Origin of the sequence: Paenibacillus sp., assembly GCF_035645195.1 — a bacterium.
Lineage (GTDB): Bacteria > Bacillota > Bacilli > Paenibacillales > YIM-B00363 > Paenibacillus_AE.
This window is the reverse complement of record NZ_DASQNA010000042.1, coordinates 1-57,671: the sequence shown is the minus strand read 5'-3', so window position 1 is coordinate 57,671 and position 57,671 is coordinate 1. Positions and strand designations below refer to the sequence as shown.

The 57,671-nt window shown below is 51.5% G+C and carries 35 protein-coding genes and 1 pseudogene (1 of these 36 running past the window's edge); 33 read left to right on the top strand and 3 right to left on the bottom strand.

Annotated elements, in window-relative coordinates; all coding sequences use genetic code 11:
- Positions 1-357: the 3' end of a tyrosine-type recombinase/integrase gene (locus VE009_RS24255; RefSeq protein ID WP_325012228.1), read on the top strand. The gene continues 582 nt to the left of window position 1, outside the view; 357 of the gene's 939 nt are visible here — the last part of the coding sequence; its start codon lies off the left edge, out of view; the stop codon is at positions 355-357.
- 250 nt (positions 358-607) lie between these two features.
- Here VE009_RS24255 and dat read toward each other — a convergent pair whose 3' ends face one another.
- Positions 608-1,441 carry a D-amino-acid transaminase gene (dat, locus tag VE009_RS24250; RefSeq protein WP_325012226.1) on the bottom strand — a complete coding sequence of 278 codons (834 nt, stop codon included), beginning with the start codon at positions 1,439-1,441 and terminating at the stop codon, positions 608-610.
- A 443-nt stretch (positions 1,442-1,884) separates the two neighbouring features.
- Between dat and VE009_RS24245 the strand changes: the two genes are divergently transcribed.
- Positions 1,885-4,500: an adenosylcobalamin-dependent ribonucleoside-diphosphate reductase gene (locus tag VE009_RS24245; protein ID WP_325012224.1), complete on the top strand. Its 2,616-nt coding sequence runs from the start codon at positions 1,885-1,887 to the stop codon at positions 4,498-4,500.
- Positions 4,501-4,632: 132 nt separating this feature from the next.
- On the opposite strand, the gene VE009_RS24240 is transcribed toward VE009_RS24245, so the two are convergent.
- Entirely contained in the window at positions 4,633-5,988 is a 1,356-nt protein-coding gene (locus tag VE009_RS24240; protein ID WP_325012223.1) for a glycoside hydrolase family 28 protein, read from the bottom strand.
- A 211-nt stretch (positions 5,989-6,199) separates the two neighbouring features.
- On the opposite strand from VE009_RS24240, the gene VE009_RS24235 reads away from it, so the two are divergent.
- The 29 genes from VE009_RS24235 to VE009_RS24095 all read left to right on the top strand — a co-directional run bounded on the left by VE009_RS24235 (position 6,200) and on the right by VE009_RS24095 (position 53,803).
- On the top strand, positions 6,200-8,533 hold the full coding sequence (locus VE009_RS24235; RefSeq protein WP_325012221.1) for a helix-turn-helix domain-containing protein: 2,334 nt from the start codon (positions 6,200-6,202) through the stop codon (positions 8,531-8,533).
- A 234-nt stretch (positions 8,534-8,767) separates the two neighbouring features.
- Positions 8,768-9,658: an ABC transporter permease gene (locus tag VE009_RS24230; RefSeq protein ID WP_325012331.1), complete on the top strand. Its 891-nt coding sequence runs from the start codon at positions 8,768-8,770 to the stop codon at positions 9,656-9,658.
- Positions 9,659-9,676: 18 nt separating this feature from the next.
- On the top strand, positions 9,677-10,564 hold the full coding sequence (locus tag VE009_RS24225) for a carbohydrate ABC transporter permease (RefSeq protein ID WP_325012219.1): 888 nt from the start codon (positions 9,677-9,679) through the stop codon (positions 10,562-10,564).
- 205 nt (positions 10,565-10,769) lie between these two features.
- Positions 10,770-12,209, top strand: a complete 1,440-nt coding sequence (locus tag VE009_RS24220; protein ID WP_325012328.1) for an extracellular solute-binding protein — start codon at positions 10,770-10,772, stop codon at positions 12,207-12,209.
- A gap of 80 nt (positions 12,210-12,289) precedes the next feature.
- Positions 12,290-15,691, top strand: a complete 3,402-nt coding sequence (locus VE009_RS24215) for a hypothetical protein (protein ID WP_325012217.1) — start codon at positions 12,290-12,292, stop codon at positions 15,689-15,691.
- A gap of 133 nt (positions 15,692-15,824) precedes the next feature.
- Entirely contained in the window at positions 15,825-16,982 is a 1,158-nt protein-coding gene (locus VE009_RS24210) for a glycoside hydrolase family 88 protein (protein WP_325012215.1), read from the top strand.
- Positions 16,983-17,141: 159 nt separating this feature from the next.
- A complete protein-coding gene (locus tag VE009_RS24205; RefSeq protein WP_325012212.1) occupies positions 17,142-18,917 on the top strand; it encodes a sensor histidine kinase in 1,776 nt (591 codons plus the stop codon).
- The gene (locus tag VE009_RS24200; protein WP_325012210.1) at positions 18,907-20,472 is read left to right on the top strand and encodes a response regulator; all 1,566 of its coding nucleotides are present in this window, start codon (positions 18,907-18,909) and stop codon (positions 20,470-20,472) included. The genes VE009_RS24205 and VE009_RS24200 overlap by 11 nt, the downstream gene beginning before the upstream one ends.
- Positions 20,473-20,649: 177 nt before the next feature.
- Positions 20,650-21,987, top strand: coding sequence for an ABC transporter substrate-binding protein (locus tag VE009_RS24195; protein ID WP_325012208.1), 1,338 nt, complete (start codon positions 20,650-20,652; stop codon positions 21,985-21,987).
- Positions 21,988-22,064: 77 nt separating this feature from the next.
- Entirely contained in the window at positions 22,065-22,967 is a 903-nt protein-coding gene (locus tag VE009_RS24190) for a sugar ABC transporter permease (protein ID WP_325012206.1), read from the top strand.
- On the top strand, positions 22,967-23,791 hold the full coding sequence (locus VE009_RS24185; RefSeq protein ID WP_325012204.1) for a carbohydrate ABC transporter permease: 825 nt from the start codon (positions 22,967-22,969) through the stop codon (positions 23,789-23,791). The genes VE009_RS24190 and VE009_RS24185 overlap by 1 nt, the downstream gene beginning before the upstream one ends.
- Before the next feature lie 342 nt (positions 23,792-24,133).
- Positions 24,134-28,219, top strand: a complete 4,086-nt coding sequence (locus VE009_RS24180) for an OmpL47-type beta-barrel domain-containing protein (protein WP_325012202.1) — start codon at positions 24,134-24,136, stop codon at positions 28,217-28,219.
- Between the two features lie 257 nt (positions 28,220-28,476).
- A complete protein-coding gene (locus VE009_RS24175) occupies positions 28,477-29,445 on the top strand; it encodes an ABC transporter permease (RefSeq protein ID WP_414694930.1) in 969 nt (322 codons plus the stop codon).
- A 16-nt stretch (positions 29,446-29,461) separates the two neighbouring features.
- The gene (locus VE009_RS24170) at positions 29,462-30,346 is read left to right on the top strand and encodes a carbohydrate ABC transporter permease (RefSeq protein ID WP_325012200.1); all 885 of its coding nucleotides are present in this window, start codon (positions 29,462-29,464) and stop codon (positions 30,344-30,346) included.
- 22 nt (positions 30,347-30,368) lie between these two features.
- A complete protein-coding gene (locus tag VE009_RS24165; protein WP_325012198.1) occupies positions 30,369-31,640 on the top strand; it encodes a glycoside hydrolase family 1 protein in 1,272 nt (423 codons plus the stop codon).
- 184 nt (positions 31,641-31,824) lie between these two features.
- Positions 31,825-33,576, top strand: a complete 1,752-nt coding sequence (locus VE009_RS24160) for a sensor histidine kinase (protein WP_325012196.1) — start codon at positions 31,825-31,827, stop codon at positions 33,574-33,576.
- Positions 33,573-35,195 (top strand): response regulator, encoded by a 1,623-nt coding sequence (locus VE009_RS24155; protein ID WP_325012194.1) that lies wholly within the window; start codon positions 33,573-33,575, stop codon positions 35,193-35,195. Before VE009_RS24160 ends, VE009_RS24155 begins: the two co-directional genes overlap by 4 nt.
- A 193-nt stretch (positions 35,196-35,388) precedes the next feature.
- Entirely contained in the window at positions 35,389-36,936 is a 1,548-nt protein-coding gene (locus tag VE009_RS24150; protein ID WP_325012193.1) for a carboxylesterase/lipase family protein, read from the top strand.
- A 184-nt stretch (positions 36,937-37,120) separates the two neighbouring features.
- The gene (locus VE009_RS24145) at positions 37,121-38,674 is read left to right on the top strand and encodes an ABC transporter substrate-binding protein (protein WP_325012191.1); all 1,554 of its coding nucleotides are present in this window, start codon (positions 37,121-37,123) and stop codon (positions 38,672-38,674) included.
- Between the two features lie 73 nt (positions 38,675-38,747).
- Positions 38,748-39,980, top strand: coding sequence for a glycoside hydrolase family 88 protein (locus VE009_RS24140; protein ID WP_325012189.1), 1,233 nt, complete (start codon positions 38,748-38,750; stop codon positions 39,978-39,980).
- A 27-nt stretch (positions 39,981-40,007) separates the two neighbouring features.
- Entirely contained in the window at positions 40,008-42,299 is a 2,292-nt protein-coding gene (locus VE009_RS24135; protein ID WP_325012187.1) for a polysaccharide lyase 8 family protein, read from the top strand.
- Between the two features lie 13 nt (positions 42,300-42,312).
- Positions 42,313-43,182, top strand: coding sequence for a sugar phosphate isomerase/epimerase (locus VE009_RS24130; RefSeq protein ID WP_325012184.1), 870 nt, complete (start codon positions 42,313-42,315; stop codon positions 43,180-43,182).
- Between the two features lie 171 nt (positions 43,183-43,353).
- The gene (gene uidA, locus VE009_RS24125) at positions 43,354-45,156 is read left to right on the top strand and encodes a beta-glucuronidase (protein WP_325012324.1); all 1,803 of its coding nucleotides are present in this window, start codon (positions 43,354-43,356) and stop codon (positions 45,154-45,156) included.
- Positions 45,157-45,201: 45 nt separating this feature from the next.
- Complete coding sequence (locus tag VE009_RS24120; RefSeq protein WP_325012182.1) at positions 45,202-47,625, top strand: glycoside hydrolase family 2 TIM barrel-domain containing protein; 2,424 nt, start codon at positions 45,202-45,204, stop codon at positions 47,623-47,625.
- Between the two features lie 27 nt (positions 47,626-47,652).
- Complete coding sequence (locus VE009_RS24115; protein ID WP_325012180.1) at positions 47,653-49,191, top strand: family 43 glycosylhydrolase; 1,539 nt, start codon at positions 47,653-47,655, stop codon at positions 49,189-49,191.
- Between the two features lie 11 nt (positions 49,192-49,202).
- A complete protein-coding gene (locus tag VE009_RS24110) occupies positions 49,203-50,159 on the top strand; it encodes an alpha/beta hydrolase (protein WP_325012178.1) in 957 nt (318 codons plus the stop codon).
- A gap of 53 nt (positions 50,160-50,212) precedes the next feature.
- Positions 50,213-50,959 carry an SDR family oxidoreductase gene (locus VE009_RS24105; protein WP_325012323.1) on the top strand — a complete coding sequence of 249 codons (747 nt, stop codon included), beginning with the start codon at positions 50,213-50,215 and terminating at the stop codon, positions 50,957-50,959.
- A gap of 173 nt (positions 50,960-51,132) precedes the next feature.
- Positions 51,133-52,221 (top strand): hypothetical protein, encoded by a 1,089-nt coding sequence (locus VE009_RS24100; protein ID WP_325012176.1) that lies wholly within the window; start codon positions 51,133-51,135, stop codon positions 52,219-52,221.
- 37 nt (positions 52,222-52,258) lie between these two features.
- Positions 52,259-53,803 (top strand): alpha-N-arabinofuranosidase, encoded by a 1,545-nt coding sequence (locus VE009_RS24095; RefSeq protein WP_325012174.1) that lies wholly within the window; start codon positions 52,259-52,261, stop codon positions 53,801-53,803.
- A 176-nt stretch (positions 53,804-53,979) separates the two neighbouring features.
- On the opposite strand, the gene VE009_RS24090 is transcribed toward VE009_RS24095, so the two are convergent.
- Positions 53,980-55,509, bottom strand: a complete 1,530-nt coding sequence (locus VE009_RS24090) for a sialate O-acetylesterase (RefSeq protein ID WP_325012172.1) — start codon at positions 55,507-55,509, stop codon at positions 53,980-53,982.
- Positions 55,510-55,915: 406 nt separating this feature from the next.
- On the opposite strand from VE009_RS24090, the gene VE009_RS24085 reads away from it, so the two are divergent.
- Together VE009_RS24085 and VE009_RS24080 are read left to right on the top strand one after the other, a co-directional pair.
- Positions 55,916-57,244: a hypothetical protein gene (locus VE009_RS24085; RefSeq protein WP_325012170.1), complete on the top strand. Its 1,329-nt coding sequence runs from the start codon at positions 55,916-55,918 to the stop codon at positions 57,242-57,244.
- A gap of 11 nt (positions 57,245-57,255) precedes the next feature.
- Positions 57,256-57,501 (top strand): annotated as a pseudogene (locus VE009_RS24080) (SDR family oxidoreductase); the annotation flags it as partial.
- Positions 57,502-57,671 lie beyond the last annotated feature (170 nt).

The window sequence follows — 57,671 nt, the reverse complement described above, 5'->3', positions numbered from 1 at the left end:
AAAATGCGCGAGGTCAAAGTGCCGGAGGCGCTCTGGCAGCAGCTGCGCGCGTATATGGAAGAATACGCCTCGGAGGCGGATGCGCCGCTGTTCCCGCTTACGGAGCGGCAGGTCGAGCGCGTCATCCGGCGGGCGAGGGAAGACGCGCAGCTGGAGAAGCCGGTGACGCCGCACTGGCTGCGGCATACGAGCGCTACGATGGCGCTCTTATACGGGGCTTCGCTTCAGCAGGTGCAGGACAGCTTGGGGCATGTGCAGATCAATACGACGCAGCGGTATTTGCACACGGTCGATTTTATGAAAAAAGCCGCCCCCGACTTCGTCGAGGACGGCCTGCTTGATATTATGCAAGGGTGACTAAAGTCTCGGACGACCCTTTCCAAAATCTCATATTTATGCTAACATCTGACGTATTAGGCGGAAAATGTCGAACAATCCTTATTGTGCGACATCGGAGTGTTATTATACCAGATTTACATGGATTTATCGAAAGATTCTTCATATAATTAAGTAAACTGCTCCCGGGGCCGGGAGCGGTTTTTTTGCGAGCGCTTCACCAAAATAGAAAGACTGCTCTCCATGGCGGGGAGCAGTCTTCCTATCGGCGTCAAATGAGCCGCACGAACGCCTCCTGCAGGCGGCGGGTGATCGGGCCGGGCTTGCCGTCGCCGATCGGGGCGCCGTCTACGCGGACGACCGGCATCACCTCGACCGTCGTGCCGAGCAGGAACGCTTCGTCGGCTTCCCGCAGCTCCTCGAGCGTGAACGGCCGCTCCGCGACGGAGAGGTCGAGCTCCGCGGCCAGCCGCAGAGCGACGGCGCGCGTAATGCCGTGCAAGATGAGGTTATTCGCCGGATGCGTCCGGATGACGCCGTCCTTCACGATCGCGATATTGGAGGCGCTGGCTTCCGTCACGACGCCGTCGCGGTGCAGCACCGCCTCCGCCGCGCCGGCTTCCGTCGCCGCCTGCTTCGCGAGCACGTTCGGCAGCAGGTTGAGGCTCTTGATATCGCAGCGGAGCCAGCGGATATCCGGCTGCGTCACGACGCTCACGCCGGATTCGAGCATTGCGGCCGGCCGCGCGAGCGGCTTCGTGAACGCCGTCAGCACCGGCTTCGCATCGGCCGGGAACGGATGCGCCCGCGGCGCCGTCCCCCGCGTCACTTGCAAATAGACGATGCCATCGACGAGACCGTCGGCCCCCACGAGCTCGCGAACGCCCCGGTCGAGCGCTTCCGCCGAGTACGGCAGCTCGATGCGGATTTCGCGGGCGCTGCGCACGAATCGTTCCCAATGCGCCTCCGCTTCGAACACCTTGCCGTCGTATACGCGGAACACCTCGTAGATGCCGTCGCCGAACGTATACCCACGGTCCTCGATATCCGCGGCCGCTTCGCCGCGCGGCAGCAGCCGCTCGCCGTTCCATACATATGTACCCATCGCTTCGATCTCCTTCGTTCCATTGTTCCTTGCTTCGCATGGTGCGACTTCCTCTAGAGTATTACTTTGGCGCGAAATCGGCAATTCCTTTCAGAAAAACAAGAATGTATGTTCCCATAACGTTTGTGGTATGTTACAATGAACGAACCGAAGCGCAAGGTAGTAAGCAAACATCGAACGATGTCGAATCTAGCGGCATTTTGGAAGGGCGATGAAAGCGATTGTAGTAAGGGATTTGAAGCGATTTTTAAAATTCCTGCCGAATTTAAAAAAAATATTTCTAGAACTACAACATCTAGTGACGTATAATGGACTCCGGACACAATATATAGTAATGTAGCTACATAGCAGATTTTAACTTCATGTGTTGTCTTCCCGCGGTCTTGTCGAAGACTGGCGGTTACTTTATATTGTGTGTTTATTCTTGATGGGAGGGTGTCCCTTTGAAAACGAAGCAGAAGACGAAATTGGAAGGCCTGAGCGAGAAAATCTTTTTGGACCGATATGCCCGGAAGGATGCCGATTACAACAACACGAAAGTCGGCGATATCGTTCTTGCCTTGACGAAGGACGATCCGAAGTTCCCGGCGAAAGAAGTCGGCGAAGTCATCGCGCGCGAAGGGAACAAGGTTACCGTCAAGACGCGTTCCGGCAACACGGTCGAGACGACCGTCGAGAAAATCACCCTCACGCTCGAGAAAACGCCGGAAGAAATGTGGGATCGCCTCGCTGCGGCGATGGCGTCGGTGGAAGCGCCGGAGAAGCAGAAAGAATGGACGGAAAAATTCAGATACATTTTGGATGACTGGAAATTGGTGCCGGGCGGACGGATCGCCGCGGGCGCAGGCGCCAGCGACGAGCTGACGCTGTTCAACTGCTACGTCATCCCGTCGCCGCACGACAGCCGCGGCGGCATCATGGAGACGCTCAGCGAAATGACGGAGATCATGTCCCGCGGCGGCGGCGTCGGCATCAACCTGTCCTCGCTCCGCCCGCGCCGTTCGATCGTCGCCGGCGTGAACGGCTCCTCCAGCGGCGCCGTTTCGTGGGGCGGTCTGTTCAGCTATACGACGGGCCTCATCGAGCAAGGCGGTTCGCGCCGCGGCGCGCTCATGCTCATGATCAACGATTGGCACCCGGACGTGCTCGACTTCATTACGGTCAAGCAAACGATGGGGCAAGTGACGAACGCCAACCTGTCCGTCTGCGTCAGCAACGGGTTTATGAAAGCCGTCAAAGAGGACCTCGACTGGGAGCTCGTCTTCCCGGACACGACGGATCCGGACTACGACGCGCTGTGGGACGGCAACCTGGACAAGTGGAAGGAAGCCGGCAAGCCGGTGAAGCATTACCGCACGGTGAAGGCGCGCGACATTTGGCACACGATCATCGAATCCGCTTGGAAATCGGCGGAGCCGGGCGTCGTGTTCATGGAATACTACAACCAGATGTCCAACTCGTGGTACTTCAACCCGATCATTTGCACGAACCCGTGCGGCGAGCAAGGCCTCCCGGCATGGGGCGTCTGCAACCTGTCCGCGGTCAACTTGTCGAAGTTCTACGACGAAGCGAAGCATGACGTCGATTGGGAAGATCTCGCGAAGACGGTCCGCTATTCGGTGCGCTTCCTCGACAACGTCATCGACAAGACGCCGTACCACTTCGAAGAGAACCGGAAGAACCAGCAGGGCGAGCGCCGCGTCGGCCTCGGCACGATGGGTCTCGCGGAGCTCATGATCAAGCTTGAAATTCGCTACGGCAGCCCGGAATCGCTCGTCTTCCTCGACAAGCTGTACGGCTTCATGGCGAAAGAAGCATATATCGCATCTGCCGAAATCGCGGGCGAGAAGGGCTCCTTCGAGCATTTCGTCTACGAGAAGTTCATGCAGAGCGGCTTCATGAAGAACATGGTTTCCGTATATCCGGAAGTGGGCGCGGCGATCAAGAAGCACGGCATGCGCAACGTTACGGTCATCACTCAGGCGCCTACGGGCAGCACGGGCACGATGGTCGGCACGTCGACGGGCATCGAGCCGTACTTCGCGTTCGAATACTACCGTCAAAGCCGCCTCGGCTTCGACAAGCAGCTCGTGCCGATCGCGCAGGAGTGGCAGGATAAGAACCCGGGCAAGGAGCTTCCGGAATGGTTCGTCACCGCGATGGACTTGTCCGCGAAGGATCACATCCGCGTGCAGGCGGCGATCCAGCGCTGGGTCGACAGTTCCATCTCCAAGACGGCGAACTGCCCGGCGGATTTCACCGTCGAAGAGACGAAAGAGCTGTACGAGCTCGCGTTCGACCTCGGCTGCAAAGGCGTAACGATCTACCGCGACGGCAGCCGCGACGTCCAAGTCCTCAGCACGAAGAAGGACGAAGAGAAGAAGGAAGAAGCGGCGGCTCCAGCAGCGGAAGCTCCGGCTGCCGAAGCTCAGGCGATCGAAGCGATCGCGTCCTCGCTGCCGGTCAAGGCGACGCCGGAGCAGCAGCAGGTGTTCGACAAGCAATATCACCGCCGTCCTCAAGTGCTTCGGGGCGCGACGTATAAATTCAATACGCCGTTCGGCATCGCGTACATCACGATCAACGACGCGAACGGCACGCCGAGCGAAGTGTTCCTGAACGTGGGCAAGGCCGGCTCCGACGTATTCGCCATGTCCGAAGCGCTCGGCCGCGTCATCTCCTTGTTCCTCCGTTACGGGGATCACGGCAGCAAGACGGAGCTCTTGATCAAGCACCTCAAGGGCATCGGCGGCTCCGGCGCTGTCGGCTTCGGCCCGAACCGCGTCGAGTCGATCGCCGACGCCGTCGCGAAGGCGCTCGAGCTCCACAAGGAGCACTCGGACGCCAGCGCCGTCTACGAGCCGGCAACGCATCTCGTCACCGCGACGCAGGAGCTCGAAGACGCGCCAGCACCGACGCCGGCACCGGCCGCGCCGGTCGTGAAGAAGCTGGACATCGCATCCTCCACCGACCTGTGCCCGGGCTGCGGCTCCGCCTCGCTCATCAACAGCGAAGGCTGCAAGACGTGCACCAACTGCGGCTACAGCAAGTGTAGCTAATACGAAGAGCCAGGGGGCGACCCCTGGCTTTTTTTATTAAAAAGAAAATAGTTATAATCGGGGAAAGTAGGAAAACGAAAGGCATCACCATATAACAAGGGAAGCGAGCTTACTCGCTTCCCTTGTTCTACATTAATACTCCGTGATATCTTCCTTAAACGTTTTACAATTCTCGATAATATAGGATTCTCTCGTGTCTTCCTTCATTGCGTGGAACCTCAGCCCGTCCAGCGTGAGACGCTCGACATTCCTGACGTCCATGAAGGTCGTCCGGCTCCAGGTCGGATAGTAATTCTCGGATACTCTCTCCGGATGATCGTGCCGCAAATCCCACACCTTCGGATATTCCTCGGGGATGTCTTCCTTCTTCACGCCGCCGACAAAGGTATACGTAATATTCCTCAACGTTACATCGCGAATCGGGTAGCTGTCGCAAGCATCGATGCGAATTCCGTTGAAGGAAGGACAACCCATGATATCGTCGGTAAAGCGATAATGAGTATTGTACATCTCCTCGTCATCCGTCGCGATGATGTCCGACAACGTAATGCGCTCCATCGCGCCGATTTCCGGCATTTCCTCAAGACCGATCGAAGAACCGATCACATCCAGACGATTGTTTAAAATCATAAAGATCGGCCGCGTTACGTTTCGCATCACAAGTCCTTGAGCCACGATATCGCTGATTGTGCCGCCCTCGGTGCATTCGATTTTGATCCCTTCGCGCCATACGTTCTCGAACGTGCAGTTGTGGATGGTTACGTTCGAGATATCGCCCACGGATTTTAAACCGATCCGAATGCCTGCGCAAATGGAAGTAAAGTGGCAGTTGCTGATGTGCACATTTTTCATCGGATAGTCTTTGCTGCTGGCCTGTAGACAAAGGTTATCGTCGGTGCCCAAAATTTTGCAATTCGAGATAAAAACGTTCTTACAGCCGTCATAATCCAAACCGTCTCCGTTGTACCTGCGATCGTTTCGGATGTCCAGATCCTCGCACCATATGTTCTCGCTGTCCAAGAAGGCCGTGGTCCAAGCGGTAGAATTATAGAGTCGCAAACCTTTGACGTGGATATTTTTACAGCGCAAGAACCGCATCATCATCGGCCGATAGATGCTTCCTTCGTTCGGAAAGCTCTCGGCGTTGCCGTTAATTTCGCCCTGACCGATGACGCCGACGTTCGTAGCGTCTTCGGCATAAATAAAGCATTTGTCCATGTCTTTCTCATTGATATATCGGTTGTAATGCGTCCCGTCCGGGTAATCGCCGATATCCGGATTCGCCAATAGCGTCGCGGACGGATTCACTTGCAAATAAACGTTCGATTTCAAAAAAATCGTTCCCGATACAAACGTGCCGCCTGCCAGAACGACAAAACCGCCGCCGGCATGAAAGCACTCGTCGATCGCTTGTTGGATGGCCTTCGTGTCGACCGCGACGCCGTCGCCTTTGGCGCCAAAATCCTTGACGTCGAAGATATCCCTCATCCTCAATTCCCCCATGACACGTTCTTCCCCGCACGTCCATTCTATTGCACGGCCCAAGGGTGCGATATGCAGTTTTTTAAGACAAATGTGCAGTGAAATTAAGATGGTGATGTCCGAGTCGACGCAAAGCCGTAAACTTGTGGGAAAATGATGTATGCGCTAACAATGTAGGATTCGCGTTGCGCTCTTGCAAGCAAAGGAGTGGTTGGACATGTGGGAAAAGGTCGGCGGAATGTATCGAAAAAAGCCGGTGATGTTCAAGATGGCATTTTCTTATATCGCATTAGGCTCCTTCCTCATCTCTGCATTTTCTGTCCTATTGGCGGAACGGGTGTCGGACGATTTCGCAAGGGAGATTCGGAAACATTCCGAGGAGACGATCTATCAGTCGTACACGACCGCGGATCTGCTGATGAACAATGCCTTTCAATACTTCTACCAAGTGTTTCACGACGACCCGATCGTGACCGAGGCGTTGTACGGCAGAGAGTTGGATCGAATCGCGATTGGACGGATCCATACGCGACTCAATGAATTGCTGTCATTTAGTCCATTGGTTCATTCCGTGTATGTGTACAATTTTCAAGACGATTTGGTGTTCTCTACGTTATCCACGGCTAGCGAGCTGGATCGATTCTATGATCGAACGATAACGCAGCTGCTTTCTAAGAACGATGAACGCCGGCGCTGGCTGGTGTCGCGAAAAACCGATTTTTCCATATACGGCCAAAGGTACGACAACGATTTGATTACGGTCATCTATTCGGAGAGCACGCCGGATAGTTTTTCGCACGGCGCGCTCGTCCTGAACCTCAATCAAAACGTGCTGCAGCAGCTCGTGAACCGCGGCACGGATAACAAGTGGAGCGCCGCCATGATCGTAGACGGGGACGGGACCGTCATTTCGCATCCCGATCCGGAGCGATTCAATGCGAATATACGGGCCGAACCGTATTTTCAAGAACTGAAGACAAGTTCCGCCAAAACCGGCCATTTTCTTAGTACCGCGGACGGACGTTCCGCGCTTGTGACTTTCGTGAAATCGGATCAGCTCGATTGGAGCTTCGTCGGCGTCACCGATTATCAAGGGGCGCTTGGCCGGGTCGTTTTTTTACGACGTTTCATCTATGCGATCGCGGGCGTATTCGCTTCTCTCGGCGTAATTGCCGCACTGGTGTTTACCCGCCGGTTTTATCGACCGATTCATGAGTTGCTCCATCAGGTGCTTGATCCGCAATCCCCCTCGGAAGGGGTGCGATCGCTGTCCGAATACGACGTAATATCCCGTTCCGTCGACAGCATGAGGAGTCGGATTTCACGCTTACAAACCGATTTACGTCAGCACTTGCCCGAGTCCAAGAAAGCGATGCTGCTAGCGATGTGCCGGGGTGAACGGTGGAACGGGGAGGAAGCGAAGATCGGCAGTCTGCAACTCTCCATATCGGAAGGAGACATTCGGGTAAGCGTCATCCGATTGGACGGTTATTCCCGGTTGCTCGAACGGTTTGGAATGGGGGACGTATCGTTGTTGAAGTTCGCGATCGCCAATATTTCCGAGGAAACGATGAAAGGGAAAGCCGCGGCGGAAATCATTGAGGATGCGGAAGATAGGATTACGGTATTATGGAATGCTTCCGGCGATGTTGAAGCGGAACGGATCATGGAAAAGATTCGTGAGCATATTGAGCAGTATCTAAAGCTATCGGTGACGATCGGCGTCGGCGTGGCCGTGCATTCCTTCGGCGAGGTGCGCTATGCCTGGAATACCGCAGCACAAGCCGCGAATTATCGGCTCGTATTCGGAGGAGGCCAAACGCTCAAGTACGAGGACATTCATGCTGCCGAGTTTCGTACGTACGAATATCCGTTGCAATGCGAACGTTTCATCGTCGATGCGTTAAAGTCCGGTAATATTGGGAAAGTCCGGGAAGCGTTCGAACAATTTACCGACCGCATCCGGTCGTTCCGCTTCGACGAGGTGTTGTTGTGCTTGAACCAACTGATGGTCATCACGATGCGTACCGCGATCGAGATGGTGGACGATCCGCGCGAAGAATGGCTTATGGAGCTGCAGGACGCGCACAACCAGTTGCGGCGGCACGACACGTTGAGCGAAATTACGGAATGGTACATGTCTCTCGCGAGTCGAATCGTAACGATCCGCGACAGGAAGGCGACGTCAAGGCACGAGGAGCAAGTCGACAAGCTGATGGAACTGATCCATACCAACTATCCGGATCCGAACTTATCCGTCGCCTCGTTAGCCGAAGCGGTCGGTTTATCGACGAATTACGCGAGGAAAATATTCAGGGATCGCATGGGACAATCGATATCCCAGTACATCAACGACTATCGGTTCCGCAAAGCGCAGGAGATGTTGATCCATACGGAGCTGCCGGCCAACCGGATCGGGGAATTAGTCGGAATGAACAACGCCAGTTATTTTTATGTTTCGTTTAAACGATTTTCAGGGAAAACGCCCGATCATTACCGAAAGGCGTACCGAATGGACAAAGGGGAAGAAACGCTTGCCGCAGAGCGGTAAGCGTTTTTTAACGTTCTGGGCCTTGGGACTTCTTTAGTTTTCTTATATTCGAAAAATGAAGAAACAAACACATCGTTATTTTTTAAACTTTCGGAGTCATGAGATGACGCTTTATATTAGGGGCCGTGAAGGAGGAGGAGCGCAATGAAGATCAACGCCGCTAACGGAACAAAGTGGAACGCCGGACCCGCCGCCATCCGTAAGGAGGGCGCCCTTCGGTCGTTCGCGAAAGAGATGGCCCGGAACAAATTTTTGTATCTGCTCGCGATTCCCGGCATCGTTTTCATTTTCGTATTCGAGTATTTGCCGCTGTTCGGACTGGTGATCGCGTTTCAAGATTTTCAGGCGATCAAAGGAATTGCGGGCAGCGAGTTCGTAGGGTTTAAAAATTTTCAATTTTTCTTCCAATCCAACGATTGGTTGAAGGTAACGTTTAATACCGTTTATTTAAATTTGCTCTTCCTTGCGTTCGGGACGATCATGGCGGTCGCGATCGCCGTCATGCTTTCGGAGATCGGGAGCAAATGGTTCAAGAAAACGGCGCAGTCGGTAGTCATCTTGCCGCATTTTATCTCTTGGACCGTCGTGTCCATGTTTACGATGACGCTGTTCGCAAGCGACGGACTCGTGAACCGTTGGTTCGCTTCCATCGGCATGGAGTCGATTGCTTTCTACAGTTCCCCTGCAATTTGGCCGTTGCTGCTCGTGCTTCTCAGTCTTTGGCATGGGGCCGGTTTTTCGTCGATCGTATATTTGGCTGCGATTGCCGGCATCAACCCGGATATTTATGAATCCGCTTCGATCGACGGGGCGAGTCGATGGCAAAAAATTTGGTACATTACATTGCCTTTGCTGAAAACGACGGTGATTTTGCTTATTTTACTGCAGCTAGGCAACATCTTTTACGGAAATTTCGGGATGATCTACGCGATCGTCGGATCGAATCCGCTCTTGTACCCGACGACGGACGTCATCGACACGTTCGTGTACCGGGCATTGATGCAGCTAGGCGACATGGGCATGGCTTCTGCCGTAGGGTTTTATCAATCGTTCGTCGGATTCGCGTTGGTTGTTACCGCAAACTACATCACCAAGAAAATCAATGCTGATTCGGCGATTTACTAACGAAAGGAGGCGGAACAGTTGTCGAAACGCAGCTACAGCTTAGGTGACCGGATGATGCTCGGCGCTTTTTATTTCGTACTGGCGCTGTTTGCAGTATATTGTCTCGTTCCGTTCATGACCGTCGTCTCCGGATCGATCACGAGCGAGCAAACGTTGGTGAAGTACGGCTACTCGATCTTTCCGCGGGATCTATCATTCGACGCGTATAAGCTGCTATTGGGGACGGACGTCGTATTCAACGCATACGGCGTAACGATTTTCGTGACGTGCGTCGGCACGGTGCTCAGCATGATTATGACAAGCGCACTCGCGTACGCCATCTCGGTCAAATCGGTGAAATACCGGAACCACATCGCGTTTTACGTCTTCTTCGCCATGCTGTTTAAGGGCGGGCTGGTTCCAACGTATATTTTGATTTCCAAGTATTTGCATCTCAAGGATACGATCTGGGTACTCATCATCCCGGCGCTGATCAACCCGTGGAACATGTTCTTGTTGCGAAATTTTTTTAACACGATCGACGAAGCGCTGGCGGAATCGGCGAAAATCGACGGAGCGAACGACATTTATATTTTGTTCCGCATTATTTTGCCGGTGTCGCTTCCCGCGATTGCGACGATTAGTTTGTTTTACGCGCTCGCTTATTGGAACGAATGGTTCCGCGCGATGCTGTTTATCGGCGACGAACGGCTTCATCCGCTTCAGTACTTAATTATGAAGGTGGTTCGCAACTTGGATTTCGCGACCCAAATCGCGGATCAAGTGACGGTGCCGGGCTACATCGTTCCGTCCAGCACGACGCGGTTAGCGACGGCCGTCGTGACGATCGGGCCGATCGTGTTTCTTTATCCGTTCCTGCAAAAATATTTCGTCAAAGGTTTGATGGTTGGCTCCGTGAAAGGCTGATTCCGGCGACAGCGCCGGTTTAGCGATAAAACAATGATTAGGAGGTTCACGTATGAAGAATGTATTGAAGACGGCCCTCGCTTCTATGTTGGCGGTGTCGCTTGCCGCTTGCAATAGCGCGGGAGCGCCGACGGACTAGACGGCAGTCGAAGGAGATGACGCGCCTGCCGCAACGGGCGCCCCGGAAGAGGTCACCTTGAAGGTGATGTTGTTCGGCGACCGTCCGACGGGGATGGAGGACGTGCTTGCGGAATTCGAGAACCGGACGAAGGAAACTTTGAATACGAAGCTCGATATCGAGTGGTCTCCGATCGCCGATCACAAGGAAAAAGTGAAGCTCAAGATGACGGCAGGCGAAGAAGTCGATCTGGTGTTCGACGCGCCGTGGGCGAACCTTCGTACGTTGGCGCCGCAAGGCGCGTATGTGGAGTTGGACAAATATTTCAATAACGACGAATATCCCGGTTTAAAGAAAGCGTTCTCTCAGGAGATGCTGGACGCGAACCGGATTAACGGCAAGATTTATGCGGTTCCGTTCGCCCAATATTTCGGAGGAGCTGACGGCATCTTTATTCGAAAAGATTTACGAGAGAAGTACGGTCTCCCGGAAATAAAGTCGTACGAAGATCTGGAAGCTTATTTTACTAAGGTTCAAGAGAACGAAGAGAACATGGTTCCGCTTGCTGTCTCGGGACGACGGGGCTTCTACAACATGTTTAAACCTACCTTCGAGAAAGGGACGCCGATCATGACGGTCGGAGCCGGAGGGCATTGGCAGGTCGTTCTCTCGGAAGATTACAAGAAGGTGTTGAACGCGGTCATCTTAGGGGATGCAGACGAACAATTCGCGACATTGCCGGCGCCGTTCAACGATCCGAAGACACTGTATGGGTTTTATGATCAATATGCGGCATGGAACAAGTATCTTGAGCCGGATTCGATCAGCCAGAAGGATCATTTCGGCGTATTCGCCTCCGGGAAGGCGGCGGCGCTCGAAAGCGACAGCGCGCAATTCGGCGCGATTTTGACCAAATTAGAGGCAGGCGTGCCTGGAGCGGAGCTGGAGTTTTTCTCGTATAATCCATGCTTTACGAATTTCGAGCCAGGCTGCATCGGCACGGACTACGTCGCGGCGAATTCCGTTGCGGTCCCGGCGACGTCGAAGCACCCGGATCGCGTGATGAAATTCCTGGATTGGATTTTCCAGTCTCAGGAAAATCATGATTTGTTCGAATTGGGCATCGAAGGGAAGCATTGGGAAGCCATGGAAGATGGATCGTACAAGGCGCTTGGAAATCACACGTTCCCAGGCTATGAATTAACATGGAATCCGAACTACATTCGCTTAAATGCCGATTTGGACGAAACGACGAAGACGTACTACGAGTATCTGGCTAAGGCGGATACGTACTATAAGCGGCCGCTCGCCGGCTTTAAATTCGATACTTCGCCGGTGAAGAGCGAAATCGCCAAGGTTCAGCCGAAATACGACGAGTTTTACCAAATTGCTCAGAACGGCTTGGTTCAAGACGTGTGGACGGAGGCTCGGAAAGCGAATGAAGAGTGGAAAGCGCTCGGGTTGGACGTCATTCGCGCCGAGATTATGAAACAACTGCAGGCGTATATCGATGCCGGCGGCAACTAACGCGGGATGAGGCATTGCGAAAATCAGCAGCATACATGGCTGCTGATTTTTGTTAGCCGCGAAGATCGGGGGAGTGGAACATGCTTACGAGAGTCGATTTACTGCGCGAATGGAATGTAACGGGGCGGTTGCACGAGCATGGTTATGATTTACAGGAATCCGTAGCGATTGAATATCCCGTTAAGCCGGGGGCGGTCGGTTGGTATCCGATCGGCTTCGAGAGGGGCAACGACTCGGCCTTGGATGTCATGGGGTGGTATGGATTAAAATTACGGATTCAAGCGAAGGAGGAAGAAACGAAAATTTCCGTCCGGGCGAAGTTCGCGGATGGAAGAAGCGTCGATGCGAGCGTATATCTTTCCGGCGCAGGAAACCATGAGGTGAGATTGAAGCTTTCGGATTTCAAGATCGAGACGGCAAAGGAAAATATATGGAGATTTCTCGACGGATTCGAGTTGTCCGGTCCCGCAGCGTTGTCTGAAGCGGAACTGCTTCGGGGCGGGAAAATATTCGTCGACACGAACGTACTGGGCAAAGCGGGGGACGCCGACGAAGAAGTAACCTACCAGGTGACAGTGTATAACTGCACCGTCACGAGGCAAGCCGTTTCCGTGAAGCAGATTTTTAAAGGCTGGGAATCGCTGCTCGCGTGCGTAACTCCTGCGGAATTCGTGTTAGAACCGAATGGCAGCCAGGCCGTGGCCGCAACGGTTCGGGTTCATGAAAATATGGTCCCCGGGGGTCACGAGACTACCCGACTGGTTTTTACCCCGAACGGGGACAGCGATCACGAGGTCAACATCGAGTTCAAAACCTTAAGGAAACTGGCGCATCCGTATATTTACCATAACGAGAAGCAATGGGAAGAGACGAAAGCGAAGATCGAGAAATACCCGAAATTCCAAATAGGGTACGAGCGAATCCTTGCGGATGCGGACCGATGGGAAGTAAGTCCTCCCTTAGACGAAAAAGATTATTGTTACGACACGAGCGAAGAGAATTATATTATGTCCGCCGCGTATGCTTATGCGTTGACGAAGGAAAAGAAATACGCGGAGAAAGTAGCGGCCTTCTTCCGATTTTTCACCGATGAGCGTACAGGGTATCCCAGGAAGCTTAAAGGATGCAGCCAAAGCTACGTACAGGAAGGTCACTTCTTTCAACACCTGGCGATTCCGTACGATATTATTCACGACGCGGGCGTCTTGACGCCGGAAGATCATCGATGCATCGAGAAGACGTTTCGGCTTTATATGGATATCTTGGACCACCACATCCGAAGCGGTCACATCTCCAACTGGTTATTGTCGGAGATTACCGGAGCCTTCTACTGCGCTTTGGCGATCGAAGACATCGAAAGGGCGCTGAGATTCGTATTTGGTCCCGGAGGTTCGCTCGAACAGCTTCAATACGGGGTGTTTAACGACGGGTGGTGGTACGAGTGCTCCGTCGGCTACAACACCTGGGTCTCGTCGCAGTTCATTCATACGGCGCATGCTTTGCTTCCCTTCGGCATCAACCTCTTGCACACGCATTTTCCTATCCCTTATAACTCGGAGGTTGCAAGCACTTATAACGGGGAGGCCGCGAACGTGCGGTTCGGCATGGTGAACCAACGATGGGGCGGCAACCGCAAAAACTATGTGTGCATTAAGGATTTATTCGATGCGGTCCTGCCTTTTCTGGACTATAGGGGCGTTCTGTTCGGCATCAGCGATTCGGAGGAGAAGAAGCTGGGGGGCGTACATTTCGGCTCTACCTACGATTTGGCTTATACCTATTACAAAGATCCGGAGTACATTCCCGTCATTCAGCGGATGGACGAGGCGGATCCGATCTTCGGGCACGGCGAACTGCCGGAATATGAATCGCTGTATTCGAATCAAAGCGCCTACGCGGATAACGTAGGGATCGCAATGCTGCGAAGCCAAACCGAAGGCAGGGAGCGGAAGGATCAAATTCAGGCCGTTCTCCGTTACGGCTCGCACGGATATGCGCACGGTCATTTCGACCGTACCAATTTGCTTTCCGTCATGAGATACGGGCGAAGCTTCTATAATCCCGAACACGTATGGTGGGGTTACGACCATTTCATGTATAAGTTTTACGTCCAAAACTCGATGACGAAAAATATGGTTGTCGTGGATGAGAAGATGCAAGTCCCAAGCGACTCAAAGAGATTGTTGTTCTACAGCGGAAAAGCGCTGCAAGCGACGGCGATCGAAACCCGTTCTCCCTGGGCTTATCCGCCATACGGCGGAATGGTGTACGACGAGAACGAAAGTTTGGAAAAGCGATGCGCGATGAACGCGAGTTCTCTGAAGAAGCTTGAGGATGCCCCGAAGCACGGCGACGTGACCGGCTTTACGGAGCCGATCGTCCAGAGAAGAGTGATGGCGATGACAGACGATTATTTGGTGCTGTTCGATGATCTGCGAGGCGAACGGGAACATCAATTCGACAGCTTGTTTCAAATCAAGGGTTTCCAAGGCATTCGGGGGGAAGCGGTGGAATACGTGCGGCACACGGGGCAGTTCACGGAGGATCCCTTGTCCGACGGCCAATTTATTACGGACTGCCATTGGTACCGAGTCTCCGGCACGAGTGTCGCGAGCTTCGTGACGGCGTTCGGCGAAGGCGAAGATTTGCGGGGAACGCGCACGGCTTACAATACGCCAGGGCTGTTGAAGATGGACGTGCACACGGCGTGGCCTCGGGAGAATGTACAAATTGTCGGCAGGGCGGCAGAGGACCACGGATACCGCATCCCCTTAGCCTATCGCGTAGAGGTCGACGGTGAAACGAGAGCCTCCGGCGAATTCGGGGCGTGGCTGCTGAGCCAAGAAAGATGCGATATTGACGTCCGAGGGGCTGGACAGCTTCGTCTCGTGATTAACAATCACCCGATCTACTCGGAACAAAAGGACCCATTGCGAACGAAGCAGGGGCTGTTCTGGGGGGAAGCCTACATCGTTGACGAAGAAGGTACCCGAATCGACCTGAGCCAGCTGCCGCTCCATTACGAGAATGTCGATCTCGGTTATGGGATCGGGAGGGATTACGAAGGCGGCCGCGTCACGATCGTCGGAGAAGAATACCCGAACGCGATCCCGGCAAGTCCCGTTGACCATGACCGCGAAGGCGTCATCAGCCTCAATCTAGAGGGGCTGAATGCCGTACGTTTCGTCGGGGTTATCGGCGCGGATGCGTTCCCGGGCGATGAATCCCAACGACGGACCACGTACGCCGTCAGAACGAAGGGCAGGACTGCCAGATTCATTACGGTGGTTGAACCGTACGAGGCGGAGAGTATGATCGAATCCGTCGTGGCGACGGACGAAAACACCGTGGAAGTCGCATTGAGAGACGGAAGAAAACAAGTGATCAGCGTTCGGAATATGGAACGGGATGATGTCTCCGTCGAGTTGATCGAGCAACGGAACGGGCGTTCCGTTCGGGAAGAGCGGGCATCAGGGAAATGAGGGGAGCCGTTCGAACAGCTTTTTAGCTTAAGAAATCGCCCTTCATTCTAAAAAACGCCTCATACCTCTTTAAATCGGGCTGAACTAAAATGAAAGATACGGTGTAATAGAAAAATCGCGGAGGAATGGAACCATGCAGCTGCAAACAGGCGATCGCGAGTGGGTCGAAGAGGTCATCGGTAAAATAACGGCAAAGATGGATTGGGTCAGCGAAAAATCGAAACATAAAATTCCTTACACGACCGTGAACGGGACGCACGACAATCGCCCGGACAAGGTACCGGAAAGCGATCCGGCCGACGGAATCTGCTGGTGGACGAACGGATTCTGGGGCGGCATGATGTGGTTAATGTATCACGAAACAAAAAACCAAAAGTATAAGGAAATCGCTAATATTTCAGAAGATATGCTCGACGAGTGCTTCCGACTGTTTTACGGACTGCATCACGACGTGGGGTTCATGTGGTTGCCGACGAGCGTCGCGAACTACAGAGTAACGAAGAACCCAGAATCGCGCAAACGGGCGCTGCATGCCGCGAACCTGCTCGCAGGACGATTCAATCTCGCGGGAGGATTCATCCGCGCATGGAACGATCTCGAAGAACTCGACACCCGCGGTTGGGCGATCATCGACTGCATGTTTAACATTCCGTTGCTTTACTGGGCGACGGAAGAGACGGGGGATCCGCGCTATAAACAGATCGCGATGCGCCATGCCGATACGGCGATGACGGCGTTCGTGCGACCAGACGGCTCCGTCAACCATATCGTCGAGTTCGATCCGTTCGAAGGCGGCGTCGTTCGAACGCACGGCGGTCAAGGATATGAAGAAGGTTCTTCCTGGACCCGCGGGCAAGCTTGGGGGCTGTACGGTTTCATGATGAGCTATATCCATACGGCGAAAGAGGAGTATCTGCATACCGCGAAGCGTATCGCGCATTATTTTATCGCGAATATTCCGGAGAACGGCATTATTCCGATCGACTTCCGACAGCCGAAGGAGCCGGCGTACGAGGATTCCACGGCCGCCGCAATCGCGGCCTGCGGACTGATCGAGATCGCGAAGGCGGTAGGTCCTTACGAGAAGGACTTGTACTTGAGGGCAGCCTTGAAGCTGTTGAAGACCTTGGATGCGTTGCGCTGCGACTGGACGACCGAGGCGGATCACATGCTGACGCACGGTTCTGCCGCCTACCACAATCCAGACCGTCATACGTCGATTATCTACGGAGATTATTACTTTATGGAAGCCGTCTTTAAGTTAAAAGGGAACGACCTATACTTATGGTAATCATGTAAGGGCTTCGCCTCTCTTGGGGCGGCGGCCCTTTTTTAACATCTTAAAAAACCATCGGTATCGTCTTAAAAAACTTACGTCCCGCAGACGGCAGTACGCCGGCGAGGAGGACGCGTTCGGTGGTATAATGTCCAAAAGAGTAGGGGGATGTCGATGATTCGCAGGTGGGCGCAAAGCATCTTCGTTAAATTTTCCGCGGCGTTTATTGTGGTCGGCCTGATCCCCTTGATCGCGCTAAGCTTCTTCGCCGTCCATACGTATACGAATTTTGTTGAACGCCACACGATCAACAATACGGAGCAGATGCTGAATTACTTGGGCCTCTCCCTGGACGACACCTTCAAAGCGTATAACGAATTAACGAAACTGATGTATTTCGGGAACAGCGATGGGGAAATCAGCGAGTTGGACAGGATCGTCAAACAGAAGGGGCAGGATTGGGTCGTTCAGCGACAAATGGAGGATTACTTGCAGCGGCTGCTGCTGAGCGATCGATTCATCCGCAACATCTTCTTCGTTCGGGCGAGCGACGGGAAATTGTTTTATCAATCCCGCGGCACGTCGGTCTTGCGAACGACATTGTTGCCGATCAACGAATGGATGAAGCCACTGCGTTCGGAGCCGAAACAGCTGGCGATCATCCCCACGCATCCGCAATCGTATTTCGCGGGGAACAACTTGCCGGTCGTGACGTTAGGACGGAATTTAATCGATACGAGCGGATCGATTCACGACGACGAGATCGCGATATTGGGTACTTTATTTATGGATATCGATATCCGAATGTTCAAAGAGATGACTTCGGAGCTCTCGTTGAACGAAGAGGACAAACTCTATTTCTTGGATCGCGATCGGAATGTGTTTTATACGAATATTGCGGGCTTCCATTATCCCGGGAAAGCCGCTCCTATAACGAATGACGATACGTTAGTTCTTGCGGAGCCGGTCGCTTTCTTCGGCGGTTCGGTTACGCTTGTTCTTTCCGAGAAGGCGCTTTACCGCGAGCTGACGCAAACGCAGTTTACGGTATGGGTCGCCATCGCGCTCTGTTCGTTGGCGCTCATCGCGATGAGCACGTTGTTTTCTAGAAAACTGTCGCGGCCGATTCTCGGCATTATGAAGGAAATGTCGAAGGTGGAGTCGGGCAACTTGCAGACGAAGATTCCCGTAACGAGCAAGGACGAAATCGGGCGTCTAGCGCATGGGTTCAACCGGATGGTCGAACGGTTGTCCTCGTTTATCGAAGTCGCTTACGTCGCGGAACTCAAACGAAAACAAACGGAACTTAATGCGCTGAAAAGTCAAATCCGTCCGCATTATTTATACAACACGCTAGAGGTGATTCGGATGAACGCCGTGGCGAACGACGACGCGGAGGTCGGGGAAATGATCCGATCGCTCTCGAAGCAGCTGCAATATGTGATCGATTACGGGGAAGAGTGGGTCTCACTCGAGCGGGAACTGGGACACCTCGCCGACTACTTTTTTATTATACACGTGCGCTACGAAGGTCGGATCGAGCTCCGGGTTTCGATACAGGAAGGGATCGATATGCAGTGGCCCGTCTTGAAGCTTTCGCTTCAACCGATCGTAGAGAACGCGATCCAACACGGCATCCGTCCGAAGGGGGGCAGGGGCGTGGTGCAAGTATCGGTAGAGACGGCCGAAGACGCGCTATCCGTCACGATTTTCGACGACGGGATCGGCATGGATACGGAAACGATGGGAAGAGTCGTCCGGACGATGAACGACAGGACGTCGAGCGTCAAGAGCGTAGGGATGAGGAATGTTCAGGAACGAATGAAGTCGGTGTGCGGAGAACGTTACGGGATCGAGATCAGCAGTCAGCCGTATGTCGGAACTTCGGTGCGCCTGCTGTTTCCGTTGAAAGGAGGGGGCGACCCTGATTCGAGTCGTATTGGCGGATGACGAACCGATTATCGTCAAAGGGCTGCGGAAGCTGCTGCCATGGGAGGAGCTTGGCGCGGAGCTGGTCGCCGACGCTTATGACGGCTATGAATTAATGAAAGCGATCGAAGAGGCGAAGCCAGACATCGTGATCAGCGATATCAGCATGCCGTTCATGACCGGGATCGACGTGCTGAAACGCGTTAAGAGTAAAGGGCTCTCCACGAAGGTGATCTTCATTAGCGCATTTCAGGAATTCTCGTACGCCAAGGATGCTGTTGCCTACGGCGCTTTGGATTACCTGCTCAAGCCCGTGGACAAACAACAACTGGAGGCGGTCCTCCTGAGAGCGATCGCGGTCATTCGAGAAGAAGAGGAAGACGTGCGGTTAAAGGAAAAATTACAGAACTTGGAGCGAAAGAACGAAGCGGAGCGGTTTCAGGAACTGCTGGAGCGTCTCGTCGAGCAACCGCCTCCGCCCGGGTCGCCGAACGAAGCTCGATTGCGCGAAGCGATCAAGGGGCCGTTGCTTACCGTCGGCGTGTTGGAATTGGATCGGATCGAGGAAGGGCGATGGTCGGAGGGAGAACGGAAGTTAATCGAGTTCGCGATAATGAATATCGTACAGGAAATGACGGTCGATTCCGGACGGGGCTTCGCCGCCTTTAAGGATCAACGCATCGCGCTGTTCGTACAACACGGGGAGTCAGAGGAACCCAAGGCGTTATTCGAGGATATCGTGGACAAGATTCACCGATTTCTGAAATTGGACGTATCGATCGGCATGGGGACGGCGTCGAGCGAGCTCGGTCGCGTGAAGGAATCGTACGACGAAGCGTTGACGGCGTTGCGAATGAAATATTTTCTCGGCTTCCGGCGGGTCTTGTCCAGCGCGGCGGCAAACCAGCTTCCGCAGGAGGGCAGAGAGGTAGAGCGAATGCAGCTGGAAACGATTCGACAGCTGACGGCGGGATCGTGGAGAGAGACCGAAACGGCCTTTCTGCGACTGATACACGCGGTTCGCGATGCGTCCTGCGGGGAGAAGGATCGTGCCGTATCCTCTGTCGTCTCCTTCTTCTTGCTGCTCTATCAGGAGCTGAAGAAGCAGGACCTGACTTGGCCCGAGGAATTCCCGATTTCCGAGCTTGCGTCGTCGTTAGGGTCATACCGAACCTTCGACGAAATGACGGGAGAATCGCTAAGCTTGTTACGGAAGGCGCACGAAACTCTCGAGGCCGGGAGCGAAAACAAGGAGAAGGCGTTAATGCAGCGGGTGAAGCAATATATCGAGGAACATTATGCGGAAGATTTGACGCTGGATACCGTCGCCGGGATCGCGTTCATGAATCCGTATTATTTCAGCAGCTTCTTCAAGAAACACAGCGGCGAAAACTTTAAATCCTACCTGACCGAGGTGCGGATGAATCAAGCCTGCAGGCTGCTAGCGAAGACGGATTTATTGGTTTACGAAATCGCGGAACGCGTCGGCTATCAAAACGCGAGGCATTTCAGCGATATGTTTAAGAAGCGTTACGGCAAGCTGCCGAACGAATACAAGCAATCTTTGAAGGGATAATTGGACCTACGGGCGGGAGCTGCGAGCGCCGCCTTTTCTTTTTGTTCGACACCGTTCGCACAACTTAAAGATCCCGCATACGCGGCTTAAAAAACTTCATTTGAAGCGTTTTCTTGACGTGCTACGCTAAGGACACGAAAGAAACGAAGCATGATTCGACTGGGAGGTCTACCGCTTATGAAAAGAAAAAGTATGTTGAAGGCATTCGCCCTGCCGCTTACGCTCTCGCTATTGCTTACGGCTTGCGGCGGCGGTTCGGCGACGAACGAAAACGCAACGCCGGCGCCGAGCGAAGGCTCCGCGACGGAGACGCAGAAGGAAGTCAGCTTTACGGTCGCATACGCCGCCGGCGATCCCGTAACGCGTCAGGCGCAGCAGAAAGCGATCGAAGCGTTCATGACCGCGAACCCGCACATTAAGGTCGTCGATATCAGCGATACCTCTTCCGCCTCTTATCTGGATTTCTTGAAAACGAAAGACGCCGTCGGCGAATTCCCGGATCTCGTCGAGATGCGCGATACGCAATTTTTCGCGGATGCCGGCAAGCTGGCGGAGCTTCCTGAAGATCTCGTCGGGTTGTTCAATACGGTTCCGGAGATCAACGGCAAGGTTTATAACGCGCCGATCACGATCCAGGCGCCGCAAGGCATTATTTACAGTAAAGCGGCATATGAGAAAGCCGGCATCACGGAAGAGCCTAAGACGTACGGCGAGTTCTTGGAAATTCAAGAAAAGCTGAAAGCGAGCGGTATCGCGCCGATCGTCGTCGGCGGCAAAGACATCTGGCACATGGGCTTTTGGATCAACAAGTTTTTTATGGACGAGATGTTCTTCGACGACCCGAACTGGAACTCGAAACGCAGCAAAGGCGAAGTCAGCTTTACGGACCCGGGTCCGGTCGAAGCGATGACGAAATTTACGGAATTGTTCACGAAAGGGTACGTGGAGCAAGGCTTTATGAGTACGGCGGATAATCAGACGCCATCGATGCTGATCACGGGCAAAGCGGCAAGCTTGTTCTCTGGTCCGTGGATGTTCCCGCTGATCGCCGAAGCGGATCCAACATTCGAATTCGGATTTTACCCGGTACCGGACGAGAACGGACGCGTGGTCGTGAACGGACTTCCGATGCCGACGGGGTGGACCATCTCCGCGAAGGGCGCCGAAGACCCGGATAAAGTCGAAGCCATGAAGACGTTCATCAAGTTTTTCTTCGCGCCGGAGAACTATGCGGAATATCTGAAGGCTGCGAACGCGCTTCCGACGACGAAGGAGCCGGTTACCTACGAAGCAAGCCCGCAAATGACCGAAGTACTCGCATTAATGGCGGACCCGAATACGGGCAAATCGCTCCAAATCAATCAATTCTGGGGCGAAAACCAAATGCCTACGCAATGGCGCAATTGGTTCTACAAGCTCGCCCAAGAATGGCTGCTAAACGGCACTTCTATCGAGGAGAACATGGCGAAAGCGGATGTAGAGTGGGACGTTCAACTTCAAGCGAACCAGCAGTAACATAAACGATCGAGGACGAGGCCTCCGCACGTCGGGGGCTCTCCTTGTCTTAACTTCAATTCCTAGGGAGTGTAGAGATGGAGACGATACAACCGACGAAGAAAAAAAGAGCCTGGTTGTCCTATTCCGTACTGTTCATCTTGCCGTCTTTCCTGCTGTATACCGCATTCGTGATCGCTCCGACGCTTAGCAGCGTTTACTTAAGTTTTACGAACTGGGACGGCATCAGCCCGAATCCTAAGTTTATCGGTTTAGCAAATTTCGTTGAGATGTGGAACAGCGAGCGCGTCCACAATGCGCTGAAGAACACGATCATATTATCCGTAGTTCTCGTCCTTCTGGAGAATATCGTCGCGATCGCGCTAGCGATTCTCGTCGATAAAATTCGTTGGTTCAAAAATTTGTTCCGCAGCATCTTTTATTTCCCGGTATTAATCAGCGGCATCGTTATGGGTTTCGTGTGGACCATCTTGCTCAACTATAATTTTGGCGCCGTAAATCAGCTGCTGGATATGCTCGGGATGCAGGCGCTGAAAGTCGATTGGCTTGGACATCCGGATTATGCCCTCTACGCCATTATCATTTCCACGGTATGGAAATCAGCGGGCTATTACATGATCATATATCTTGCCGGTTTACAAGGCATTCCGCCGGAGCTGTCGGAGGCTGCGGCGATCGATGGGGCCAACAACTGGCAGCAGTTCCGGCATATCACGTTCCCGATGTTGGCCGGTTCCGTGACGGTATGCGTCATGCTCTCCATGATCGCTTCGCTGAAAATATTCGATCAAATCGCGGTCATGACGGACGGCGGTCCGGGCTTCGCGACGGAGACGCTGACGTACATCATCTATAAGGTCGGCTTCGGCGAAATGCGCCAAGGCTTCGGTACGGCGCTCTCGCTGGTTCTGTTCTTCTTGATCTTGCTCATCTCGATCGTTCAGATTAAAGTGCTTCGGAAGCGGGAGGTGCAGTTATAATGCGAACCAATCGGTTGAGCGTCGCGTTGTTCGCGATTTCCCTCGTGTTAGGCGTCGTCTTCTTCTTTCCGATTTACTTTAGCATCATCTCGGCTTTCAAAAGCAACGGCGAGATTTTGCGCAACGCGATCTCCTTCCCATCGACGCTGTATTTGGAAAGCTTCAAATACTTGTGGGCCGAGACCGACTTTCCGAAGGCGATGTTCAACAGCGCGTTCTTAACGTTTTTCGCGATTCTCGGCCAAATTCTGGTCATTCCTATGGCGGCTTACGCGATCGAACGCACGAATAAGAAATGGACGAATCTGACCTACGTCTATTTTCTGCTTGGAATGATGATCCCGTTCCAGTCTTACATGATTCCGTTGTTTCGGGAATTAAAGATGATCGGAGTGTTTGGAAGCTTATGGGGTCCTATCATCGTATACATCTCGGGCTCCGTCGGCTTCGGAACGCTGTTGTACTCAAGTTTCTTGAAAGGCGTTCCGCGTGAAATCGAGGAGGCGGCGGAGATCGACGGCTGCTCGAAGGTCGCGATCTTTTGGCGCATCGTGTTCCCGCTGCTCGGCCCGGTTACGGCTAGTCTCGTGGTACTGAACGGCTTGGGCGTTTGGAACGATTTCCTCATGCCGATGCTGGTGCTGCCGTCCGGTCAGACGAAGACGATGATCGTCGAGTTGTTCTATTACGTCGGCGAATATTCTTCCCGTTGGGATATGGTGTTTGCGGGTACGGTATTCTCGATCGTGCCAGTGTTGATCGTGTTCATCGCGTTGCAGAAGTACTTCGTAAAGGGCATTGCGGCAGGCGCAACGAAAGGGTAGTCGAGGAGGCAAGAGGCGGCGGGCGACGGGATCGTCGCCTGTTTTTTTGTAAATCTAGAGAGGAGAGAGAAATATTGCTGCAACCGAACCTATGGAACGTAAGATTCCCGAACGGGGCTCAATTCTTAAGAATGTGGACTTTTATCTTAAAAAAGAGCATGTGAACGGCGCCCCCGCATCGTTACTATATAGTTTGTTGAGGGGCAGCTGACATAACCGTCGGAAAGGAGATGAGATCGGTTACGTTAAGTTTTGTTAGCGGTTACATCGCGGCGACGAAGTCAGTGCCACGTACGTGGGAATGTACTACAGGATGGTTTCATTTCAGAAAGGAGATCGATCATGGAAAGGCTTCTGAATCAGATCTTATCGTTACTGTTATGTGTACCTATCATTTGTGCGCCGTTTTATACCCTCTTTATAGGAGCAACACCGAATGTTGCGGCTGCGGCCGAGTCCATATCTTTCAGTGCAACGCAAGAGGCGTTCGTGTCTAATTTCGGCACGCAGGGGAACAGCTTAGGGATTCATTTGAACGCGAACAAATTAATTTACGGAAAATTCCGGCATACGTACCTCAAGTTTGATTTATCCGCAATCGATACTCTGCGTTATGATATCGAAGATATGCAAATGATATTGAACTTCAGAAAATCGCATGCGCCGAACGAGTTGGTATTTACGGAAAGCGACCCGACTTTGAGAGACTCTAACGAAGGGTGGACGATCCATAATCTTACCTATAACAACCGCCCGAACGATATCGCCGGATCGCCGGTAGTAACCCACAACGTTACGTCGAGCGGCGAACAAAACCTCTCCATCGATCTGTCTACAATCTTCCGATTCGCGCTGAGTAACGGAAGAACAGAAGTCAGTATCCACCTTACAACAACTCGCGTGAACGAGGATGCGGCAAGTGCCAGCGAAATGTATTCTTCCAGGAATACTTCGGGGCAGCCCGGACCATCCTTGGCGGTCACGCTGGGCGATCCGATTGCAGACGACGGGGTCGACAGAACGGCGCTCGATGCGCTGATTGCCGAGGCGAACCAATTGACGGAATCCAAGTACACAGCGGCTAGCTGGTCGGCGTTTGCGGAAGCTCTGGCACATGCCAAAGAAGTAAGCTGGGGCATGTCGACGCAAGGCGAGGTCGATCAAGCGCTCTTATCGCTGCAAACTGCGATGAATAACCTAGCGGAGGTGGAGCTCCCTTCCAAGATTGGGGGGCCGAATATGGGAAATTACTTTACGAACAGCAAGACCGCGTCCATGATTTTTACAATGAAAAACGGTGACGGCGAATACGTTAAGGTTGACCCCGTCACCGAGAAGCTGTCGCTTACGGCGAACGCCGCAGAGGCTTCCGCGTTCGCGCTGTATGTCCTTGATTACTTCGCCACTGTGGACCATGAGGAGCCGGAGGCGGGTGCGACTAGGACGGCTTACTCCATCAAATCTTTGGACAACAACAAATACTTAACGATCCAAAATTACTTTACCGCCGAAGAGTTCTTGAACAATGAGCATCGTTATTACAACATTCTTAGCGGCGCCCAAAGCGGTACCAGCACCGATAGGACGTTCGAGGTTAAGGCATCCGCAGCGATCCCGAGTTGGAACGAGCGGTTTTATATAGACCGATACGCGGAATCGGGCTATTACCGCATCTGGTCGCATTTGTCCACGATGAGAGACGATCCGGGCTTTGGCAAGTTTAATGTTACAATGACCGAAGACTCCATGCAGAGCACCGGAACGGCAGCCGGGAATACCGAGTATCGTTTTTATTTCGAAGAGGTAACAGGCAGGGATCTGCTTGAGGTAAGCCAAGAAGTGTCAGGAGACGACGTCATTTTATTTTGGCGCCCCGTGAACGGCGATACGAATCCGGCGAATTATAGCATCACAGGGGCGGACTCGGACGTCGTTTATGCCGACGGTTTGATGCGCTCGACGATTTCGGATTTGAGCGTCGGCGTCCACGACTACACCGTGCAATATCGCGGAAGCGGATACCAAACGGCCGCGGACGTGAATGTCCGAATCTTTAACCATCCGGGTATTTTGCATACCGAGGAAGACCTGGAGCGGATGAAGCTTCGCGTTCAAGAAAAGGCTGAGCCATGGTACTCCGACTATCAGAGATTGCTGAACAGCGTCTCCTATGATCTGTCCAGCCCCGATTTCGAGACGACGGTCTTCTCGAATGTCGGACGCGGAGGCGCCCCGTCGGATTCCGGCAACATGGGCCATTTCGAGAAGGGCGGCAACGCCGCGTATTTCAACGCCCTGCTGTGGGTGATCACCGGGGACGACAAATATGCGGAAAAAGCCGTCGATATTCTCGGCAAGTGGGCCAGGACTTTGAAAGTGATCGACGGCAGGGACAGAATTTTAGGCGCCGGCATTAACGCTTACAAATATGCCAACGCGGCGGAAATCATAAGGTATTACGACGGTGGATACGACGGATATAGCGACGCCGACTTCAAGGCGCTGCAGGATATGATGATCAACGTGGTATACCCGGTAATCCAGGACGCGGCCGCTCCGATGCTCGCTAACGGCAACTGGGACGCGGCGGCCCTCGTCAGCATGATGTCGATCGGCGTACTTTGCGACAATACGGAAATTTTCGATCGAGCGATGACCCTGTACCAGGATATTCACGTGAACGGCTCCATCTTCGCTTATGTACATGAATCCGGTCAAAATATGGAAACCGGTCGCGACCAAGCCCATGCTCTGTTGGCGATCGGATATATGGCGGAAATATGCCTGATCGCGTACAAGCAAAACGAGGATTTATACTCCTTGTACGATAACAGGCTGGCGAAAGCCTTCGAATACTCGGCGAAATACAATCTGTATTCGAAGGAGCTGTACGGTGAAGATGTACCTTTCGTTGCGATGCCGAACGTCTTTGGGGATACGAGTCGGGGATACTACGGAGCCGGATTCGACAGAGAGAATAATGGGCTTAACAGAGGCGAACTTCGCCCGGTGTTCGAGCAAGCTCTGGCCCTTTACAACACAGTAGGCGTCGATTTGCCGTGGACGGCCAGGGCGGCGGAGGCCGCGCGCCCGCAGGCGATGGTGCATTTCGACAATCTGAATTTCGGCACCCTGACGCACTACAATGGAGAGCCGCTGAACGCGAGCGGGCCGTATTTTCAGATGCGAACTCGATGGGAGCCCTTATACCAGAGAAACTGGAGTATCGTTGACGGCCAGAGAGTGGCCGAGACACTGAACTCTTACTTTGGTATTAATGAAAACGGCGAACTCGTTACCAGCGTCATGAAGAAGGATGCGCCATTCTATCAGTTGATCGCGAACGACGACAGCACGTACTCGATCCGGTTGGTTACAACAAATACTTATTTATCGGTAAAGGATGATATGGTAGGGAGCTACAATGTTATCAAAGCCGACGCCAAGGAAATTGGCGAAAACGAAAAGTTTATTCTCCGATCCACCGGGGTCGGTCCTTACTTCTTGGCTTCTCCCAAGTACGACAATCGGATCGTATATCAACATGCGTCCGGGACAGGGGAAAGTACCGTTTTAACGCTCCGGCTGGGGACAAAAAAACTGTCGGAAGTGGCGGATATACCGAATGTTACAACGAACGAAAGACTTGTTTTTATGTACAATACTGAGGAAATTGCGTTCATTACCAGCGACGATGCAGCGCCGGAAACGATCGCAACGCCGGAAGGCGAAGCGCAGTCCGGTTGGTACCGTTCGCCTGTCATCATTCATTTTGCCGCTGCCGATGATCTCTCTGGCGTGGCAGCGACCTATTATCGAATCAATGACGAAGACGTTGAAAGCGGATTACAAGCCGTTATCGAAAACGAAGGCGTGCATACGGTAACTTACTGGAGTGTCGATCGCGCAGGTAATGTGGAAGACGTGAAGTCGTTGTCTGTGTCGATTGATTTGACGGCACCAAGTATCGCTTTCGACGTTGTTGACGGTACCGAAATTACAGTGGATCAGACCGTGACGATCGGTTGCGAAGCTACGGACGAACTGTCGGGGATCGCCGCCACCACATGTAATTTGGATCAAGTGCCGGCTTATGAATTGGGACTAGGCGAGCACACGTTCAGCGCTTCCGCTACCGACCACGCCGGTCATGTGACGAACGCCTCGATTACGGCTATTGTCACTGTGAACTACGATAGCCTTGCACGACTGGCCGGAATGTGGTTCGAGGAGAGCGGGCACGGGGACGTCGCTGCATCTTTGATCGAAAAGCTGGATGCTGCTAAGGTTTCCGCTAGCCGGGGGAACTCGAAGGCGAAAGAAGGACAGCTGGGAGCTTTCGTAAACCAAGTGAAAGCGCAGAGCGGAAAAGCGATCACGGTGAAGCAAGCCGATTTACTTATCACTTTCGCCTCTGCATTGATGTAGTCTGTAACTAAAACAGCCAATTCCAAGGACGGGATTGGCTGTTTTTGCTGTTGTTGCAACGATAGGTATACAGAACATAGGAATCCCTTCTATGGAGGAAGTCGTCCGCCATAGGAGGGATTATTCATTGTCGGAAAATTCACAGTCGATATGTCGTAAAACTACTACTCAAAAAGTCGTCTTAGCGGCAGTCAACATCGGTCAATCTTCTTATGATAAGAGTACAAACCAGTCGAAGACGAGGAAGTGATCGTTGTATGAGTAATGTGAACTTGGCGCCCAGTCCATTGACAGCGCCGAAACCAAAAAGAAAGAAGAAGTACGATTATCGGAAGTATTCGCCGCTTCTGATCATGATGATTCCGGGGATATTATACTTTCTCATTAACAACTATTTGCCGATGTTCGGGATTATCATCGCGTTTAAGAATATCAATTTCGCGAAGGGGATTATCGAGAGCCCATGGGTCGGACTTGCCAACTTTGAATACCTATTCAAAACGTCGGATGCCTTCATCATTACTCGAAATACGGTTCTCTACAATTTATTGTTCCTCTTCGTTGGCACAACCTTGGCGTTCACTTGCGCGATTCTGTTGAACGAAATCAAGAATAAGGCGCTTCTCAGAATCTACCAAGCGATTATTTCCATGCCGCATTTAATTTCTTGGGTCATTATCAGTTACTTGGTGTATGCCTTCTTGAGCGTAGAGAACGGATTTCTCAATCGCACCATCTTACCGTTACTCGGCATTGAGGACGGGATCTCGTGGTACACCGAAGCCAAGTATTGGCCGTTCATCTTGCCCTTGGTCGATTTCTGGAAGGGTGTCGGGTACTCCAGTATTGTGTTCTTCGCTGCCCTGCTAGGGATCAACGAGGAGTATTATGAAGCAGCAAGGATCGATGGCGCGAGTCGTTGGAAGCAGATTACCAGAATTACGCTTCCACTCGTGGTGCCCGTCATTATCATCATGACGCTGCTTCAGTTGGGACGGATTTTCTATTCCGACTTCGGATTGTTTTATCAAGTGACGTTGAATTCCGGAGCGCTGTTCAGTACGACGGCCACCATCGATACGTATGTATTCAACGGCTTGACCGGAGGCGGCAATTTGGGCATGTCCGCGGCAGCAGGTCTCTATCAGTCGATTGTCGGCTTTATCTTGGTCATCACAGTGAACAGCCTCGTACGTCGCAAAAATAAAGACAGCGCGCTTTTCTAAAGGAGGGGGAAACATCTTGAGAAACGAAAGTCCGCTCTTGACATGGTTCAGTAATATCTCGTTGTTCATATTTTCGGCATTTTGTCTCATGCCCTTCGTCTTGTTGATCTCTGCATCGTTTACGGATCAAAACTCGATCGTAGCCAACGGGTACTCGTTCATTCCGAAGAATTTTAGTACGGCGGCCTATGAATACTTGTTCCTGCGGGGAGCGGATATTCTTCGGGCTTACGGAGTTACGATCTTCGTCACGGTCTTCGGCACAATAGCCGGTCTCGCCATCACACTATTGATGGCATACCCGTTGGCTAGACAAGAGACGCCGCATCGCAACTTGATCTTGTTCTTTATCTTTTTCGCGATGTTATTCAGCGGCGGCATGATCCCGACGTATCTGATTTATGCGCAGATATTTGAACTGAAGAATACGATCTGGGCCTTGATCATTCCGGGACTCCTAACGAATGGTTACTATATCATGATGATGCGGATCTTCATGCAAGGCTCGATGTCCAAAGAATTAATCGAATCGGCGGGATTGGACGGGGCGAACGAGTACCGGATTCTGTGGAGTATCGTCATCCCGACATCAACGCCGATCTTGGCAGTGATCGGACTTTTCTCCTCCATTATGTACTGGAACGATTGGCAGAACGGGATGATCTATATCACGAATCCGAAGCTATTCAGCGTTCAGAATCTTTTGCAACGTATCATGCAAGATATTTCATTTATCACAGCGAACATGAGCTCCCAGGCTGGCGAGGCGATGCAACAGATGCCTTCCGATACAGCCAAGATGGCGATCGCGGTGATTGGGTCGCTTCCGATCTTGCTCGCGTATCCGTTCTTCCAAAAGTTCTTTATTAAAGGGATTATGTTCGGTGCTGTAAAAGGATAATCACAGGAGGCGGAAGACAACCATGGCATTAAAATTCCCAGAGAGGTTCTTATGGGGGGCCGCAACTGCTGCACATCAAGTGGAAGGAAACAACAGGAACTCAGATTTTTGGATCATGGAACATCTAGAGGGAACTCACTTCAAGGAACCATCGGGCGATGCCGTCGATCATTATCGGTTATATCGCCAAGATCTGGAGCAACTCGCGGCGTTAGGATTGAACTCCTTCCGGTTCTCGATCGAATGGGCGAGAATCGAACCCGAAGAAGGGATGTTTGATGAAGCGGCGATCGAGCATTACCGGGATGTTCTCCGGGTGTGCGCAAGGGAAGGCATCACACCTGTAGTCACCCTGCACCACTTTACCTCTCCGCATTGGCTGATCCGCGAGGGCGGGTGGGAATCTCCCGACACGCCTACGCGGTTCGCCCGATACGTCGAGCATGTGATGCGGGAGTTGGGAGAACACATACCGTATGTGTGCACCCTCAATGAAGCGAACATCTCCATTGGCATCCGGAAAATCATGAAGAAGCATTCAGCCGGCGGAGCGGCGCAGGTCGGCATTAACACGGCTATGATGGCCAGAATGGAACAGTATAATGCGCAGCTCGGTCAAGCTTTCGGCTTGCCTCCGCAGGAGATTCATAGTTTTCTGGCGCCGCGTACGGAGGCTGGATTGAAGCTCGTCTTCGATGCGCACATGGCGGCCAAGGCTGCGATCCGGAACATGAGTCCGCGTACGAAAGTCGGAGTGACCCTATCGCTTTATGATATACAAAGTATTCCGGGTGGAGAGGCGCATGCGGCGGGAGCGCTGCAAGAGGAATTCCTGCAGTTCCTCCCATACCTGAAGGACGATGATTTCTTTGGCCTGCAGAATTATACCCGTGCCGTGTATGGTCCGGATGGCTTGTTGCCCGTCCCCGACGAAGCCGAGAAGACGCAGATGGGAAACGAGTACTATCCCCAAGGCTTGGAAGCGGTTATTCGCAAGGTATCGTCGCACCTGGACCTGCCGATCCTGATCACGGAGAACGGCATTGCCACAGACGACGACGATCGCCGTGTCGCCTTTATCGATCGGGCTTTGCGCGGCGTACATGCATGTGTGGCTGACGGCATCCCAGTTATAGGATATTTACATTGGTCGTTGCTCGATAACTTCGAGTGGCAGCTTGGCTTCTCCAAGCGGTTCGGGCTGATCGGGGTGGATCGCTCGACCCAGCAGCGGAATCCAAAGCCAAGCGCATCCTACCTAGGACATGTGGCGAAATCGAACGAGCTTGTCTGAAACGAACAGCAAGTTCATCTGAGGTGAACACAAAGGCGCCCCTTTCCCTTCATTACGGGGAAGTGGTGTCTTTTCCAGTTCCTCAGCACCCAACAATTGGAAAAACCATAGTTCATGCAATAAGGCCGGGGTGTTGGTATGATGGAGTCAACAACCATGAGACGAATAGGGGCCATTGGAAACTATGAGCGTTATTCATCCGCTACGGCCAGGAAATTCCTTGCGTACGAAACTGACGTTAAGCGTATTTATCATGACCCTGCCCTTAGTGGGGATGTTGCTTTATAACAACTTCTATGCCATTGAGGTGGTGCGTGGGCAAGTTGCAGAGTCCTATAGAAACACACTGATTCATCATATGGACTTGATCGACAAAGACTTAAACGACATCGATGCTTATATGCATACGACCGGCGGTTCGACTTCTACGAACCTGACGGCACTAGGTCTCGCCGCTTCGGAAAACGAGTATTACATGGCGAAGGTGTTCTTGTTCAATAAGCTGATCCAGGATTCCACGTTATTCCCATCCCTAGGTTCGTTCTTCGTCTATGTAGAGAATCGGCAGGACTATATGGAGGTTCTGACCGGCAGCTTGCCATATCAAGAGCAGGAGAGGATCCAACAATATATCATCGACTTGATCCATAAAGGAAGCATCCCCAAAGGAACGAATACGAGGAGATGGCAATACGTGCAGATCGGGGATAAACACTACTTGCTCGACATCGTTCAGTCCGGCGATACGTACCTCGGGGCTTGGGTGAGCTCGGAGCAGCTTTTGTCGTCCCTTAGTTCGTTGAAGATGGGGGAAGGCGCTGTGTTGTTAGCGAGCGAGCGATACGAGTTGGTTACGAATTCGGACTTTATCGAAGACAAGGGGATTATCTTGCGCGATGATCCGCAACACTATTATTTATCAGGATCTGACGAGAAATACTTGGTCATCGGAGTACCTTCCATTCGCGGAACGTTCCAACTGTATTCGCTCATTTCGGACAACACGATCCTAGATAAACTCCCGTATCTACAACGATTCATTTGGTTGATTACCTTCATAACCTTATTCTTCATACCTTTTGGTTTTTACTACATGATCCGTTCTTTCTTAGTGCCGTTGGGCTATGTTTTAAACGCCATGAAGCGGGTTCGGAGCGGCGATTGGAGTACGCGGGTCGAGTTGCGCAATTCATCGTACGAATTCACGTTGTTGGGTAATTCTTTCAATGCGATGATGGACGAAATCCAGACCCTTCGGGTGAATGTTTACGAAGAGCAGATTAATAAGCAACGCGAGGAGTTGCAACGTCTGCAGCTACAGATCAATCCTCACTTCTTTTTGAATTCACTAAATATTGTGTATCATCTAGCCAAAGGTAAAAACTATGGCTTGGTTATGGAGATGACGATGGCGCTCATCCGCTATTTCCGATATTTGTTTCGGAGCAATACGTCGTTCTTAAAACTAGAGGACGAACTGGAACATACTCGGAACTACTTGCACATTCAAACTCTCCGGTTTCCAGAGAAGTTGACGTGGAAGATCGTTGCTCCAGATTACTTGGCGGAAGTGCCGATTCCTCCACTCGTCATTCAGTCGTTCGTCGAGAACTCGATCAAACATGCGGTGACGATGGAGGAACCGATCAGGATTGAAATCCGAATCGGATATGCAGACGAAAACGGATCCAAGATCAACATACGGATTCTGGATACGGGGAAAGGATTTCCCGTGGAAGTGCTTCGAAAGCTGCAAGCCGACAAAAGCGTCGAGAACGATCGCGGCGAACATACGGGGATTTGGAATGTGCAACGGCGATTGAAGCTTCTGTACCATGCGGAAGACATGATTCGCTTCGATAATGACAGCGAGACTGGAGGCGCGCTGGTGGTGATAACGCTCCCGACGGAGGTAAGGAAGGAGGGGGGAGTATGAGCTATCATCTCCTGCTGGTCGATGATGAGGTACATGCCATTGAAGGAGTAAAAGCCGATCTCGACCTGGAAGCGTTAAGGATTAGTCAACTTTTTGTAGCGTATAACTCGAAGCAAGCCAAGGAATATCTTGAAAATGAACGGATCGACATTATGCTATGCGATATTGAGATGCCGCAGGGCAGCGGACTTGATCTTTTAGCTTGGGTCAATGGTCGCCAGTCGCACACCGTCACCATTTTCCTGACAAGTTATGCGGACTTCAAATATGCGAAAGAGGCATTGCAATTGGGCAGTTTGGACTATCTGCTGAAGCCTGTGCTGCCGGATGAGCTCGAGCGAGTGATCCGCAAAGCGCAGAAGGAAATCGACCGTAACGGCGAAATCCACCAGAGCAGTCAGGCGCATCAGTTATGGATGAAACATCATTCCCTCATTATCGAACGATTCTGGCTGGATCTGATCAACCAAACGATCCCGAGCCATGCTGCGGCCATTCGCGCGCAGATCGAGCAACAGCAGTTGCCGTTGACGCCCGACATGTCATTTTTTCCGATACTTATTTCCGTTCAGAAATGGAATAAGGAATTGAACCGTCGGGACGAGAAAATTATGGAGTATGCGCTCAAAAACTCAGCGGAGGAAGTATTTCTGAAAAACGATACGAACGGTATGTTCATCTATATCGACAGAAGCTTGCTCCTCGGGATTATGACTACGAACGTAAGCGTCATGACGGACGACGATCAGATGGTAACGTCTTGCGAGCAATACATCGAAATGTGCAATCGATATTTTTACTGCGATGTATCTTGTTATCTCGGGCAACCTGTCGCGGCGTACCAGATGGCGGAGATGACGGCGGTTCTAAGGAAGAAAGTTGAGAATAACGTCGCCTTCTATAACCGTGTGTTCACCTTCGATGCGGAGTTGCGTTCTGAGCGAAAGCCCGTCCTGCCGGAGTTGAATGTCTGGATTTCTCTGCTGAAGACCGGAACGAAACAGTCGATTATTACGGAAGTCGAGAATTTCGTCCATCAACTGGTGCAATCGCAAGCGATCGATGCCAAGGTTCTTCGACAGTTCCATCAAGACTTCATGCAGGCGCTGTACGCTTATTTGAACGTCGAGGGGATTCAAGCGCATCGGTTGTTCGGAGACGAGGAATCGATCTCGCTGTCAGATCAGGCCGGTCGCTCCGTTAGAGACCTCTTGCTATGGGTACATCATGCTGTAAACAAAGCGACGCACCAAGCGGAGAAGGTGAAGAAGTCGGACACCGTCGTACAGAGCGTGCAACGTTATATCGCACAATATCTCGACCAAGACTTGTCGAGGGAATCGATTGCGGAGATGGTATTTCTAAATCCGGATCACTTGTCGCGCTTGTTCAAGAAGGAGACCGGCTATTCCATCTCAGATTATATTTTGATGGAACGGATCAAGAGGGCGAAGGAGTTACTCTCGCAAACCAATATTCCGATCAGCTCCATCGCCGCTTCGGTTGGGCATACGAATTTTTCGCATTTCGCTAGAATTTTTAAGAAGTATGTTGGCGTAGGACCTTCCGAATTCAGAAGCCTGCATGTGAGAGTGGAAGGATCCGATCGGGACGTCTAAAAGGAACAAAGGGGATTGACCTCTATGGGGCGGTCCCCTATTTTTTGTTTTTCAGTCACAGCAGATTTGTCGGCAAAACGATATGCAAGAAGTCGGCAAAGCGTTAGCGAGTATGGGATGGAAATTTTAATCTTTATAGTGCGAGGATATTCTTTTAATTCGCACATTCAACTACTTATTGAGGTGGAATGAGATGAATTTAATTGTTACAACAGAAAAAGGTAAAGTCAGAGGCATCGAAACGGAAAACGTTCTTGCGTGGTATGGCATCCCATTCGGAAAAGCTCCTGTGGGTGAACTCCGCTTTAAGCGTGCTCAACCAGCCGAGGCTTGGGACGATGTTAAAGACTGCACTTCATATGGCAATGACCCGGTTCAGTTTATTGGTGCACGAGAAAAGGAAGATGAAGACTGTCTGCATGTTAATGTTTGGGCGCCAAAAGATGCGGTAAACCTGCCAGTACTTGTTTGGTTTTACGGTGGCGGCCTTCATTACGGTTTTAATTCAGATCCTAGCTATGATGGAGCACGGATGGCATCGAATGGCGTTATCCGTGTTAATATCAACTTCCGCCTGGGGCCGCTGGGTTATTACGATTTTAATCAATATGATGATTCTTTTGATACAAACTGTACGCTTTCCGATCAAATTGAAGGCTTGAAATGGGTTCAAGAAAATATCGCTGCATTTGGGGGTGACCCCGGTAATATCACGATATTTGGAGAGAGCGGCGGCGGAACCGCCGTATATCATTTGCTTGCCAGCCCCGCGGCTAAAGGTTTATTCCATAAGGCAATCATACAAAGTGGTTTGCCGGAGCTTTGTGGCAGAAGAGCATTTTCCAAATTATTAGTACCGCATTTCCTGGATTATATCGGATTACAGCCAGAAGAAGTATTCAAGCTAAAAACAATTGATATTTTAAAAATCAAAGAGGCAGGAAGCAACTTGTACCGTAATTTCTCAACTCTATATGATGGAGTCCATATGCCCGGGGCTTACATCGGTGATGACTTATTGCCTGAATATCCTTGGACAGCAATCAAGAATGGCAGCGCGGCAGGCGTCGATGTGATCATTGGATACACCCGTGATGAAGGGGATACTTTCATCCAGTCTACCAATGAATCGAATGCCTGGTTCCCTTCTTGGGAATGCGTTGAAGGGATGCTGGAAAATAATGGCAAAGGTGAATATTATACAGAACTCAGATCGGCCTACAGTGATATTGGGGATGATCGTGAGGCGCTAAGCAATTTTGTTACTGACTACTTATTCGCCAAGGAAGCCTACCGTTTCGCAGATTATCAGGTAAACCACGGCAAGGTGTGGATGTATCGTTTTGATTTTGTTCCTGTCGCTTATAAGCATATGAACATGGGCGCTGTACATGCAGTTGATATTCCATTTGCATTGGACACGCTCGATAGGGGGTATTTTGCCAATGCCTTGAAGGGGACCCCGCAGGATCAAACAGAAGCAGTTCGCGATCAAATGAATGGAGCATTTTTGAATTTTGCTAAGACGGGCAATCCAGATGGAGGCATAATCGATTGGCCGAAGTATGAGGGGGAAAACAGTCTTGTTCATCTCTTCGATCTTCAGCCTACGAACCAAGACGTACGCCTGAATGAAAAGATCTTCCGTGTATGGGGAAAGATCGGCGTGGTTTATGACAGCGATGAAATGTTCCAACATATAAGCAGCAAAGCAATAGGAAATGCGAGACTGGGTTCGTAAAGGAGAGAATAATTTGAGTTTACTTCCTATAAGGGTCGCCTTCTCGCAATCGCCCGTGCGGGGTACGAGCGGGGGATGATTGTAGTCGTAAAAACGCCATTGCAGAAGTCGTGAAAGCGTTAGTCATGCGGTATATGGGATGATACGATTCACTTGTAACTACTTTGAAATTCGGGGGGACAATATGGGTAGCAAAAGAAAGTTTGTCGTTTTGACGCTTGTAACCATGCTATTGCTTGGCCTGTTTTCCGCTTGTTCGTCGACTACGCAGCAAGACGGGGGGACAGCCGAAGATTCATCGTCGTCTCCAAATTCGAACGGAACGCCGTCTGAATCCGATAACAATGTTCAGGAATTGGAGCCATTTGAAGTAACCGTAGCCATGCCGGTCATGGGAGCGATTCCCGCCGATATGGAGGCAGTCCAAGCCGAAATCAGCAAAATTACAAAAGAAAAGATTAATGCTACGGTGAAGTTTTTGCCAATCAGCATCGGTACGTACGGGCAGCAGATCAACTTAATGAGCACCAGCGGGGAGAAGCTGGATACGTACGTCATGTTTGGACAAGGATATGCACCAGAGGTCGCGGCTGGTAAGTTTATCGAATTGGACAGCTTGCTTGAGAACTATGGCAAAGAATTAAAAGAACAAATCGGCGAAGATTATGTAAGAAGCGCGGCGATTAATGGAAAAATCTACGGCGTGCCTGTTCTTAAAGATTTTACGACTGGTTACGCAAGCCTGGCGATGGATAAAGCATTAGTAGAAAAGCACAATATTGATGTGGCGGCGATCAAGTCGATTGACGATTTGGATCAAGTCTTTCAGACGATTAAAGATAACGAACCGAATGTTGCGCCGCTCGGCGTAGGTTTATCGGTTCCGTCGGATAAGTATTTTACGTACGACAAGCTGGGCGATCGTTTCGGTGTCTTGCCGGGTTTCGATAATGGATTGAAGGTTGAAAATTTATTCGAATCTGAAGAGTATGAGGCTTATTTAACCAAGATTCACAGTTGGTATAAAGCGGGTTTCATTAACAAAGACGCTGCGACATCCCAAACGAACCCCGCGGACCTTGTAAAAGCTGGGAAGGCATTCTCGTTTTTGATTTCGGATAAGCCTGGGGCCTTGGCAGGAGAAAGCAGAATGGCTGGAAAAGAGTTGGTGTCCGCCCGTATCTTGCATGAAGCTTATGCAACCACTGGCGATACATTGTTAGCGCTTTGGGGAATTTCGAGTAATTCTACCAACCCGGAAAGAACGATGATGTTCCTGAACCTCTTGTACTCGGACCCGGAGATCGCCAACTTGATGCTTTGGGGAATTGAGGGGAAGCACTACGTGAAGACGTCGGATACAAGCATTGACTATCCGGAAGGCATCGATGTGACAACGGTCGGTTATGCCAACCAAGCATGGTTGATCGGAAATCCACTCCTCACATACACATTTAAAGGGGAGCCGTTGGATAAGTCGGAATTGACCCGGGAAGCGAACGCGAACGCGACGAAGTCGAAAGCGCTTGGATTCCTGTTCGATTCGACGCCGGTAAACAACGAAATTACCGCACTGAACAACGTTGTCAATCAATATAGAGGAGTGTTAGAGACGGGGACATTGAATCCGGCCGATAAGCTCCAAGAATTCCGCAGCAAACTGAAGGCTGCCGGGATTGATAAAGTCATTGCGGAAAAACAGAAGCAGTTGGACGCGTGGGCTGCGCAAAATAAATAACTGGAGCAGACCGGGTTGTTTTTGAACCCGGTCTCTCTTTTAATAAGATCTTGAAGCGTAAGGGGAGACGCAAATGGAAGTTGCCGTCAACAACGAAGGAATGAACGAGGAACGATTTAAACGTCGAACGGATGTGGATCGGTCGGTGTTTCAAACGGCCGTAAGCGACGCAATGGCTAAGGTGCGTTCGAACCTCGATGTGTTCCAGGACAAATTTCTAACCAGCTCTACCGTTGGAAATGTATATTCGTTAAATGTTTACGGAGATACGCCGACAGCGAATCCAGATAAGATACCTGGGGCCAATGTGGGTTGGACGACAGGGTTTTGGACAGGAATTCTCAACCTTGCTTATGAATTGACAGGGGAACAGGAATACCTGTATGTCGTGGAACGTCAGGTAAACAGTTTTGAGGATCGAATCGAGCGCAAAATCGATGTAAACACGCATGATATAGGATTCTTATACAGTCTTTCTTGTGTAGCTGCCTACAAATTAACCGGGAACGAGACGGCGAAAGCAGCCGCCATACGCGCTGCGGACCATCTGATGACCCGTTATGTGCAAGCGGCCGGAATCATTCAAGCATGGGGAAATATGGACGATCCGAATGAGAGAGGACGCATGATCATTGACTGCCTGATGAATCTTCCCCTGCTTTATTGGGCCAGCGAGGTAACCGGGGACGGAGGCTACAAGGACGCGGCTTACCAACATGCACTGAATGCTTATAAGTACATCGTTAGGGAGGACGGAACAACGTTCCATACCTATTTCTTCGATGTCTTTACCGGTGAACCTTTGAAGGGGAAAACCGTTCAAGGGTATTCGGACGACTCTTGTTGGGCAAGAGGCCAGGCATGGGGGATTTACGGCTTTGCGCTCAGTTATGTCTATACCAAGGATGTCCGCTTTCTGGAAATGAGTAAAATTCTAGCGAACTATTTCTTGAACCGAAGCCCAGAGGATTTAGTAGTGTACTGGGATTTGGAGTTTACGGATGGCAGCGACGAACCGAAAGACAGCTCCTCTTCCGCAATTGCCGTGTGCGGGCTGTTGGAGCTTGTGAAGCACTTGTCCGACGAAGAGGAGAAACAATACTTCTTCAATGCGGCGATGCAAATTACGAAGTCCATGTACGAGCATTACTCATCGCGGCATGAGGAAACGTCTAACGCTCTGCTGCTGCATGGCGTATATTTCAAGATGTATAATCACGGCGTCGATGAAGCGAATTTGTGGGGCGATTATTTTTATCTAGAAGCCCTGACAAGAATTACGAAGGATTGGAACTTGTATTGGTAAACTTAATGAGCCGGAGAGTGTTCCGACATGAGAGAACTGCGAGAGGCTTGGACGGGTATTATCAACGAGCATTTGTTTACGTATTTTAAATCCCGCGAGTCGGCAACGTCCGAAGGTGTGACGGCAGAGGCTCAATTCTACTGGGAACATATGGAGAAGGGGCCGCACCGTACCTGTTTATGGAACAACCTGGGAAACCCTGGGTTTGCCCCAGTTACAACGAACTTGCTTCGACTTCGTCAGATGGCAATCGCCTATCGCACATCGGGTTCCGAGTTGGAAGGATGCCAGCCGTTAAAGGATGACATCATAGAGGCACTGGATTGGATACTCGCCAATCAATACAACGAACGCGCGGAGACGGGCGGCAACTGGTGGGACTGGGAGATCGGCGCGCCGATGGCCTTAACGGAAACGGTGTTATTGCTGTTCCAGTATCTTCCCAAAAAGAAGATCGAAGCCTATATGGCCCCGGTAGACAAATTCTCGCCTGATCCTGACACGTTTCTGAACTCCACTTCGAATTATCCGACGATGACTTCTACCGGCGCAAATCGGGTATGGATTTGTAAAGTCATTGCGTTGCGGTCGATTCTGCTCGAGGATGCGGCCATGCTTGAGAGAGTGCGGGACGCGTTATGCCTGTTGTTTGAGTATGTGACAGGCGGAGAAGGCGGTTTTTTCGCAGACGGCTCATTTACGCAACACGGCCTTCCCTATACCGGGGCATATGGAAGAGGTTTATTGTCCCACCTCGTCCCGTTGCTTCATGTGTTACAGGGGACTCCGTTCGATGTCGAGGATTCGCTGAAAGGCAAAATATATGACATGGTATATCAATCGTTCGAGCCGTTGCTCTTCCGCGGCTCCATGATGGACATGGTTAGCGGGCGTGAAGTTACGAGACCTCATTTACAAAATCATGAAGCAGGTCACATTGTGATCGGGGCGATTCTCGAGCTGTCCACTTTTGCTCCTCGTGAGCATGCTGTCAGAATGCAATCGATGGTGAAGTATTGGATTCAGGAAGACAAGGCGAAATCATTCTTACTCCACGTTCCCTCGTATTTGCGCACCTTTGCCGAACAAGTGCTTCAGGATGATCAGATTATCGCTGCGGCGCCGGCTCCGAAATTCAAGATGTTTGCCAATATGGCAAGGGCCGTGCTGCAGCGACCGGAATTTGCGTTCGGGATCGGTATGCATTCGAATAGAATTCCTACCTACGAGTCGATCAACGGTGAAAATTTGAAAGGTTGGTATACGGCGCACGGCCATACGACGTTATATAACGGTGATTTAGAACACTACTCGGATGGGTATTGGCCGACCGTCGATCCATACCGGTTGGCGGGCGTTACCGTTACGGATCAACCGAGAACGAACGGATTCGGGAATTGGTATCGCAGCGGGGAAAGCTGGGCAGGCGGTACGGAGCTCCTAGGGCAATACGGTTCGGCTGGAATGATGTTGGAGGATTATAGAACGGAAGCCTTCGAAGATCCGATGCGTGCGAAGAAGTCGTGGTTTTTGTTTCAGGACGAAATTGTTGCCGTAGGCTCGGATATTCGTTTCGACGGGCCGTTCCGTGTAGAGACTGTGGTGGAGAACCGGAAATTGAACGCGGACGGTACCAATCGGTTTGTGGTGAACGGAAAATTCGTGTCGGATCGACCGGGTTGGTCCTCCGCACTGGCGGGTACGGAATGGATGCACCTAAAGGGGGACTCCCCCGGCGAGGGGATCGGGTATTATTTCCCCGCAACTGTGACGTTGCAGGCCAAGCGCGAAACGAGAATCGGTCGCTGGAGCGATATCGGCACCGGGCCGGATACGGAAATATCCCGAAACTATCTTACTGTTTGGTTCGACCATGGGGTGTCTCCGCAAGACGGACATTATGCCTATGTGCTTCTCCCCGGTAAAACCGACGCGGAGACGGAACGGTACGCCGTTCAACCGCAGGTCGAGATCGTTCAGCAGTCGTCCGCCGCGCATGCCGTATACCATTCGAGTCTGCGAATGCTCGGCGTAAATTTCTGGACCGACGAGAGAACAACGGTGCGGGAGGTAACCTGCACCGGTAAAGCCTCCGTTATGGTTCACATAACGGATGAAACGATGGAGGTAGCCGTAAGCGACCCGACTTATGAAAACGCCGGAAGCATTGAATTGGAGCTGGACATGGCGGTCAGTACCGTCCGCGAGGCGGATCCTCGAATCGAAGTTCTGCAGCTCGCGCCTTGGGTAAAGTTGCGCTTCCATGCTAAGGATGCGATGGGCGCAACTGCAAAAGTCCGGTTTCTCAGATCCGAATAGGGAGTGAATTTCAATGCCGATTGAAACGGGAGTCAATTTATCTTCTGTTCAACTGGAACTAAGCAAAGACTACTTCGGGACGTTAGCGCGCATTGCGGAAGCCGGCTATTCGAATATTGAACTGGTCGGTTACAACATAAGCAATTATACACGTTATATGGATGTCCTTCCCGCCAATGAATTAAGAGAGAAATTAGCGGAACTGGGACTGTCTGCGGTTTCGGGGCAAGAGGCTGCAAGAATGGATCGACCGTTGGACGACCACGACTGGGATTCCGTCTGTTCGTACTATGAGACGTTGAATTGCCGGAAGATCGTCCTGCCGTCTGTTTGGATCAGCAACCGGGAAGATACGATGCGCATCGCCGAACAGATGAATCGTGTCGGGAAGCGAATGTACGAGAAGGGATTTATCCTCTATTATCACAATCATGCTCATGAATTTCTGAAGGACGGGGATCGGACCTTATACGAGGAACTGATCGGATGTACTGATCCGGCTTACGTCCGCTTTGAATTAGATTTGGGGTGGGTGCTGCGGGCTGGCCATCAGCCCGCAGACATGTTGAAAAAGCTCGGCGGCCGCTGCGACATCGTTCATTTCAAAGATATCAGCCCTTCCCCCAAATTCCCCGTTAATATCTTCGAAACGTTACATCGGGAAGGCGACAAGGCGTTCGACAGCTTTATGATCTATCGGGATTACACGGCCCCTGAGGATTATTCGAATCTCGGAAGAGGGACTTTCGATCTAGTGGAAATCTGTGCATTCATACGCGGTATGGGGCATGTTCGTTATGCCATTACGGAGAATATTACAGCTTCTCCGGATAAATTCGCCAGTCTGGCTAACGACTTGCGAATACTTAAACAGTACTTTTAATTATGCAACCGGGTCTCGCTGAAGACCCGGTTTTTCGCGTTCATTTTCTAGTATGTCGTGAAAGTGTTATGACGGAAGTCGGCAAAGCGTTAGTTAGCTTAATTAAGGTTAGCTATCATGAAAGTGGAGAAGTTTCATAATATCAACGCAATGGTGAAGGAGCAGATGAGTTTGTTATATCCAATCGTTACAGAATCACGCAATGTAATCGATTTGTCCGGGATCTGGAATTTCAAATTGGATCAGGGTACCGGATTTGAAGAGGAGTGGTATCGCGCGCAACTGGCGGATCCGATCCGCATGGCCGTTCCCGCTTCGTTCAATGACGCGGGTGTCGCCGCCGATATTCGTAACCATGTAGGCTGGGTGTGGTACGAGAGAGAATTTACGGTGCCTGCGTTGCTCCACTCCCAACGATTGGTGTTACGCTTCGGTTCGGCCACGCATAAAGCGAAGGTCTATGTGAACGGGGAGCTCGCGGTCGAGCATACCGGCGGATTCACGCCTTTCGAGGCCGAGATCAACTCGCTCGTGCAAACCGGTAAAAACCGCCTTACGGTTGCAGTGAATAATATTGTGGACGAAACGACGCTCCCGATGGGGACTTACAGCGAGACGGAGATGCCCGGCGTTGGCAAGGTTGTCAAAAACAGTCCCTACTTCGACTTCTTCAACTACGCGGGGCTTCATAGACCGGTAAAAATTTACACGACGCCCAAGTTCAGCTATATCAAGGACATAAGCATCGTAACGGAGTTGGACGGTTCGACCGGAGTAGTTCGTTACGAGACAACCATCGAAGGCGATGCACAGATTAAAGCGACATGCGTCGATGCATCGGGGGCGGTCGTCGGAGAGTGCCGAGGGGCGTCCGGTACGATCCGAATCGAAAACGTAAAGCTATGGGTGCCGCTCCAGTCTTATCTCTATCAGCTTAAGGTTGAAACAGTACAAGACGGACAGGTCGTTGACGTGTACGAGCAGCCCTTCGGCGTCCGAACGGTAGAAGTGAGGGACGGTAAATTCTTAATCAACAACAAACCGTTTTATTTCAAGGGCTTCGGAAAGCACGAAGATACCCCGCTCAATGGCAGAGGTCTGAACGAAGCTGCGAACGTGATGGATTTCCGCTTGATGCGGTGGATCGGAGCCAACTCCTTCCGGACGGCGCATTATCCGTATTCGGAAGAAATTATGAGACTCGCCGACCAAGAGGGAATCGTGGTCATTGACGAAACGCCCGCCGTCGGCATGCACCTCAGCTTTAACGTGACGCCGACGCAAGGGCCGAAACGAAACACATGGGAAGTCTTGAAAACCCAAGAGATTCACCAACAAGTTGTGCGGGAGATGATCGCGCGAGATAAAAATCATCCGTGCGTTGTTATGTGGTGCATTGCGAATGAGCCGGCATCGGAGGAAGACGGGGCGGAGGAATACTTCCGTCCGCTGGTGGAGTTGGCCCGATCATTGGATCCGCAGAAACGTCCCGTTACGATCGTCAATATGATGATGGCGACGCCCGACAAGGACAAGGTGGCCGAACTCGTCGATGTCTTGTGTCTAAACCGTTACTACGGCTGGTACGCGTTCGGCGGCGATTTCGCAACCGCCAAGGCGTTGCTGCGTCGAGAGCTTGGCGCATGGGTCCAGCGTTGCCCAGGCAAGCCGATCATGATGACGGAATACGGCGCGGATACGATCGCCGGCTTCCACGATGTGGACCCTGTCATGTTTACAGAAGAATATCAAGTGGAGTATCTTCGGGCGAACCACGAGGTATTCGATGAACTCAAGGAGTTCGTCGGCGAACATGTATGGAATTTTGCGGATTTCCAGACTAGCCAAGGCATCGTGCGGGTACAGGGGAATAAGAAGGGCGTGTTTACGCGGGAACGAAAGCCGAAAGCAGCCGCCCATGAATTGCGTAGAAGATGGCAAACGATTCCGGATTTTGGTTATAAGCTTGAGTAGGGATTCCGGCAGTGGGGCTAAAAATAAAGTATGGGAGTGATTGGCTTGAAAAGAACTAATTTTAACCGGGATTGGCAGGTCAAGAAACAGGGGAGACGGTTCAACTTTACGGATTCCCATAAGAAGGTGACCTTGCCTCACGATGCTATGTTGGAACAAGAGCGCGATCCCAAGCAGATGAACGGTACGAAGAAAGGGTATTTCCGGAACGGAGAATGGGAGTATTTTAAAAGCTTCGAAGTGCCGGAAGGTGCGGAGCACGTCGTTCTGGAATTCGATGGCGTCTACAACCAGGCGATGGTCTACATTAACGGAAGCTTCGCCGGACATCGGCCTTATGGGTATTCCATGTTTCGAATCGAGGCGGATCAGTTCATCAAACGCGGCGAAACCAACGAAGTGAAGGTGCTCTGCCGGACGGCTGACGACTCCCGATGGTATTCCGGCGCTGGAATCTATCGCGATGTTCACTTGTTGACTTCCGGATTGATATATATCGCTCCAAGCAGTGTCCGTATCACAACAGAGGACGTGTCTAACGCATTCGCCGTTCTTTCCGTCGATACGGTTGTACGCAATGACTCCGCGGCGGCATCCAAGACGGTAAGACTGATTACGGAGTTATACGATCCTGCCGGAGATAAGGTGGCTGCCGACAATGTACCGATGACCGTATTCCGCGGGCAAAGCGGGAAGCTGCGTCAGCGCTTGATTGTAAACCATCCGCAGCTGTGGAACACAGATACTCCTGTCCTCTACACTTGCCGAACCCTTCTGATGGATGGCGATACGGTGCTGGACGAGAACGAGGAGACCTTCGGCATTCGACGACTATCCTTGGACCCGGTACGCGGCCTTTGCATCAACGGAGCGCCCGTGAAGCTGCGCGGCGCCTGCATTCACCACGACCATGGAGTGATCGGCGCCGTTTCAGTATTCAGAGCCGAAGAACGACGGATAGAAATCCTTAAAGCGGCCGGGTTTAACGCGATCCGGATGTCCCACCATCCGGCCAGCCGCACGTTATTGGAAGCTTGCGACCGGATCGGGATGCTGGTTATGGACGAGGCTTTCGATTCATGGACGTTGGAGAAATCTCCGTATGACTACGCGCTCAGTTTCCCGGAATGGTGGGAATCCGACTTGCAGGCGATGGTAGAGAGAGACTATAACCACCCTTGTGTCGTGCTTTACTCGATCGGAAATGAAATCCCTGAGGTGGGGTTGGCCTCCGGAAATCTGTGGGGACGTGCATTGGCGGAGAAGCTACGCGAATTGGACGGGACCCGCTACATTACGAACTCTTCCAATGCCGCATTCGGCCTGATGAGTGCGATGAAACGAATGATGAGCGCACAGATGGCTGAAAAGCGGGATTTGACCGGAGATATCAACGAAGTTACGACCCGTTTGGCCGACATTATTGAGTCCGTGAAGGTCCAGTCGGAGATTGGGGACACGACGGAAGAATCCTTCGCTTATGTGGACGTTGCGGGCTATAACTATTTATCCATGCGTTATGAGATGGATAAGGCATTGTATCCCAATCGGATCATCGTAGGAAGCGAGACGTTCCCGAAAGATATCGATGTGAACTGGCGTCTCGTACGTGATAATCCTCATGTGATCGGCGACTTTACATGGACCGGGTGGGATTATCTCGGCGAGGCCGGCATCGGCAGGATTACGTACGACGGCACGGATCCAATGGACTTCGGCGTGTATGCCGAATATCCATGGCTGACATCCAGATGCGGGGATATCGACCTCACTGGCGAACGGCGTCCGGCATCTTATTTTCGGGAGATTGTGTTTGGATTGCGCAAGCAACCGTATATTGCAGTGCAACGCCCGGAGCACTATGCGGATGTTCCCGGTACTTCCTTCTGGTCCTGGAGCGACAGCGTCGGCAGTTGGACATGGCCGGGGTTTGAAGGAAAGCCGATTAAGATTGAGGTATATTCCGATGCCGATGAAGTTGAGCTGTTCCTGAACGGCGAATCGTGCGGAAGGATGCCGGCAGGGGAAGCGAATGGCTTCAAAGCGATATTCGATATAACATATCAGCCAGGGATCGTGGAAGCGGTTGCCTTCGCCAACGGGATAGAGCAAGGCCGCTATTCCCTTGTGTCGGCACAAGGAAAAGTTTATCTGACCGCGATTGCGGAGCGTGACGTCGTACAGGCGGGAATGCTTGATTTAGCCTATGTTGCTATCGAGCTTCAGGATGCGGCCGGTACCCGTTACAGATCCGCCGATCGGTTGGTTACGATTGAGGTAGAAGGCGGCGAACTGCTTGGCTTCGGTAGCGCAAATCCGATTACGGAACAATCGTTTACTGGGAACGAGCATTCCACGTATGAAGGGCGCGCCGTGGCGGTAATCCGCCCGACGGAGCCGGGAACGATTCGATTGACGGCAAGGGCGGAAGGTTGCAGCGACGCTGTGACGGTAATCGAAGTGAAGTAAATAACGCAATTCGAAGGAGAAGAAGACTTGAAACCGACCAAAACAAAACAAGTTTATAATCCTTTCCTTCCGCTGAATGAATATATCCCCGACGGAGAACCTCATGTGTTCGGGGATCGAATATATCTATTCGGCTCTCACGATAAAGAAGGCGGGGATGAATACTGTGAGTTGGGCGACTACGTGGGCTATTCCGCGCCTGTGACCGATTTGAGCGACTGGCGCTATGAAGGCGTGATCTATACCGCCAAGCAGGATCCGGGCGCGACGGAGAAGTCGAAGCTGTATGCGCCCGATGTCGTACAGGGCAATGACGGGCGGTACTATCTCTACTATAACTTGTCCGGCGACGTCGGATTTCACAGCCCGATCAGCGTTGCGGTATGCGATACTCCGGCAGGAGCCTATGAATATTACGGCTATGTGCGTAATCCGGACGGCAGCCCGTTCAAGCGCCACATTCTCCATGATCCAGCGTTGATCAACGATAACGGGACGATCCGCTTATATTACGGGTACTCTCTCTCCAGCAAGCTTGCGAAAGCCTCCGGGCACGAGTCGGCGCAGGCGCAGCAGCATGAAGCGCAACCGGCTGCATTTTCGCAGGAAAGCATGGTTTCTGCTCTAATGATGGTTTTCCATAAATCGAGGGAGGAAATCGAAAGCGAACCGGACGGGATTATGGGCGCCAATGTGGTGACGCTCGCCGACGATATGCTAACGGTAACATCCGGTCCTGTCCGAATTATTCCAGGCGAGTTTACAGCGCAGGGAACAAGCTTCGAGGGCCATGCCTTCTATGAGGCAAGTTCGATTCGCAAGATCGGAGAGCTGTACTACTTCATATATTCCTCTCAGCAAAGTCACGAACTTTGCTATGCCGTAAGCAAATACCCTGACCAAGGCTTTACGTACGGGGGAACGATTATCTCCAATGGAGATGTCGGGTATAGCGGTAGGAAAGAGGAAGATCGCTTAAACATGACGGCGAACGATCACGGCAGCATCGAGAACATTAACGGCCAATGGTATGTGTTCCACCACCGGCATACCCACAGCTCCACCTTCAGCCGTCAGGCTTGCGCAGAGCCGATTGAGATCTTGCCGGACGGCAGCATTCCCCAAGTCGAGATGACTTCCTGCGGGCTGAACGGCGGACCGCTAATAGCTAAAGGAGAGTACTCGGCGGTCATTGCGTGCAATGTGGCGAACGGAGCAATGCCGCATATCACGAATCGAAGAATTGACAGCGACATCCCGTTCATTACGCATGGGGAAGGGCAAAGATATATCACCAACGTCAAAGAGAACACGCGCATCGGATTTAAATACTTCGCGTTCGAGGGGCCGACCGTTCTGAAGGTCGTCACCCGCGGCAATGGCAACGGCAGCTTCATAGTGTCTACGGACGAGAAGGATATAGGTGTTATACCGCTCTCGAGCTCCGAAACATGGTGCGACAGTTCGGCGGTTATCGATGTAAGGGGTACTGCAGGGCTGTACTTCACTTATAGCGGCAGCGGGGTGTTCGAATTTATATCGTTCGCATTTGATCAGTTGAAATAGGGGGAAGCAAAATGAGTACTCAGAAGAGTTTCCATTTGATGGACCCCGATTTAAAGAAGCATATCGACCTTTTCCCTGTTGGTGTCGTGTTGACGAAAGAGATGCTTCCGTTTATTCGTGAACAAACGAAGGCGCAGATGAAACCTGTACCTGAAGAACTTCCTGTCGTCGTAACCGAAACGTTCATACCTGGTCCTCCGGATGCCCCGGATGTTCGCGTCATTCTCATTCAACCCAAAGAGAGATCTGCTCCAAGCCCAGGGTACTTAGATATTCACGGCGGCGGCATGATATTGGGTACGGCCGATGCCGGCAATTACGAGAATGCAATGCTGTGTGCAGAACTGGGATGTACCGTCGTATCGGTTGACTACCGATTGGCGCCCGAGACGCCTTCCCCCGGACCGATCGAGGATTGTTACGCTGCGCTAAGATGGATGCATGCGAACGCCTTGGAGTTAGGAATCGATAGAGATAAGATCGCGATCGGCGGGGGAAGCGCCGGAGGCGGACTTGCAGCCTCTCTAGCCCTATTGGCACGCGATCGCGGCGAAGTAAATATTTTATTCCAACGCCTTCAGTTCCCGATGCTAGACGACAGGACCTGCATAGCCGACTCGAATCCTTATAACGGCGAATATGTCTGGACGCGTGAATGTAATACCCTTGGCTGGAAATCCCTTCTCGGGCATGATCCGGGTGCGGAAGGCGTCTCGCCTTATGCGGCTCCGGCGCGTGCAGAAGATTTAACAGGCTTGCCGGCGACCTTCATCAGCGTCGGGGCGATTGATTTGTTCGCCGAAGAATGCATCGAATATGCCAAGCGATTAATTCGGGCTGGCGTGCCCACGGAATTGCATGTGTACCCCGGCGCTCCTCACGGCTTTCATTTCGTTGAAGATGCGAGGGTTACGATTGCGGAGAAGCGAGATGTTCTGGAAGCGCTGCGTCGCGCCTTTTATGGATAAGAAACGAAAACGCTTAAGGCAATTATTCGTCGCTTCGGGAATATTTCGCTTGTATCACCGATAGGGCGATAACTGGTGCCGCAGCCGGTCTAGGGAAACAAAATGCGATCGGTTTTGCAAGAGAAGGAGCGAAACTTGCAATCTGTGATATCCAAGAAGAAAGGGTCAAAGAAACTGCAAGGCTATGCGAGGCAGAAGGAGCGGAAGTTTTAGTAACCTATACAAACTTAAAAGAACAAGATCAAATAAAGTGCTTCGTGAATCAAATACAAGATAAATTTGGTCGGGTAGATGTATTAATTAATGGAGCTACATCTTCTAATTATTTGGTGCCGTTTATCGAGCAAACGATTGAAGATTTGGACCATTCTTTAAAAACACAAGCCTATGCAACATGGACAATGATGCAATTATGTTTCCCTTTAATGAAGGATCAGGGTGGTTCAATCATCAATTTTATTAGCAATGCTGTACATGGTATAGAGGGATTTGCCTCTTATTCAGCTGCAAAAGGTGCTGTAGGAGCAATTACGCGTACAGTCGCTAAAGAATGGGGGCAATATAATATCCGAGTAAATAATGTAAGCCCCATCGCTTTAACGGATTCAGCAATGAATGATTATACCAAAGAAATCCTTGAAGTCATTAAGACACAAGTGGCAAAAAATAGTCCTTTCAAAAGAGTCGGTGACCCGGAGAAAGATATTTTGCCAGTCATTCTATTCCTGGCTTCGGAGGAAAGTAGATGGATTACCGGGCAAGATTTACGTGTGGAAGGCGGTGTGGATATTCACTGGTAAAATCTTTACCGTCGAAGGGATGGTCTTGGCTACGGCCAAGGCCTTTTTCTTATGCGTCATCTGCTAAGTCGGGAAACCGTCATCGATGAAGTCGTCATACCGTTAGTGAGAGGGCGGTTCGTTCGTTAAGATGATTTATAGTACCTGGTTTATTGTAAGGAGGAGACAAATCCATGAGTAAGAAAATTACAACTGTCTTAGGAGATATACCGCCGGAGGAATTAGGGTATACGACCGCGCACGAGCATGTTTTAGCGGATATTACCTTATTGGGCAGAGAGGTCATGCACCATAAAGGAAATATCCCTGCCGAGATGCTGGAACTTCGCATGGAAAATCTAGCAAGTTTACGGCAGGGAATGTCGATTTTCTCAGATGATTGTTCATTAGCTGGGGATATTGATTTCGCGGTGGCTGAATTCAAAGCATTCCAGAGGATCGGCGGCCGATCCGTCGTCGATGCCTCTCCCATTGGATTGAGGGCTCCTGCCGAGTTATTAAAGGAAGCCGCTCAACGGAGCGGGATTCACCTTGTGACTTGTACCGGTATTTATTATGCAGCGGCCCGTCCGGACGAATATATCGGTAAAGACGATAGATTCATGTACGAAGTGTTTAAAAAGGAGATCGAAAATGGAATCGACGGCACCGATGTTAAGCCCGGTTTCTTAAAATGTGCAGTGAATACAATCAATAAAGACGGTTCTTTAGAGAAGAGCGAACTAGATGCGCTCCGCGCACAGGCAAGACTTTCGAATGAAACCGGACTTTCGGTTCATGTCCATACGGGATATCCGATGACGAACGAACATCTATACGAGGTTGTCGATGTGGCTCTGAAGGAATGCGGCATGAACCCCGATAGACTTTTAATGATGCACCAGGATCAATTTCTGCGCAGAGGCAACGAGAACCATGCTTACCTTGCCAATCCTGAAACGGGAAGAAACGTAAATACGGACTACCTGGAGAAGATTTTAGACCAAGGCGTGTACGTCGGCTTCGATTCCTGGGGTACCTACGTCACCACGCTCCCGGATGATTACGATCGGCTGAAAGGCTTGATTGCTATACTGAAAAAAGGGTACGGTTCCCAAATTGTCTGCGGTCATGATTGTTCGACGAAAGCCTATGGGAAGACAGCCGGGTCTTATGGATACACCCGGTTCCCGGAGATGCTGGGACAGTTGCACGCGTTCGGTCTGAGCGAAGAAGTCCGCAAGCTCACGGTCGAGAATCCTGCGAATCTCTTAGCGTACTGACCGAGGGGTCACAGAGGGGACGAGGTGAGGGAGAAAAATGAAAAAAACGTATAATCCCTTTTTACCATTGCATGAGTATATCGCAGACGGCGAACCTCATGTATTCGGAGATCGCATCTATTTATACGGTTCCCATGATAAGGAAGGCGGAGATCAGTACTGTGAGGTTGGCGATTACGTCGGCTACTCCGCGCCTATTACTGATTTGAGCGATTGGCGTTATGAGGGAGTGATTCACTCGATTGAGTCCGATCACCCTGCATACGGTACGGGAGCGCTCATGACCGCGCCGGATGTCGTGCGCGGCAATGATGGACGCTATTATCTCTATTACCATATGGCCGGAGGCACGGAAGAAGTTTATCATCCCATTTATGTCGCGGTTTGCGACGAGCCAGCCGGCAAATATGAGTATTATGGGTACGTGCGGAATCCGGACGGTACGCCATTTAAACGGTTTGTGCTAGGTGATCCGGCTTTGATAAATGATAACGGCGTAATCCGCTTTTATTACGGCTCGTCCTTGTCCTCGCGAGCGGCCGAGGCCCACGGACATCAACCAGAACAGCCTAAACAGGAAATTCCGCCTGAAGTGGTGAAGGAGAGCTTGGTCGCAGCCCAAATGATGCTGTACCGTAAAAGCAGGGAAGAGATTTTAAGCGAGGAAGACGGAATCGTCATGGGAGCGGTTGTCGCTACCTTAGCCGATGACATGCTTACTATAGCCTCTGAGCCTGTCCGAATTATTCCTGGCGAGTTCACGGCGAAGGGCACAAGCTTCGAGGGACATGCTTTCTATGAAGCCAGCTCGATTCGTAAGATCAACGATCTGTATTACTTTATTTATTCATCGCAGTTGAGCCACGAGCTTTGCTACGCGGTAAGCGCGTATCCAGATAAAGATTTTGTCTACCGCGGCACGATTATTTCGATCGGAGACGTTGGATACCAAGGGCGGAGAGAAGAAGATCGGCTCAATATGACCGCCAATACGCACGGCAGTATCGAGTGCATCAACGGACAATGGTACGTGTTCTATCACCGGCAAACTCACAATTCAACCTATAGCCGGCAGGCATGCGCGGAGCCCATTACGATTCTCCCGGACGGCAGCATCCCTCAAGTCGAGATGACGTCTTGCGGGCTTAACGGAGGACCGCTTCCGACGGAAGGCGAATATTCCGCGGCCATCGCGTGCAATCTGACGAACGGGGCAATGCCGCATATTACGAACCGCAAATCGCCCTTTGATATTCCGTTCATCACCCATGAAGGAGACCAGAGATATGTCACAAACGTCAAGCAAGGAACGCTGATCGGATTCAAATATTTCACGTTTGACGGCCCGATTGTGTTAAAAGTGGTGACCCGGGGATCAGGCCGCGGAAAGTTTTCGGTATCCACGGGCGCAGGGGAAGCAGGCTTCATTCGGCTCGCCGGCTCAGACACTTGGGGCGAAAGCGAAGTCGTACTGGATGTACGGGGCACACTGCCGCTTTATTTTACGTATCATGGCGAAGATGCGATCGAGTTTCTGTCTTTCCGGTTTGAGGCTGTAGGTCAATTTGGCGAATTGAAATAGTCCTCCGCTCTTCCTTCGCAGCTTAGAAAAAAACGAGAAGTCCGTGTTTCGTTGCTGCCAGCAACAAATCACGGACTTTTTCAACGTGCCCCACTTCCAAGTTTTCCCTTTACTGACGACTCCTGATGTCGCCGTTCGCTTCCACTGACGGAAGATGTGTGGCGGTAGTGTACATGTTAAAGGATTAGTTTAAATGGTTTCAAAGGAAGACCTGCACTGCTGTACAGGTTTACTTCTACATAAGCCGTCCACGCAAACTTTACTTCAATTTTTTCGCTATCTTGCATTCGTTCGCTCTCAATTGTAAGGGTATTATTTTTTGCTTCGCTTTTAAATTCTACGAGTTCCTCGTTATCAATAAAAACTTTAATGCCGTTTATTTGTTCGCCGATCAGCACAAACCCATTTCCAACATTCTTAAAGGTTATGGTTATTGTTCCTGCATCACGTGAAGCACGTTCCACTTCCGGCGCTTCGCTTATCAAATTCTCGCCATACACCTTATTTCTGGCCAATAACGCCAAACGTTCGCCAACGGGGCGCTTTCTTTTCGGGTGAATGTCGAACTCCATCCCCGCATCCATAATACTTGCCATATAAGCATTCGGAACGGTTTTGGATACCAACTCTTGCTGCTCGCGAACTGCTGGGAAGTTCTCTCCGGTCGCCCCGGCCCAAGACCCGTATGGCGCCAACTGGACAAACAAGAACGGCAGTTCGTCTTGCCAAGCCTCTCTCCAGCATTGAATTAATGCTGTAAACAGCTTGCCATACAGTTCTGCTTTCTTCTCATCAGATTCCCCTTGGTACCAAATGATCCCCCTCGCGGTGAAGCCAGATATTTTCTCAACCATATGATGGTATAATCCAGCCGGCCGATTAAAATATTTGGGCCCAATAGGCGGCAATGTCTGCCCTTGCGACCTCAAGGCAGCCAACTCGCTCAGCTGCTCTGCAGTAAGTCTCCCTGCTCGCATATTTTCTATAAATGCCATTACTTCGGGAGAGTTCATTCGCGATTGCCTTTGTCGTAACTTCAGTTCGTACTCTTCTATATCTAAATCCTTAACGGCTTCTTCATACTCATGCAAATAAACGCTGAGCTGCTGGTCTTCGGCCAAATACTTTTCATCCATCCATGCAGATGCCGAGGAACCTCCCCAAGTACAACCGATAATGCCGACGGGCACTTGTTGCAATTCATAGATCTTCTTCGCAAAATAAAAGCCTACTGCCGAAAAATAAGGAGCATGCTTCGCGTCGCAGGGTCTCCAAAATCCAAACTCACTGAAATCTTCTTCGTGCTCGTGACCTTCATAACTCGTTTTAGGGCAGTCATAAAACCTGATAAACGGATTGTCGGCTAAGCGGATCGATTCATCGCTTTCGATATCGGATTTCAAATCAAATTCCATATTGGATTGTCCTCCGGCAACCCAGACCTCTCCGATCGCAACATTATGAACAATAATTTCTTGGTCAACCGGGTTACTGGAGCTAACTCGAAGTTCGCAGCTTTCACAGGCGGCCATAGGCGGCAATTCCACTGCCCATTTGCCATCCTTGACTTCTGCCGTTACTTCAGTGAAGTTGATTTTTACGAAAATCGTTTGATTGTCCGCACTTTCTCCCCAGATCTTGATCGGTTTGTCCCTTTGCAGCACCATGTGGTCCGAAAAAATATTGGCTAAACGGAATGAGTTCATTGTAATCCCCTTTCACTATGGCTTTAATCCAATCGTAGCGTAACGGCATCAAGTTGGACTAACGCTTTGACGACTAATGAATAGAGTTTTAACGACTTTATTATCACATCCCAATCCTTAAATAGAGTTTCACACTAGAAGCATATTGGTTTGCCGACTTCTTCGAACGAAACTTATCGTTTCCATAGCACTTGGCATTATTACTTGCAAAAAGTCGTGAAAGCGATATCAATAAAGTCGTCAGAGTGTTAGTTATTTATTGGGAAGAATCATACGATGAAAATGTGATTTTCAAATACACCTATTGGAGGGAATTACGATATGAAGAGGTTTTAGCGGAAAATCACCATTGTAAAAATGTGAAAGCGCTATTATTAAATTGTAAAAAGAACAAGGAGGATGGTTTATGAAAAAAGCAAAAAAACTCTCATTGTTACTGATGCTGGTTTTATGTTTGATCGTAAGTATGGCTGGGGCTGCATTTGCCGCTTCTACTGATACAACCGGTATGAAAAACGATCTCTATATTGAGCAAACGTCGAACATCACACTACAAGAGCGTGTGCTTTTCGGCTCTGGCTGGCCGGGGATGGAGATTTATGGGCAGACGATTCCCTTCCGTGACGGTTGGGCGAACGCCTACGTTCACCGCCTCGATGACGGCAGCTTCCTGGCGGGCGTTGTCGAAAGGCTCAACGCCTCGGGGAAGGTCACCGACGTCGTGCTCACGTTCCAGGGTCACCAGCCTAGTAATAATGAGACATATACCATGATGGTAGGCCTCCCGAATGACAACGTTAATCGCAGCGTCGCCATCTACGATCAGATCTTCAACGACGAGCGGTATGCAGACGCCGCCATTCATGTGATGGGCCACTCGGGTGGCAGCGGCGTGACCGCATGGGTACTCGCGCATTCGCTAAAGAGCTATGGCGAGGCGGCGACCGACGCGCGGGCTGACTTCACCGGCTTCGGCGCCCCCCCCTGGTCGGATCAGGCCATTCAGTACCATGGACTTGAATCTGATGCCTTCGAAGGACGTTTTGAATTCTATCTGGTCAAGAACGATTACGCGCAGTTTGTGGGCTTGAGCGAAAACCATGCCGGGACGATGTATATCCTGCCGGAACGTATCGGCAGCATCGCGCCTGTCACCGGCACGGTCGAAGCTCACAACTGGAACACATACACTGTCGGGCTTGGCTTGCCCGATTGGATGACGGACGAGGAGAAGCTGGCGGTCTATCAGAACGCCGGGATAACCAGCGCCGAAGGCTACACCGAGCCTGGCATGGCGGAACTGACGGCGTACGGCGACACCGCGGACAACGAACTCGCCGGACTCGGCGCTAACGACACCTTAATTGGCGGACTGGGCGCCGATACGATGACCGGCAATGGCGGCGACGACATCTTCCAATGGACGGACGTGGTCGAGACCGGCGCCACTTCGGCCACAGCCGATCTCATCGTCGATTTCAGCAAAGGCGACCGACTCGATTTCTCGGCGATCGACGCCCTGCCGCATTACTGGGGCGGACTGATGCCCGACACCGCCAACGAGGCGTTCACCTTCGTCGGACCGGCGGAGTTCACCGGCCCCGGTCAGATCCGGACCTACATCGTTGGGAACACCACCTTCGTAGCGGGCAATGTCGACGGCGATCGGGATACCGACTTCCTAATCGCGATCAAGGGCCGGGTCATCCTCGAAGCCGAGGACTTCATCCTCTGAGCTTCCGCTATCGCAGCGTCGGCTATCAATACGCGAAGCTCGGCATTCGCTGCGACGCGATTGTGCCGAATATTGCGGCTTCAATGACGGCGCCGAACCCGTTCGGGGCGGAGCGCGCAATGGCGGGCATGGGGATCACCCCCCGCGTCGGCGAACCTGAGGAGATCGCGAAGGTGGCATTGTTCCTCGCATCGGACGAGTCGAGTTTCGTGAATGGGACAACGGTAACTGCGGACGCTGGTTGGACGGCTTATTAAATAAAAAGTAAGGCAAGGTCTTGGTGAATTGGTATTATCCCCTCATGGTAGACAGTGAAAAAAGAGTCCATGGTATCATGGATGAAACACTGTTGACCGGAGGGGATTTTTCTATGCCGCCAAAGAAAGGGCAAAAGTTCACCCAGTATCCTGAAGAGACCAAGGCTGAA

What these genes read in the sequence shown, in the direction of transcription:
- dat (WP_325012226.1), bottom strand. Translation starts at nt 1,441, where the DNA reads ATGGGTACATATGTATGGAACGGCGAGCGGCTGCTGCCGCGCGGCGAA.
- VE009_RS24240 (WP_325012223.1), bottom strand. Translation starts at nt 5,988, where the DNA reads ATGAGGGATATCTTCGACGTCAAGGATTTTGGCGCCAAAGGCGACGGC.
- VE009_RS24235 (WP_325012221.1), top strand. Translation starts at nt 6,200, where the DNA reads ATGTGGGAAAAGGTCGGCGGAATGTATCGAAAAAAGCCGGTGATGTTC.
- VE009_RS24230 (WP_325012331.1), top strand. Translation starts at nt 8,768, where the DNA reads ATGGCCCGGAACAAATTTTTGTATCTGCTCGCGATTCCCGGCATCGTT.
- VE009_RS24220 (WP_325012328.1), top strand. Translation starts at nt 10,770, where the DNA reads ATGTTGTTCGGCGACCGTCCGACGGGGATGGAGGACGTGCTTGCGGAA.
- VE009_RS24215 (WP_325012217.1), top strand. Translation starts at nt 12,290, where the DNA reads ATGCTTACGAGAGTCGATTTACTGCGCGAATGGAATGTAACGGGGCGG.
- VE009_RS24210 (WP_325012215.1), top strand. Translation starts at nt 15,825, where the DNA reads ATGCAGCTGCAAACAGGCGATCGCGAGTGGGTCGAAGAGGTCATCGGT.
- VE009_RS24205 (WP_325012212.1), top strand. Translation starts at nt 17,142, where the DNA reads ATGATTCGCAGGTGGGCGCAAAGCATCTTCGTTAAATTTTCCGCGGCG.
- VE009_RS24195 (WP_325012208.1), top strand. Translation starts at nt 20,650, where the DNA reads ATGAAAAGAAAAAGTATGTTGAAGGCATTCGCCCTGCCGCTTACGCTC.
- VE009_RS24190 (WP_325012206.1), top strand. Translation starts at nt 22,065, where the DNA reads ATGGAGACGATACAACCGACGAAGAAAAAAAGAGCCTGGTTGTCCTAT.
- VE009_RS24185 (WP_325012204.1), top strand. Translation starts at nt 22,967, where the DNA reads ATGCGAACCAATCGGTTGAGCGTCGCGTTGTTCGCGATTTCCCTCGTG.
- VE009_RS24180 (WP_325012202.1), top strand. Translation starts at nt 24,134, where the DNA reads ATGGAAAGGCTTCTGAATCAGATCTTATCGTTACTGTTATGTGTACCT.
- VE009_RS24175 (WP_414694930.1), top strand. Translation starts at nt 28,477, where the DNA reads ATGAGTAATGTGAACTTGGCGCCCAGTCCATTGACAGCGCCGAAACCA.
- VE009_RS24165 (WP_325012198.1), top strand. Translation starts at nt 30,369, where the DNA reads ATGGCATTAAAATTCCCAGAGAGGTTCTTATGGGGGGCCGCAACTGCT.
- VE009_RS24160 (WP_325012196.1), top strand. Translation starts at nt 31,825, where the DNA reads ATGAGCGTTATTCATCCGCTACGGCCAGGAAATTCCTTGCGTACGAAA.
- VE009_RS24155 (WP_325012194.1), top strand. Translation starts at nt 33,573, where the DNA reads ATGAGCTATCATCTCCTGCTGGTCGATGATGAGGTACATGCCATTGAA.
- VE009_RS24150 (WP_325012193.1), top strand. Translation starts at nt 35,389, where the DNA reads ATGAATTTAATTGTTACAACAGAAAAAGGTAAAGTCAGAGGCATCGAA.
- VE009_RS24145 (WP_325012191.1), top strand. Translation starts at nt 37,121, where the DNA reads ATGGGTAGCAAAAGAAAGTTTGTCGTTTTGACGCTTGTAACCATGCTA.
- VE009_RS24140 (WP_325012189.1), top strand. Translation starts at nt 38,748, where the DNA reads ATGGAAGTTGCCGTCAACAACGAAGGAATGAACGAGGAACGATTTAAA.
- VE009_RS24135 (WP_325012187.1), top strand. Translation starts at nt 40,008, where the DNA reads ATGAGAGAACTGCGAGAGGCTTGGACGGGTATTATCAACGAGCATTTG.
- VE009_RS24130 (WP_325012184.1), top strand. Translation starts at nt 42,313, where the DNA reads ATGCCGATTGAAACGGGAGTCAATTTATCTTCTGTTCAACTGGAACTA.
- VE009_RS24110 (WP_325012178.1), top strand. Translation starts at nt 49,203, where the DNA reads ATGAGTACTCAGAAGAGTTTCCATTTGATGGACCCCGATTTAAAGAAG.
- VE009_RS24100 (WP_325012176.1), top strand. Translation starts at nt 51,133, where the DNA reads ATGAGTAAGAAAATTACAACTGTCTTAGGAGATATACCGCCGGAGGAA.
- VE009_RS24095 (WP_325012174.1), top strand. Translation starts at nt 52,259, where the DNA reads ATGAAAAAAACGTATAATCCCTTTTTACCATTGCATGAGTATATCGCA.
- VE009_RS24090 (WP_325012172.1), bottom strand. Translation starts at nt 55,509, where the DNA reads ATGAACTCATTCCGTTTAGCCAATATTTTTTCGGACCACATGGTGCTG.
- VE009_RS24085 (WP_325012170.1), top strand. Translation starts at nt 55,916, where the DNA reads ATGAAAAAAGCAAAAAAACTCTCATTGTTACTGATGCTGGTTTTATGT.